At 67.6% G+C, this 55,150-nt stretch carries 55 protein-coding genes (2 of these 55 only partly in view); 32 read left to right on the top strand and 23 right to left on the bottom strand.

The annotated features are described in order from the left end of the window. A protein-coding gene (locus D2V04_RS08050; protein WP_119512874.1) for a hypothetical protein crosses the window boundary here: on the top strand, positions 1-134 show its 3' portion. 79 nt of this gene lie to the left of the window's left edge; only the last 134 of its 213 coding nucleotides appear in the window; its start codon lies beyond the left edge, outside the window; the stop codon is at positions 132-134. A 1-nt stretch (position 135) separates the two neighbouring features. Here the strand turns inward: D2V04_RS08050 and D2V04_RS08045 are convergent, their stop codons facing one another. From D2V04_RS08045 to D2V04_RS08035, 3 genes are all read right to left on the bottom strand, one after another. Next, on the bottom strand, positions 136-813 hold the full coding sequence (locus D2V04_RS08045) for a TonB family protein (protein ID WP_119512872.1): 678 nt from the start codon (positions 811-813) through the stop codon (positions 136-138). 149 nt (positions 814-962) lie between these two features. Then, complete coding sequence (locus tag D2V04_RS08040; RefSeq protein WP_119512870.1) at positions 963-1,433, bottom strand: GFA family protein; 471 nt, start codon at positions 1,431-1,433, stop codon at positions 963-965. 5 nt (positions 1,434-1,438) lie between these two features. Then, complete coding sequence (locus D2V04_RS08035) at positions 1,439-2,095, bottom strand: alpha/beta hydrolase (RefSeq protein ID WP_119512868.1); 657 nt, start codon at positions 2,093-2,095, stop codon at positions 1,439-1,441. A 177-nt stretch (positions 2,096-2,272) separates the two neighbouring features. On the opposite strand from D2V04_RS08035, the gene D2V04_RS08030 reads away from it, so the two are divergent. The 3 genes from D2V04_RS08030 to D2V04_RS08020 all read left to right on the top strand — a co-directional run bounded on the left by D2V04_RS08030 (position 2,273) and on the right by D2V04_RS08020 (position 4,740). Then, positions 2,273-3,259, top strand: coding sequence for a cysteine desulfurase family protein (locus tag D2V04_RS08030; protein ID WP_228766327.1), 987 nt, complete (start codon positions 2,273-2,275; stop codon positions 3,257-3,259). Positions 3,260-3,328: 69 nt separating this feature from the next. Then, positions 3,329-4,408: a cysteine desulfurase family protein gene (locus D2V04_RS08025; protein WP_119512983.1), complete on the top strand. Its 1,080-nt coding sequence runs from the start codon at positions 3,329-3,331 to the stop codon at positions 4,406-4,408. Between the two features lie 2 nt (positions 4,409-4,410). Then, complete coding sequence (locus D2V04_RS08020; protein ID WP_119512985.1) at positions 4,411-4,740, top strand: 2Fe-2S iron-sulfur cluster-binding protein; 330 nt, start codon at positions 4,411-4,413, stop codon at positions 4,738-4,740. On the opposite strand, the gene D2V04_RS08015 is transcribed toward D2V04_RS08020, so the two are convergent. From D2V04_RS08015 to D2V04_RS08000, 4 genes are all read right to left on the bottom strand, one after another. Further along, positions 4,737-5,513: a hydrolase 1, exosortase A system-associated gene (locus D2V04_RS08015; RefSeq protein ID WP_119512864.1), complete on the bottom strand. Its 777-nt coding sequence runs from the start codon at positions 5,511-5,513 to the stop codon at positions 4,737-4,739. The genes D2V04_RS08020 and D2V04_RS08015 overlap by 4 nt on opposite strands. Continuing rightward, positions 5,510-6,103 (bottom strand): alpha/beta hydrolase family protein, encoded by a 594-nt coding sequence (locus D2V04_RS08010; protein ID WP_228766322.1) that lies wholly within the window; start codon positions 6,101-6,103, stop codon positions 5,510-5,512. The genes D2V04_RS08015 and D2V04_RS08010 overlap by 4 nt, the downstream gene beginning before the upstream one ends. 95 nt (positions 6,104-6,198) lie before the next feature. Beyond that, complete coding sequence (locus tag D2V04_RS08005) at positions 6,199-6,480, bottom strand: phosphopantetheine-binding protein (RefSeq protein WP_119512860.1); 282 nt, start codon at positions 6,478-6,480, stop codon at positions 6,199-6,201. 62 nt (positions 6,481-6,542) lie between these two features. Continuing rightward, positions 6,543-7,529: a GNAT family N-acetyltransferase gene (locus D2V04_RS08000; RefSeq protein ID WP_119512858.1), complete on the bottom strand. Its 987-nt coding sequence runs from the start codon at positions 7,527-7,529 to the stop codon at positions 6,543-6,545. Positions 7,530-7,555: 26 nt separating this feature from the next. Here D2V04_RS08000 and D2V04_RS07995 point away from each other — a divergent pair, with 26 nt between their 5' ends. The 13 genes from D2V04_RS07995 to D2V04_RS07935 all read left to right on the top strand — a co-directional run bounded on the left by D2V04_RS07995 (position 7,556) and on the right by D2V04_RS07935 (position 24,253). After that, positions 7,556-9,082, top strand: coding sequence for an acyl-CoA ligase (AMP-forming), exosortase A system-associated (locus tag D2V04_RS07995; protein ID WP_119512981.1), 1,527 nt, complete (start codon positions 7,556-7,558; stop codon positions 9,080-9,082). Beyond that, entirely contained in the window at positions 9,079-10,305 is a 1,227-nt protein-coding gene (locus D2V04_RS07990) for a pyridoxal-dependent decarboxylase, exosortase A system-associated (RefSeq protein WP_119512856.1), read from the top strand. Before D2V04_RS07995 ends, D2V04_RS07990 begins: the two co-directional genes overlap by 4 nt. Before the next feature lie 172 nt (positions 10,306-10,477). After that, positions 10,478-11,122 carry an XrtA/PEP-CTERM system exopolysaccharide export protein gene (locus D2V04_RS07985; protein WP_119512854.1) on the top strand — a complete coding sequence of 215 codons (645 nt, stop codon included), beginning with the start codon at positions 10,478-10,480 and terminating at the stop codon, positions 11,120-11,122. A gap of 16 nt (positions 11,123-11,138) precedes the next feature. Further along, positions 11,139-12,659, top strand: a complete 1,521-nt coding sequence (locus tag D2V04_RS07980) for an XrtA system polysaccharide chain length determinant (protein WP_119512852.1) — start codon at positions 11,139-11,141, stop codon at positions 12,657-12,659. 10 nt (positions 12,660-12,669) lie between these two features. Then, positions 12,670-13,698, top strand: coding sequence for a capsular biosynthesis protein (locus tag D2V04_RS07975; RefSeq protein ID WP_119512850.1), 1,029 nt, complete (start codon positions 12,670-12,672; stop codon positions 13,696-13,698). Between the two features lie 4 nt (positions 13,699-13,702). Continuing rightward, on the top strand, positions 13,703-15,349 hold the full coding sequence (locus tag D2V04_RS07970; RefSeq protein WP_119512848.1) for a preprotein translocase subunit YajC: 1,647 nt from the start codon (positions 13,703-13,705) through the stop codon (positions 15,347-15,349). A 13-nt stretch (positions 15,350-15,362) separates the two neighbouring features. Then, positions 15,363-16,532, top strand: a complete 1,170-nt coding sequence (locus D2V04_RS07965) for an XrtA/PEP-CTERM system-associated ATPase (protein ID WP_119512846.1) — start codon at positions 15,363-15,365, stop codon at positions 16,530-16,532. A gap of 25 nt (positions 16,533-16,557) precedes the next feature. Beyond that, complete coding sequence (locus D2V04_RS07960) at positions 16,558-17,415, top strand: XrtA system polysaccharide deacetylase (protein WP_119512979.1); 858 nt, start codon at positions 16,558-16,560, stop codon at positions 17,413-17,415. Continuing rightward, positions 17,412-18,470 carry a FemAB family XrtA/PEP-CTERM system-associated protein gene (locus D2V04_RS07955; RefSeq protein ID WP_119512844.1) on the top strand — a complete coding sequence of 353 codons (1,059 nt, stop codon included), beginning with the start codon at positions 17,412-17,414 and terminating at the stop codon, positions 18,468-18,470. Before D2V04_RS07960 ends, D2V04_RS07955 begins: the two co-directional genes overlap by 4 nt. After that, entirely contained in the window at positions 18,470-19,702 is a 1,233-nt protein-coding gene (locus D2V04_RS07950; protein ID WP_119512842.1) for a TIGR03087 family PEP-CTERM/XrtA system glycosyltransferase, read from the top strand. The genes D2V04_RS07955 and D2V04_RS07950 overlap by 1 nt, the downstream gene beginning before the upstream one ends. Continuing rightward, on the top strand, positions 19,692-21,251 hold the full coding sequence (xrtA, locus tag D2V04_RS07945; RefSeq protein ID WP_119512977.1) for an exosortase A: 1,560 nt from the start codon (positions 19,692-19,694) through the stop codon (positions 21,249-21,251). The genes D2V04_RS07950 and xrtA overlap by 11 nt, the downstream gene beginning before the upstream one ends. Positions 21,252-21,260: 9 nt before the next feature. Then, positions 21,261-23,159: an XrtA/PEP-CTERM system amidotransferase gene (locus D2V04_RS07940; RefSeq protein ID WP_119512840.1), complete on the top strand. Its 1,899-nt coding sequence runs from the start codon at positions 21,261-21,263 to the stop codon at positions 23,157-23,159. A 146-nt stretch (positions 23,160-23,305) separates the two neighbouring features. Further along, positions 23,306-24,253 carry a crotonase/enoyl-CoA hydratase family protein gene (locus tag D2V04_RS07935; protein ID WP_228766321.1) on the top strand — a complete coding sequence of 316 codons (948 nt, stop codon included), beginning with the start codon at positions 23,306-23,308 and terminating at the stop codon, positions 24,251-24,253. Positions 24,254-24,257: 4 nt separating this feature from the next. On the opposite strand, the gene D2V04_RS07930 is transcribed toward D2V04_RS07935, so the two are convergent. The 4 genes from D2V04_RS07930 to D2V04_RS07915 all read right to left on the bottom strand — a co-directional run bounded on the left by D2V04_RS07930 (position 24,258) and on the right by D2V04_RS07915 (position 27,376). Then, positions 24,258-24,956 (bottom strand): pirin family protein, encoded by a 699-nt coding sequence (locus tag D2V04_RS07930; protein ID WP_119512838.1) that lies wholly within the window; start codon positions 24,954-24,956, stop codon positions 24,258-24,260. Between the two features lie 67 nt (positions 24,957-25,023). After that, a complete protein-coding gene (gene zapE, locus D2V04_RS07925) occupies positions 25,024-26,139 on the bottom strand; it encodes a cell division protein ZapE (protein ID WP_119512836.1) in 1,116 nt (371 codons plus the stop codon). Continuing rightward, positions 26,136-26,591, bottom strand: a complete 456-nt coding sequence (locus D2V04_RS07920) for a PaaI family thioesterase (protein WP_228766320.1) — start codon at positions 26,589-26,591, stop codon at positions 26,136-26,138. The genes zapE and D2V04_RS07920 overlap by 4 nt, the downstream gene beginning before the upstream one ends. Before the next feature lie 2 nt (positions 26,592-26,593). Then, positions 26,594-27,376, bottom strand: a complete 783-nt coding sequence (locus D2V04_RS07915) for a succinate dehydrogenase iron-sulfur subunit (RefSeq protein ID WP_119512834.1) — start codon at positions 27,374-27,376, stop codon at positions 26,594-26,596. Between the two features lie 159 nt (positions 27,377-27,535). On the opposite strand from D2V04_RS07915, the gene D2V04_RS07910 reads away from it, so the two are divergent. Next, positions 27,536-28,174 (top strand): HAD family hydrolase, encoded by a 639-nt coding sequence (locus tag D2V04_RS07910; RefSeq protein ID WP_147391798.1) that lies wholly within the window; start codon positions 27,536-27,538, stop codon positions 28,172-28,174. Here the strand turns inward: D2V04_RS07910 and D2V04_RS07905 are convergent. Together D2V04_RS07905 and D2V04_RS07900 are read right to left on the bottom strand one after the other, a co-directional pair. Next, entirely contained in the window at positions 28,073-29,260 is a 1,188-nt protein-coding gene (locus D2V04_RS07905; RefSeq protein WP_119512830.1) for a glycosyltransferase family 4 protein, read from the bottom strand. The two genes, D2V04_RS07910 and D2V04_RS07905, sit on opposite strands and share 102 nt — an antisense overlap. A gap of 35 nt (positions 29,261-29,295) precedes the next feature. Then, on the bottom strand, positions 29,296-30,477 hold the full coding sequence (locus D2V04_RS07900) for a hypothetical protein (protein ID WP_119512828.1): 1,182 nt from the start codon (positions 30,475-30,477) through the stop codon (positions 29,296-29,298). 97 nt (positions 30,478-30,574) lie between these two features. Here D2V04_RS07900 and D2V04_RS07895 point away from each other — a divergent pair, with 97 nt between their 5' ends. The 3 genes from D2V04_RS07895 (at position 30,575) to D2V04_RS07885 (ending at position 33,377) form a co-directional block, all read left to right on the top strand. Next, on the top strand, positions 30,575-31,888 hold the full coding sequence (locus tag D2V04_RS07895) for a lipopolysaccharide biosynthesis protein (RefSeq protein WP_119512826.1): 1,314 nt from the start codon (positions 30,575-30,577) through the stop codon (positions 31,886-31,888). A gap of 8 nt (positions 31,889-31,896) precedes the next feature. Further along, positions 31,897-32,655: a nucleotidyltransferase family protein gene (locus D2V04_RS07890; protein WP_119512972.1), complete on the top strand. Its 759-nt coding sequence runs from the start codon at positions 31,897-31,899 to the stop codon at positions 32,653-32,655. Positions 32,656-32,741: 86 nt separating this feature from the next. After that, positions 32,742-33,377, top strand: a complete 636-nt coding sequence (locus tag D2V04_RS07885; protein WP_119512824.1) for a class I SAM-dependent methyltransferase — start codon at positions 32,742-32,744, stop codon at positions 33,375-33,377. A gap of 66 nt (positions 33,378-33,443) precedes the next feature. On the opposite strand, the gene D2V04_RS07880 is transcribed toward D2V04_RS07885, so the two are convergent. Further along, entirely contained in the window at positions 33,444-36,173 is a 2,730-nt protein-coding gene (locus D2V04_RS07880; protein WP_119512822.1) for an Rne/Rng family ribonuclease, read from the bottom strand. A 439-nt stretch (positions 36,174-36,612) separates the two neighbouring features. Between D2V04_RS07880 and D2V04_RS07875 the strand changes: the two genes are divergently transcribed. Further along, complete coding sequence (locus tag D2V04_RS07875) at positions 36,613-37,482, top strand: N-acetylmuramoyl-L-alanine amidase family protein (RefSeq protein ID WP_119512820.1); 870 nt, start codon at positions 36,613-36,615, stop codon at positions 37,480-37,482. Between the two features lie 58 nt (positions 37,483-37,540). Beyond that, positions 37,541-38,443 (top strand): 4-hydroxybenzoate octaprenyltransferase, encoded by a 903-nt coding sequence (gene ubiA, locus D2V04_RS07870; RefSeq protein ID WP_119512818.1) that lies wholly within the window; start codon positions 37,541-37,543, stop codon positions 38,441-38,443. A 49-nt stretch (positions 38,444-38,492) separates the two neighbouring features. Here the strand turns inward: ubiA and D2V04_RS07865 are convergent, their stop codons facing one another. Further along, a complete protein-coding gene (locus D2V04_RS07865; protein ID WP_119512816.1) occupies positions 38,493-38,864 on the bottom strand; it encodes a VOC family protein in 372 nt (123 codons plus the stop codon). Between the two features lie 116 nt (positions 38,865-38,980). Between D2V04_RS07865 and soxR the strand changes: the two genes are divergently transcribed. Beyond that, positions 38,981-39,427, top strand: coding sequence for a redox-sensitive transcriptional activator SoxR (soxR, locus tag D2V04_RS07860; RefSeq protein ID WP_119512814.1), 447 nt, complete (start codon positions 38,981-38,983; stop codon positions 39,425-39,427). 1 nt (position 39,428) lies between these two features. Here soxR and D2V04_RS07855 read toward each other — a convergent pair whose 3' ends face one another. Then, on the bottom strand, positions 39,429-39,956 hold the full coding sequence (locus D2V04_RS07855) for a SixA phosphatase family protein (protein ID WP_119512812.1): 528 nt from the start codon (positions 39,954-39,956) through the stop codon (positions 39,429-39,431). Further along, positions 39,953-42,676: an ATP-dependent DNA helicase gene (locus tag D2V04_RS07850; RefSeq protein ID WP_119512970.1), complete on the bottom strand. Its 2,724-nt coding sequence runs from the start codon at positions 42,674-42,676 to the stop codon at positions 39,953-39,955. The genes D2V04_RS07855 and D2V04_RS07850 overlap by 4 nt, the downstream gene beginning before the upstream one ends. Positions 42,677-43,204: 528 nt before the next feature. On the opposite strand from D2V04_RS07850, the gene D2V04_RS07845 reads away from it, so the two are divergent. Further along, positions 43,205-43,942, top strand: coding sequence for a hypothetical protein (locus D2V04_RS07845; RefSeq protein ID WP_147391797.1), 738 nt, complete (start codon positions 43,205-43,207; stop codon positions 43,940-43,942). A 103-nt stretch (positions 43,943-44,045) separates the two neighbouring features. Beyond that, positions 44,046-45,677 (top strand): lysine--tRNA ligase, encoded by a 1,632-nt coding sequence (locus D2V04_RS07840; protein ID WP_119512809.1) that lies wholly within the window; start codon positions 44,046-44,048, stop codon positions 45,675-45,677. A 17-nt stretch (positions 45,678-45,694) separates the two neighbouring features. Here D2V04_RS07840 and D2V04_RS07835 read toward each other — a convergent pair whose 3' ends face one another. Further along, entirely contained in the window at positions 45,695-46,363 is a 669-nt protein-coding gene (locus D2V04_RS07835) for a prolyl hydroxylase family protein (protein ID WP_119512807.1), read from the bottom strand. An 86-nt stretch (positions 46,364-46,449) separates the two neighbouring features. Between D2V04_RS07835 and D2V04_RS07830 the strand changes: the two genes are divergently transcribed. Continuing rightward, the gene (locus tag D2V04_RS07830) at positions 46,450-47,007 is read left to right on the top strand and encodes a cytochrome b (protein WP_119512805.1); all 558 of its coding nucleotides are present in this window, start codon (positions 46,450-46,452) and stop codon (positions 47,005-47,007) included. Between the two features lie 89 nt (positions 47,008-47,096). Here D2V04_RS07830 and D2V04_RS07825 read toward each other — a convergent pair whose 3' ends face one another. The 4 genes from D2V04_RS07825 to D2V04_RS07810 form a co-directional block, all read right to left on the bottom strand. Continuing rightward, a complete protein-coding gene (locus tag D2V04_RS07825; protein WP_119512803.1) occupies positions 47,097-47,900 on the bottom strand; it encodes an RcnB family protein in 804 nt (267 codons plus the stop codon). 139 nt (positions 47,901-48,039) lie between these two features. Continuing rightward, on the bottom strand, positions 48,040-48,732 hold the full coding sequence (locus D2V04_RS07820) for a DUF2459 domain-containing protein (protein ID WP_228766319.1): 693 nt from the start codon (positions 48,730-48,732) through the stop codon (positions 48,040-48,042). A 47-nt stretch (positions 48,733-48,779) separates the two neighbouring features. Then, positions 48,780-49,691 (bottom strand): 50S ribosomal protein L11 methyltransferase, encoded by a 912-nt coding sequence (locus tag D2V04_RS07815; RefSeq protein ID WP_119512801.1) that lies wholly within the window; start codon positions 49,689-49,691, stop codon positions 48,780-48,782. Positions 49,692-49,746: 55 nt separating this feature from the next. Then, the gene (locus D2V04_RS07810; RefSeq protein WP_119512799.1) at positions 49,747-50,457 is read right to left on the bottom strand and encodes an SDR family NAD(P)-dependent oxidoreductase; all 711 of its coding nucleotides are present in this window, start codon (positions 50,455-50,457) and stop codon (positions 49,747-49,749) included. 197 nt (positions 50,458-50,654) lie between these two features. On the opposite strand from D2V04_RS07810, the gene sdhC reads away from it, so the two are divergent. The 5 genes from sdhC to D2V04_RS07785 are packed head-to-tail and all read left to right on the top strand — an operon-like array spanning position 50,655 to position 54,806. Then, complete coding sequence (gene sdhC / locus D2V04_RS07805; RefSeq protein ID WP_119512797.1) at positions 50,655-51,035, top strand: succinate dehydrogenase, cytochrome b556 subunit; 381 nt, start codon at positions 50,655-50,657, stop codon at positions 51,033-51,035. Between the two features lie 11 nt (positions 51,036-51,046). Continuing rightward, entirely contained in the window at positions 51,047-51,433 is a 387-nt protein-coding gene (gene sdhD / locus D2V04_RS07800) for a succinate dehydrogenase, hydrophobic membrane anchor protein (protein WP_119512795.1), read from the top strand. After that, a complete protein-coding gene (gene sdhA / locus D2V04_RS07795) occupies positions 51,433-53,295 on the top strand; it encodes a succinate dehydrogenase flavoprotein subunit (protein ID WP_182849705.1) in 1,863 nt (620 codons plus the stop codon). The genes sdhD and sdhA overlap by 1 nt, the downstream gene beginning before the upstream one ends. Positions 53,296-53,297: 2 nt before the next feature. After that, positions 53,298-53,912: a DJ-1/PfpI family protein gene (locus D2V04_RS07790; RefSeq protein WP_119512793.1), complete on the top strand. Its 615-nt coding sequence runs from the start codon at positions 53,298-53,300 to the stop codon at positions 53,910-53,912. A gap of 30 nt (positions 53,913-53,942) precedes the next feature. After that, positions 53,943-54,806: a glycoside hydrolase gene (locus D2V04_RS07785; RefSeq protein ID WP_228766318.1), complete on the top strand. Its 864-nt coding sequence runs from the start codon at positions 53,943-53,945 to the stop codon at positions 54,804-54,806. Positions 54,807-54,872: 66 nt separating this feature from the next. On the opposite strand, the gene D2V04_RS07780 is transcribed toward D2V04_RS07785, so the two are convergent. Beyond that, positions 54,873-55,150, bottom strand: the final stretch of a protein-coding gene (locus D2V04_RS07780) for a peptidylprolyl isomerase (protein ID WP_119512791.1). The gene runs 367 nt beyond the window's last position; only the last 278 of its 645 coding nucleotides appear in the window; the start codon falls outside the window, past its right edge — the gene reads right to left on this strand; its stop codon occupies positions 54,873-54,875.

The following is a 55,150-nucleotide window of genomic DNA, read 5'->3' as shown; positions in this document are numbered from 1 at the left end:
GCGGCTCGCGCAAGCAGGTGCTGCTGATGGTGCTGCTGGCGGTGATCTGCTTCGTCAACATCGCGATCTGGACGGTGCCCGACGCCGGGGGCGAGGCCCCGCTCGACCGGGTCGAGCAGGGCCAGGCCGGATAGGTCAGTCCGGCAACTGCCAGGACACCGCACTCGACCAGGTCGCCGCGGTTTTCGCGCCAGTGCCGTCCAGGCCTGCCTCGAACCGCGCGCGGCGGGTGACGAGATCGCAAGTGGCCCGGTCGAGCTCGGAATGTCCGCTAGAGCCGGTGATCGTGCAGCTCTTCACCCGCCCGTCGGTGCCGACCTCGACCCGGAAGCGGGCGACGCCGGTGAGTTCGCGGTTGATCCAGCTACTGCGGTAGTCCGCGGTGGTTACCCACTGCCCCGGATCGTTGCGCGGGCGGGGTGCGACCGGATCGAACGCCGGTGTCGCCTGCGCGGCTGGCGTGGTCTCTGGCTTGGGGAACAGGTTGGGGACCACCTCGGGGATCGGCGGCAGCGGAACGTCGCGCACCTCGATCGGCGGCATTTCGGCGGTCAGGTCGAGCGGCGTCTGCGGAGCGTGGACGGAGGTCGGCGGTGTCGGCGTGTTCTCCGGCGTGACTTCGGGTTTGGGCGGGGGCAGGGGCTCGATCGGCACTTCCACGACCGTTTCGCCGGTCAGCCTCGGCACATCCTCGATCACCCCGGTGACCTGCAGGCCGACCAGCAGGGCGTAGGCGACTGCGCCGTGAACCACGATCACCCCGGCGACGGACTTCGCCCGGTCCCGCGGCGTGCGCGAATCGATATAGGCCATGTCGTTCTCCTCTCCTCGACGCGCCTCCGAGGATCGGGGCACGCCCTCACTGAGAAGAATGATACAACATAACTAATGTTCCAGCCAAGCGCTTTCGCGTTGCGAGGCGCAACCGGACTTAGGATCGGCGGAAAGCCGCCGTGCGGCAGTCAGTCGTGGTCCGGGTGCTGCCGGCTCGTACGCCGTATTGCGGCGGCCCATTCGGCGTTGTCGCCCGCCTCGGTCTCACCGCCGTCCTGGAGCGAGGGGAGCGTATCGAACCACGGCATGCGGGCCTCGGTCCCTATCTGCGACTGCGGGGCGAAGGCCGCGGGATCGTCGAGCGAGCCGATCGTCAGGTTCGTGCGCCCGTTTGCATGTGCATGGTAGAACAGCGGCGTGCCGCACTGCGCGCAGAAACCGCGTTCGACCCCGGCGCTGCTCTCGAACGTCGCGGGCGTACCACGCGTCCATTCCAGGGCGTCGTCCGGAGCGGCGACGAGCGCGGCGAACAGATTGCCGGTCGCCTTCTGGCACATGCGGCAGTGGCACAAGTGCGCGTTGTCGAGCATGGCCGTGGCGCGGTAGCGCACCGCGCCGCACTGGCAGCCGCCCGTTGCCGTGACCAGGAGCCGCTGCATCCCGGTCACTTGATCGGGCAGGCCGGATCCAGCCGGAAGTCGAGGTAGTTGTCGACCGACCCCATCAGATCCTCGATCTCGTTCTCGAAGAAGTGATTGGCGCGCGGGATTTCCTCGTGGTGGATCGTGATGTGCTTCTGCGTGCGCAGCTTCTCGACCAGCTTGGTCACCGCGCCGGGCTGCACCACGGTGTCGGCGGCGCCCTGGATGAAGATGCCGCTCGCCGGGCAGGGGGCGAGGAAGCTGAAGTCGTACATGTTGGCCGGCGGCGCGATCGAGATGAAGCCACGGATCTCCGGTCTGCGCATGAGGAGCTGCATGCCGATCAGCGCGCCGAAGCTGACGCCAGCGACCCAGGTGGTCTGCGCCTCCTGATGGATCGACTGCACCCAGTCGAGCGCGGCGGCGGCGTCCGACAGTTCGCCCACGCCGTTGTCGAAGCTGCCCTGGCTTCGCCCGACTCCGCGGAAGTTGAAGCGCAGCACGGCGAAGCCGCGGTCCACGAAAGTCTTGTAGAGCCGCTGCGTGATGCGCTCGTTCATTGTGCCGCCGCCCTGGGGGTGCGGGTGGAGGATCATCGCGACCGGCGCGCGCGGACGCGGCGGAGGAGAGAAACGGCCTTCGAGACGGCCTTCGGGGCCGGGAAAGATCACTGAGGGCATTGGGGAATCCTGCCGGAGATGTGGGTTCCGCTGCAGACCGGGTGGCGTGCGCGAAGTCGGTGGCTATATAGTGCGGCGACCCGAAATCGCAATTCTTTCGAGCATCGCCCCATCCCGGACCGCATCTATCTCGATCATGCCGCCACCACACCGCTGCGCCCCGAAGCGCGCGCGGCGATGGAGGAGGGTTTCGGTCTGTGGGCCAATCCCTCCAGCCCGCATGCGGAAGGGCGCAAGGCCAAGGCCGCGCTGGAGGACGCCCGGGCACGGGTCAAGGCAGCGCTTGGTTGGCCGGGAGAGGTCATCTTCACCTCGGGTGCGAGCGAGGCGCTGGCCATCGCCCTGCAGCGGGCGAAGGCCGATCGCCGGATCGTCTCGGCGGTCGAGCACGACGCGGTGTTCCGGGCGGCACCCGATGCTGCGGTGCTGCCTGTCCTCGCGGGCGAAGTCGATCCCGCCGCGCTGGACGCCGCGCTGGCGCAGCCTGGCCGTGCGGTCGTAGCGGTTCAGCAGGTCAATCCGGAAACGGGAACGCTCGTCTGGCCCAGCGATGCCGGCACGCTTCGGAGCCGTGTCCACGCGGCGGGCGCACTGCTGCTTGCCGATTGCTCGCAGTCCGCAGGGAAGCTGCCGCTGCCGGATGCCGACATGGTGGTCGTCTCGGCGCACAAGCTCGGTGGGCCGGTCGGTGTGGGGGCGCTGCTCGTGCGTGACTTCGCCATGCTCGAACCGGTCGGCGGGCACGAGCGGGGCTATCGCGCCGGGACCGAGAACCTGCCCACAATCCTCGGCTTTGCCGCCGCGCTGGAGGCAGGCAGGCTGGGCGGCTGGACGACCAGCGAGGCGCAGCGACAGTCGTTCGCCGCTGCTCTGGCTGATCGGCGGGTCATGCCCGGCGCGGTGCAATGCGGGCATATCCTCGCTCTCACGCATCCCGCCCTCAGCGCGCAGGCGCTGCTGATCCGGCTCGATGCCATGGGTTTCGCGGTCTCGGCTGGAAGCGCCTGCTCGTCGGGCACCCTGAAGAAGAGCCGCGTGCTCGAGGCCTTCGGAGTGGACGACGAGACCGCCGCCCGCACGATCCGCGTCAGTCTCGGCTGGAGCACGACGGCGGAGGAACTCGACCGCTTTGCCGAGGCCTGGGCGGAGCTGTCGAACGCATAATCCCTCACGTTTCGTCATCCGGCGTTCGCTGGGATGACGGAGAGCGCAATTGATGCCAAAGGGCGCCGCATGATCTATCTCGACTACCAAGCTACCACCCCGCTCGCGCCCGAAGCACGCGAGGCGATGCTGCGCTGGCTCGATGGCCCCGACAGCACCGGCTTCGCCAACCCGCACAGCCCGCATCGCATGGGCAGGCAGGCGGCGGCGGCGGTCGAGGTGGCGCGCGAGCGAGTCGCGGCGCTGCTCCCGCCGGGCGGCCGGGTGATCTTCACCGGCAATGCTTGCGAGGCGGTCAATCTCGCGATGCGCGGTTCGGCAGGCCGCCGGAAGGCCGGGATTGCCTGCTCAGCGATCGAGCACGCCTCGGTGCGCGACACGGCCCGGGCGCTCGGCCGGGTGACGGAGATTCCGGTCGACCGAGAGGGGCTGACCGATCTCGCGACTGAGCTGCCGGAGGATATCGGGCTCGTTGCCGTCATGTCGGTCAACAACGAGATCGGCACCGTTCAGCCGGTCGCCGAGTGGCACCACCGCGCACAGGAAAAGGGTGCGCTGTTCCTGTGCGACGCAGTCCAGGCCTGCGGCAAGCGGGAGATCGCCGGCGCCGACATGATTGCGATCAGCGCGCACAAGATGCACGGGCCCAAGGGTATCGGCGCGCTGTGGGTGCGTGATGGGCTGGAGCTCGATCCGCAGGTCACCGGCGGGCTGCAGGAAGGCATCCGCTCGGGCACGCTGAGCCCTGCGCTCTGCGCAGCCTTCGGCGCGGCGGCCGAGCTTGCGAAGGCGCGGATGGCGGAGGACGCCGCGCATATCGAAACGCTCTGGCGCCGTGCGCGCGAGCTGTTCGCCGACTGGACGCTCAACGGCAGCGCGGAGGCGCGCTGGCATGGCAACCTGAACATCCGCAAGGACGGGCTCGACGTCGCGCGGCTGATGAGCGACTGCCGCGAGGTCATGTTTTCTGCCGGGTCCGCCTGTGCCAGCGGCTCGGGCGCGCCGAGCCACGTACTGCGCGCGATCGGCCTCACCGATGCGCAGGCGAAGAGTTCGATCCGGCTCGGGTTCGGCCGCTACACCACGCTCGCCGAGATCGAGGAGGCCGCCGGTCTCATCAATGCGGCGGCGGAGGCGCAGGGCGTGTGAGCGTGCGCGTGCGCTTCGTCACGCCGCGGGGCCGCGTGGTAGAGGCCGAGGGCGAGGCGGGCACCCCGCTGCTGGAGGTGGCGCAGGCGGCCGGAATGCCGCTGGAGGGAACCTGCGAAGGGCAGATGGCCTGCTCGACCTGTCATGTGATCGTTGCCGCCGAATGGTTCGCTCGCCTGCCCGACGCGAGTGAGGACGAGGAAGACATGCTCGACCTCGCCGCAGGGGTTCAGCGCACGAGCCGCCTCTCGTGTCAGATCGTGCTTTCGGACGAACTCGACGGCCTGGAAGTCCGCGTTCCGGCGGAGAGCCGGGACATGAGCGTGATCTAGGCGCGCAACGCCGCGAGCAATTGCTGATAGAGCCACTCGCGCGCCTCGGGCTCGACATAGGCATGCGTCGCGCCCTTGCAGTAGCTCACGCGCTCGTCGGCCGAGTCCCAGGCGGAGGCAAAGGCCTGCGCGGTCCGGTCCGCGTCGGCCAGCAGAATTCGAACCGGCCCGTCGAATGCCTCCAGCCCGGCCTTCATCTCCTGCGCCAGTGAGCTGGGCGCCGACTTCGGCAACGCCGCCTTGGCGATCCCGCGCGCGAGCTTGCCGAGATCGACCTTGCCGGTGACGAGCCGCGCCAGCTCCTTCGGATTCTTCAGCTTCTCGGCATAGCGAGCCCGCACCGCCTCGGGCGGGGGGATGGCGTCGTCGTCGCCCTCGACCGTCCACGGATTGGAAAGCACCAGCGCGTCGAAACCTGCGCCCCTCGCGAGCATCAGCGCGCTGGCGGCGTCGCAATTGCCGAAGCCGATCACCCGGTTCATCTGCGGTGCAATGGCCCGGAAGGCGTCGAGCGCGGCGACGATGTCCTTGCGGCTCTTGCGAAAGCCGCGGTTCTCGCCCTCGCTGTCGCCGACGCCGCGGCGGTCGAAGCGGAACACTGGGAAGCCCGCCTTCTGGATGCGTGCGGCGAGCTGCGCCTGGCCGGAGAATGCACCCGAGCGGATCTCGTTGCCGCCGCTGACCATCAGCAGGCCGATCGAGGCGGGCGCCGTGTCCAGCGTCCCGGCCAGTATCGAGTCCTCGCACGCGAAAGTGAGCGGTAGGCGCTTCATACCGTGCTGATGCCCATCGCGACGGCTGCCGCCAGCGTATCGGCCTGCTCCGGCGCTTCGTCGGGCTCAGCGCGCAGCCACAGGCCGCCTCCGCCGATTGTTCCCTGATCGATCTCGACCTGAGCCGAGTCAGGCTGCGGCGCGGCGTCCTCGAGCTGCGCGAACAGCTTGGCGCCGAGCGGCCAGCCGGCCAGCTCCACACCTTCGCGTCGGCCGAGTTGCTGAAGCGCCTCGATCGTCTCCTCGCGGCCGGCCTCGCGCGCAGCGATCGTGCGGGCGCGCAGCATCGAGCGCAGCACCTGCCGGCCAGCGACAGGGGCGTAATTCCAGCCCGGCATTTCGGGCGGAGCGGCCAGCACCCCGCCGCGCAGGGTCAAGACATGGGTGGCGGAGAAATGCGCCGCGGCAGCCATTGCGCACGCGCGCCAGTGGTCGAGCGACTGCGCGTCCAGTGGCTGGCGGCTCTCGTTGCAGCCGGGGAGGTCGGGCAGCGCCGAGTCGATCCCTGCCGCATCGAGGCGCTGCATGACCTCCACGGTCAGCCGCCGCAGCTTGTTCGCCTCGTCGAACAGGGCGGGCAGCACGAGCACGCGCGCGGCGCGCTTGCCGCCGAAGGTGAGCGCGATTTCCTCGTGCGTGCCGCCCCCGATGCTCGGGCAGGGCCAGGTCGTGAAAGCACGTCCCGTCAGTTTTCGACGACTTTCGCCTCGGCAAAGGCGAGCAGCCCGCCGTAGGTCTCCAGCATTTCGCCATCGACGTCGTCATCCTCGATGATGATGTCGAGGCGGTCTTCCATCTCGGTCAGTAGGCCGGCGACGGCCATCGAATCGAGCTCGGGCAGATGGCCGAACAGGCCGGTGCCGCCATCGAAGCGCTCGACCCGTTCCGCATCGAGCCCGAGCACGTCGCGCAGAATCGCGCGCAACTTTGTGTCGATATCGCTGCGGCTTGGCGCAAGTTCGGTCATATTCGGGCTCGTCCCCTGAAATTTGGCCCTGAAATTTGGCTCTGCAATTCGGCGCGCCGCCCTTAGCCTCGCCCGGAAGCGGGTGCAAGGCGGCGAACGAAGCGCTTGGCCAGCGCGGGCCAGGCGCGCGGCTGCCGGGGATCGAGGCAGTCGAGCCGGAAGCGCGGGCGGACGATCTCCATCCAGTCCGCCTTGTAGCCGTCGTTACCGGTCCCGAAATCGACCAGCGCGACACGGTCGCGGTCGATCACGTGTTCGAACAGCGCAGCGGTCAGCGTGGTGCCGGCCGAGAGTTCCTTGCGGCTTTCGAGGTGAGCGAGCTTGTGGATGTAGGCGGTGCCGTTCTCGACCGTCCAGAACTGCGCAGCCACCGGTTCGCCCTCATGCCGTGCGACCGCAAGGCGGATACGGCCCGCTTCTCCCTCAGCCTCGGCAAAGCGGCGAAGCAGGTCGGGCGTGCCTTCCTCGGGCTTCCAGCTTTCGGCGTAGATTGCCTCGTAAGCCGCCCAGTCGGCCGCGTCGAAGTGTTCGCGTATGGTGACTTCGACCTTCTTCGCCTTGCGCTTGAGTGTCGTCCGCATCCGGCCCGGCCGCGACGCCCAGTATTCGGCGAAGCTGCGCCCGTTCACCTCGAGCACGTGATTGTGATCGCATTGCTCCCGCGCGACCAGCCAGCCCGCCTTGCGGAATGCCCGCTCGAGCCGGGTGGCGGAGCCGTCCTCGTCCGGCACCGGCCATAGCGTGACGCGGTGTGCCTGCCGCTTGAGATCGCGGGCAAGGCCTGCAAGCAGCTGCTCCGCCTGCGGCCCGTCCGGCGTAAGCTGACGCCAGGTGAAGCTGTACCAGTTGCGCAGCGGTTCCAGCCGGCCGTTGGCGCGGGTGAGCGCAAGCGCGGCGGTCCTCTCCTCGTCCCGCGCCAGCGCGATGAAGGGGCTGATCCCGCTCTCGGCCAGCAACGCGAACCACTCGGGCCGCTCGAAGGGCGAGGACGCCTGTTGGATCGTCCCTTGCAAGACGTTAACCTCATCGTGATAGCTGGCGGCGATCACTTCCTATGCGTTCCTCGAAAGCTCAGATGTCCCTCGCACCAGACCCAGTCCCCCGGCCGCTCGACCATCTCGCCGAACGTGGTGAGCCGGATGCACCCGCGCTGGTGCTGCGCGAGGGCACGCTTACCCACAAGGACTTAAGAACCCGTGTCGCTCGCATGGCGGCATGGTTGCAGAGCCAGGTACCCGGGCGCGGGGAGCGGGTGGCGAGCTGGGCGGCCAAGGGCGAACTGACCTGTCTGCTGCCGCTCGCCTGCGCACGCGCCGGGCTCGTCCATGTCCCGATCAACCCGCTGCTCAAGCACGCGCAAGTCGCGCATATCCTCGCCGACAGCGGCGCGCGCCTGCTGCTCGCGACCGAGGCACGGTTGAAGACGCTGGAGCAGGGCGATCTGCCCGGGCATTGTCGCGCTTTGGCGGAAGACGGCGCCCTCGCGGCAATCGGGGCGTTCGAGGGTTCGCTGGGACCCTCCGAGGCCGATCCGGACGAGCTTGCCGCCATCCTCTACACCAGCGGTTCTACCGGACGCCCCAAGGGGGTGATGCTGAGCCACGCGAACATGTGGCTTGGGGCGGTCAGTGTGTCGCACTATCTCGGGATCGCGAGCGACGACGTGACGCTCGCGGTCCTGCCACTGTCGTTCGACTACGGGCAGAACCAGCTCCTCAACAGTTGGTACGCGGGCGCCTGCGTGGTGCCGCTCGACTATCTCTTTCCGCGCGACGTTGCGAAGGCCTGCGCGCGCCATGGCGTCACGACGCTGGCTGCAGTGCCGCCGCTGTGGGTGCAACTGACCGATCTCGACTGGCCGGCAGATGCGGTGGCGCCTCTGCGACGCCTGACCAACACGGGCGGTGCGCTGACCGTCGATCTCGTGCGAGATTTGCGCGATATCTTCCCGCAGGCACGACTTTTTCCCATGTATGGCCTGACTGAAGCCTTCCGTTCCACCTACCTCGATCCGGCGCTGGTCGATACGCATCCAACCTCGATGGGTAAGGCGATCCCCTTTGCCGAAATCCTCGTGATCGGCGACGATGGCAAGGTTACTCCAGCTGGCGAGGAGGGCGAGCTGGTGCATTGCGGCCCGCTCGTCGCGCAAGGTTACTGGCAGGATGCCGAGCGGACGGCGGAGCGGTTCAAGCCCGCTCCGGCGGAATCCGAATATGGCGGCACGGCCGTGTGGTCGGGCGACCGCGTCCGACGCGATGCGGACGGGTTCCTCTATTTCGTCGGCCGGCGAGACGCGATGATCAAGAGCGCGGGCAACCGGATCAGCCCGCAGGAAATCGAGGACGCGGCGATCGCAACCGGGCTGGTGGCCGAAGCGGTCGCGCTCGGCGTGCCCGATGAACGGCTGGGCCACGCCGTGCACCTTGTCGTACGCGCCGCTGCCGGGGCGGACGATGCCGAGGAGCGGCTGCCCAAGGCGCTGGCGAAGGACCTGCCCAACTTCATGCAGCCCAAGGTCATCCACTGGCGCGAGGCGCTGCCGACCAATCCGAACGGCAAGCTCGACCGAACTGCCATTGCACGGGGGATCGTAGGATGAAGCCTCTTGGTCCCATTCCGGACGGTTTTGTGGCAGTCGACGGCGAACTCGCCATCGGTGGGCGCAAGGCAAGCGATCTGGTCGCGGAGGCAGGGGCGACGCCCCTGTTCGTCTATTCGCGCGACATGCTGCGCGGCCGGGCGGCGGCCCTGCGGGACACCATGCCCGAGCGGCTGGGGATCAACTACGCGATCAAGGCCAATCCTCACGCGCCCGTGCTGGAATTCATGGCCGGACTGGTCGACGGTTTCGATGTCGCGTCGGCGGGCGAACTCGCGAGGCTTGGCGAGGCGGGCATCGATCCCGCATGGGTGAGCTTTGCCGGTCCGGGAAAACGCGACGAGGAACTTGAGTTCGCGATATCAGCCAGTTGCACGATCAACCTCGAATCTGAGGGAGAAGCACGACGCGCGCTGGCAATCGCCGAAAGGCGCGGAGTTCGGCCTCGCCTGGCGATCCGCGTGAACCCCTCATTCGAGCTGCGCGGATCGGGTATGAAGATGGGCGGCGGCGCCAAGCAGTTCGGGATCGACGAGGAGCGAGTGCCCGCTCTCGCGCGCAAGATCATTGCAGCGGGCGCGGAATGGCGCGGGCTGCACATTTTCACCGGCAGCCAGGCGCTCGACGCCGAGGCGATCATCGAGACCCAGGCCAACGTGCTTGCACTGGCCGACCGGCTCGCGGGCGAGATCGGCGCGGCCTTGCCCAAGCTCAACATGGGCGGCGGCTTCGGCATCCCCTACTTCAATGGCGACACGCCGCTCGACATCCAGGCAGTCGGCGCGGCGCTCTCCGATCGCTTCGCGGAACTGCCGGACAACCTCGCGGCAACCGAGCTTTGCATCGAACTCGGTCGCTATCTCGTGGGCGAGGCGGGGGTCTATCTGACCCGCATAATCGACCGGAAGATCAGCCACGGCCAGACCTTCCTCATCACCGACGGCGGCCTGCACCACCAGCTCGCCGCCTCGGGCAACTTCGGCACCGTCGTCCGCCGGAACTATCCGCTGGCGATCGCAACGCACTTCGACGCCGTGCCCGAGGAAGAGGCCAACGTCGTCGGATGCCTGTGCACGCCCCTCGACCGGCTGGCCGACCAGGCCCACCTGCCGCGCGCCGAGGTTGGCGATCTCGTCGCCGTGTTCTGCGCCGGAGCCTACGGTGCGACGGCATCGCCGGCGGACTTCCTCGGCCACGGTCCCGCGCGGCAGATGCTCGTTTAACCTTTTCGCCCTGGCTGTCCCGTATCGGGACCGTCCGTCAGAAGGCGAAGAAGGCTAATAGTATTTTCACCCTTTTTGGCGAGGAAGCGTCCCTTGAACCGCGGGTGCGGAAAGGGAGGTCGCTCCTCCGCTCCGCATGTCGTGCCCGCAAGACAGGCAAGGACGTGCATCGATGCCCATCGCCCGACTTTCCAAAGCGCTCGCCGGCACCGCGCTGGCAGCTTTCTCGCTCGCAGGCTGCGCCGGCGGTGGCGGCGCGCAGCTGCCCCCCGCTTCGTTCGTCGCGATGCAGGAAGGGCCGGGCGAGGAATATGTCATCGGGCCGCTCGATGAGTTGACGATCCACGTCTGGCGTAATCCCGAACTGGGCGCGGAGAAGATCCAGGTCCGCCCCGACGGGCGCATCACCACACCGCTCGTCGCGGACATGCCGGCGGTCGGCAAGACGCCGGCGATGCTGGCCGAAGATATCCGCCTGCAGCTCTCGCAGTATATCGAGGAGCCGCTGGTCTCGGTGATCGTGACGCAGTTCGCCGGCACGTTCAGCCAGCAGATCCGCATCGTCGGCGCGACGGAACAGCCCGCCTCCATCCCTTACCGTGCGAACATGACGGTGCTCGACGCGATGATCGCGGTCGGCGGCCTGAGCGAGTTCGCCGCCGGCAATCGTGCCAAACTGATCCGCTTCGACAAGCAGGCCGGGCGCCAGCGCGAATTTGCGCTGCGGCTCGGTGACCTGCTCAAGGACGGCGACAGCCGCGCCAACGTCATGCTCCAGCCGGGCGACGTGATCATCATCCCCGAAAGCATGTTCTGAGAAAGGCGCCGGGCGGATGAACGAGGTCTTCGAGGAACTGCAGGCGGCGCTCTATTCGGCGTGGCACCGGCGCTGGCTGGTGCTCGCGATCGCCTGGGGCGTGTGCATCCTGGGATGGTTCGCCGTCGCGATGATCCCCAACACCTATGAATCGAAGGCGCGGGTCTTCGTCCAGCTTGACGACGTACTCGCGCAGCAGATCGGCGTCGCCAGTGCCGGCAAGGACGAGATCGAGCGCGTGCGCAAGACGCTCCTCAGTTCGGTCAATCTCGAGAAGGTCGTGCGTTCGACCAAGCTGGGCGAGGGTGTGACCACGCCGTCGCAGATGGAGCGCGCGGTCGGCAGTCTGGCCGAGAAGATCAAGGTGGTGAGCACCGAGGGCAATCTGTTCGAGATCACCGCACAGATCGGCAAGTCCAGCCTTTCCGATGCGGAGAACGCCGCTCTGGCGCAGGATGTCGTGCAGAAAATGATCGATATCTTCCGCGAGGAAAACATCGCCGGGAGCCGCGGTGAGCTGGCCGAGACGCTGATCTTCATCGAACAGCAGCTCGAAGACCGCAAGCGCGAGCTCGAGGCGGCCGAACAACGGCGCCTCGCGTTCGAGGCCCAGCATCCCGACCTGGTCGGTGGCACGACCTCGCTCTCGACCAAGGTCCAGACGCTTCGCGCGGAAATGCGCGGCGTCGATGCAGACCTCGCCGCGGCGCAGAGCGCGCTGGCCGCGATCCAGGGGCAGATCGCCGGCACGCCGCGCACGCTGGTGACGGCGGGTGAGGCCGGCGGCGCGCGCGGCGCGCTGATGCAGGCCCGCTCGCAGCTCGCAGGGCTCCAGGCGCGCGGCCTGACCGACAACCATCCCGACGTCGCCGCGCTCAAGCGGCAGATCGAGTTGCTCGAACGGCAGGCGGCACGCGAAGGACCGAATGCTTCGGGTACCGCAAACCCCGCCTACAGCTCGCTGGTCGCGATCCGCGCCGAGCGTGAGGCCAATGTCCAGGCGCTGATGGCGCGCAAGGCGGCGCTGCAGGCCGATCTCACCGGTATGATGGCGATTCAGGCCGACGAGCCCGCGGTCGCCGCCGAAGCCAACCGGATCAGCCGCGACTACGAAGTGCTCAAGCAGAAGTACGACGAGCTGCTGCAGAACCGGGAAGAGATGCGGCTGCGCAGCCAGGTGGAGAGCGAGCGTAGCTCGTTCCGCTTCGAAGTGGTCGATCCGCCTTCGACGCCGCGCGCACCCGCTGCGCCCAATCGCCCGATCCTGCTGATCGGGGTGCTGATCCTGGGGGCCGGTGCCGGCGTTGGCGTTGCCTTCGCGCTCAGCCAGGTACGCTCGACTTTCGCCACCGGCGCCAAGCTCGAACGGTCGCTCGGCCTGCCGGTGATCGGAACCATTTCGCACACCTTCACCGACGCGACGCGGGCGATCGCACGCAAGCGGATGAAGATGTTCGTCGCCGGCTGCGCCTCGCTGGGCGGGCTCTGCGTGCTGCTGCTGGCGGTCGAGTTCGTCCAGGTCGGCATGGTCGGGTGAGGAGGGGGACATGACCGAACACAAGAAGATTCCCGTCCCGCCCGAGGGGCCCAAGGAAAGCTCGTTGCTGGAGCGTGCGAGCGGCGCGTTCGGCTTCGACCCGTTCAAGGCCGCGCCGGTGCCGCATCGGCTGCCTGATGCCCCGCTGAAGCACGCGAAGGTGCGTCGGACGGAAGAGGCCGCCGCTCCGAGCGGCCCCACGCCCGAGCCCGCTGCCGAGCCACAAGCGGAGAAGCCTGCGCCCGAAACCCTTCCCACACCTGTTGCACCGTCGCAGGTGGTGGTCGAGCGGCAGGTCGGCGCGGTCGCCCTTCAGGGAAAGCGCTTCCCGGTCGACCGGGAACTGCTGCGCGAACAGGGCCTGATCGTCCCCGACGGCGCGGTGAACGCGCTGATGGAGGAGTTCCGCATCGTGAAGCGCCGCGTGCTCGAAAGCGCGCATGCGGCGGGCACCGCGCGCTCGCGCCGGATCCTCGTCTGCTCGCCGCATCCGGGGGAAGGCAAGACCTTCTGCGCCAGCAATCTCGCGATCGCGCTCGCGGCCGAACGCGACAGCGAGGTCCTGCTGATCGACGCCGATTTCGCCAAGCCTTCGATCCTCTCGACGTTCGGCCTGCCCAAGGGCCCGGGCTTCATGGATTGCCTGGCGAACGACAACGTCCCGCCCGAAGACCTCGTGATCGGCACCGACATCCCGGGCCTGTGGGTGCTCCCCGCTGGCAACCAGACCAATGCCGACAGCGAATACCTCGCCAGCCGCCGCACCGCTGAGGTGCTCGACCGGCTGAGCATGGGCGCGCCCAACCGCATCCTGATCTTCGATTCGCCGCCCGCGCTTGCGGCCTCCCCGGCGGCCGAGCTCGCCAAGCACGTCGGCCAGGCGATCCTGGTGGCCCGTGCGGATTCGACGGCACAGAGCGCGCTCGAGGACGCCGCCGAGCTCCTGTCCGGCTGTCCCGACGTCAAGCTCGTGCTCAACGCCGCACACTTCAGCCCCAGCGGCCGCAAGTTCGGCACCTACTATGGCTACGGGGAGTAAGGCGATGACCCGCACTTTCCTCGCCCCGGCCTGCGCGATTGCCGCACTCGCTCTGGCGGCGCCGGTCTGCGCGCAGCAGACGGCGACCGAGGAAGCGAGCGAAGGGCGCGGCGACCGGCGTGTCAGCGTCGAGCCCTATATCGAGGCCTCGCAGGTCCTCGTCGCGGAGCTTTCGCCGGGCGACGATACGGTGACTTACACCCAGGTTGCCGCGGGCGTGGACGCCAGCGTGACGGGCCGCAACAACGGTGGCTCGGTCTCGCTGCGCTACGAACGCAACATCGGTTACGGCGATGATGCACTCGATTCCGATACGCTGAGCGGCATCGCGCGCGGCTATGCGACGATCGTGCCCCGCGCGCTGACCGTCGAAGGCGGGGCGCTCGCCGCGCGCACGCGGGTCGACGGCAATGGCGGCGCGACGCTCAACCCGCTGGTCGGCGACGACAGCGAGAGCCGCGTCTACTCCGCTTATGCCGGACCCAACCTCCACACGAGCGCGGGCGATGTCGAGATCAACGCCAACTACCGCATCGGCTACACCCGCGTCGAAGCGCCGGACGCGGTGGTCGTCACGCCCGGCGCCGCGCCGGTCGACGTGTTCGACGAGAGCGTGGTCCACGCCGCGGGCTTCCACGTCGGAACGCGCCCGGGCGAGCCGCTTCCGGTCGGCCTGGGCGTCGGTGGCGGCTGGGTGCAGGAAGACGTCTCCAACCTCGACCAGCGCGTGCAGGACCGCTTCGTGCGCGCCGACGTGCAGGTGCCGGTGTCACGCGACCTCGCGCTCGTCGGCGGCGTCGGGTACGAAGATGTCGAGGTATCGAGCCGCGACGCGGTGCGCGATGCCGACGGCGTTCCCGTGGTCGGCAGCGACGGTCGCTTCGTCACCGACGACAGCGTGCCCCGCCGCATCGCCTACGAAGCGAACGGCCTGATCTGGGACGTCGGCGTCATGTGGCGCCCGAGCACGCGCACCGCGCTCGAGGCGCATGTCGGCCGGCGTTACGATTCCACCACCTACTACGGCACGTTCGCCTGGGCGCCGAACTCGCGCAGCAGCGTCAACGTCGCGGTTTACGACACGATCTCCGGCTTCGGCGGGCTGCTCAACACCGCGCTTGCCAACCTGCCGATCCAGTTCACCGCCGCGCGTAACGCGCTCAGCGGAGACTTCACCGGCTGCGTCGGGGGCGAGGAGGGCGCGAGCTGTCTCGCCGGCGTGCTCGGCTCGGTGCGCTCGGCCGTGTTCCGCTCGCGCGGCATCGCGGCGAGCTACGGCGTGCAGCTCGGCCGGATCAACACCGGCGTCGGCGCAGGCTATCAGCGGCGCAAGTTCATCGCCGCACCGGGCACCGTGCTCGCCTCGGCCAATGGTGTGGTCGATGAAGCCTACTGGGTCAGCTACTACCTGTCCGCGCAGCTCGGCCGTAACGCGGGCTTCGACGCCAACGCCTATGCGAGCCGGATCGACAGCGGCTTTGTCGATAGCGGCGAGGTCCTCGCACTCGGCGCATCGGCTGCCTACCGCCGCGCGATCACCGACAGCCTGTCGGCCCGCGCCGCCGTGGCGATCGACCACCTGGATAGCGACGCGGCGATCGAGAACTACACCTCGGCCTCCGCACTGCTCGGCCTGCGATACGATTTCTGAGGGGTTTGAAGCGATGTTCGACGACTTTTACGGGCTAACGGGTCGCCCCTTCCAACTGACCCCCGACCCCAATTTCTATTTCGAGAGCACGACGCACCGTAAGGCGCTGTCGTACCTCGGCTACGGCATGGCGCAGGGCGAGGGCTTCATCGTCATCACCGGCGAGGTCGGCGCGGGCAAGTCCACGCTCGTCGCGCATCTGATGCAGAAGATCGATCGCAACCACATGACGGTCGGCCAGGTGGTCACCAGCAACCTCGACGGCGAGGAACTGGTCCACGTCGTCGCGCAGAGCTTTGGCCTCGATGTCCAGGGGCACGACAAGGCCAGCGCGCTCGGCGCGATCGAGAGCTTCCTGCATGAAGAGGCGCGCGCGGGCCGGCGCTGCATGCTGGTGGTCGACGAATCGCAGAACCTCAGCGTCGAGGCGCTGGAAGAGCTGCGGATGCTGTCGAACTTCCAACTCGGCGCGCACCCGCTGCTGCAGACGCTGCTGCTCGGCCAGCCCGAGTTTCGTCAGGTGCTCGCCGAGCATCAGGATCTCGAACAGCTCCGCCAGCGCGTGATCGCCGCCCATCACCTCGAGCCGATGGAGCCGGGGGAGATCGAGCCCTACATCAAGCACCGCCTCGAATGCGTCGGGTGGCAGGGCAATCCCGAGTTCGACCAGCGTGTCTTCGCCGAACTGCACCAGGCGGCCGGCGGCATTCCGCGCAAGGTCAACCAGGTAGCCACGCGGCTGCTGCTGCTTGGTGCGGTCGAGCAGCGCACGCGGATCGACAGCGCCATGCTCAGCGCCGTGCTCAAGGAAATGCAGAGTGACAACGCCTTTCCCGAGGCGGCACCGAGCCCGCTGCCGAAGCTTGCCCCCGCGCCCGGGCCGGGCCCGGTCAAGCACGCCGTCTATCCCGAGGCCGCGCAAGCAGCGCCGGGGCAGGCGCCTGCGGTGGATTTCGAGGCCATGCTGGCCGAACGCGACGCGCAGATCGCGGAACTGCAGCAGGCGGTGATCGAACTGTCGCAGGCGGCGGAGCAGGACGACGGCGCACAAAGCGAGGAACTCGTGGCCCGCATCGACGCCTTCGGGCGGCGGCTGGACGAGCAGGAGCGCTCGGTGCGCGAGGTTCTTACCATGCTGATCGAGTGGGTCGAAACCGGGCAGCTCCCGCGCGCCGCGGCCTGAGGAGGCGCGTGTGGAGGGGCATCGCATCGTCAACGGCCTGTCCGTCGACGTCGAGGACTGGTTCCAGGTCGGCGCGTTCGAGAAAGTGATCGCACGCGGCGACTGGGACGATCTCGCGCTGCGCGTCGAGGACAACGTGCTGCGCATCCTCGATCTCTTTGCCGAGGCGGAGGTCAAGGCGACCTTCTTCACCCTGGGCTGGGTGGCCGAGCGCAACGGCGCCTTGATGCGGCGGATCGTCGACGCGGGGCACGAGCTTGCGAGCCACGGCTACGACCATGCGCGGGTGTTCACTTTCGACCGCAAGCAGTTCGCCGACGATATCCGGTGCGCCCGCGAGACGCTCGAGGACGCGGGCGGCGTGGCGGTGACCGGCTACCGCGCGCCGAGCTTCTCGATCGACCAGCGCACCCCCTGGGCCTACCTGGAACTTGCCGAGCAAGGCTACGCCTACTCTTCCAGCGTCGCACCGATCGTGCACGATCACTATGGCTGGCGTGAGGCGCCGCGCTTCGCGTTCCATCCGCTCGCAGGGGCCGATCTCGTCGAGATCCCGGTGACCACCGCGACATTCGCCGGCAAGCGTTTGGCTGCAGGGGGCGGCGGGTTCTTCCGCGTGCTGCCGTACGCCTTCTCGCGCTGGGCGATCCGGCAGGTGAACCGCCGCGACGGTCGCCCGGCCGTATTCTACTTCCACCCGTGGGAGATCGATCCCGATCAGCCGCGGGTGCCCGGCGCACCGCTCAAGTCGCGCCTGCGGCACTACACCAATCTCGAGCGCATGGCGCCCAAGCTGCGGGACCTAGTGCGTGAGTTCGCCTGGGGGCGCATGGACGAGATCGCGCAGCGCGAAGCCGCGCGCGTGGTGCCGCTGGCGGCATGAACGCGCCGTTCGCTCCGGCTGCCACCACTGTCTCGCTCGCGGACTTGCGCGATGCGGGCGAGGTCGCGCGGATCGAGCGCTTCGTCGCGGAGTGGGGCGAGGCACTGTTCCATCGCCCCGCGTGGCTTCGCGTGGTGGAGCGCGGCACGGGCCAGCATGCGCTGGGCCTCGTGGGGGAGCGGCACGGCACTCTCGTCGGCTGGCTGCCGCTGAGCGAGATCCATTCCCCGATCTTCGGCCGTGCGCTGGTGTCGAGCGGCTTCGCGGTCGGCGGCGGCATTCTGGCCGAGGACGAGCGCGCCGCGACCATGCTCGTCCGCGCGGCCGAGGAACTGGCGCAGCGGCGCAGTTGCGCGACGGTGGAACTCCGGGGCGGGGCACTCCCGCCGGACTGGGACCTGCGCGACGACGCGCACCTCGGGTTCGTCGCCGATCTCGCGGCGGACGACGAGGCGCAGCTCCTTGCCGTTCCGCGCAAGCAGCGCGCGGAAGTGCGCAAGAGCCTGCAAGGCGATCTCGAGGTCCGTATCGGACGCGGCGAGGCGGACCGGGCGGCCCACTACGCGGTCTATGCCGAAAGCGTCCGCAACCTCGGCACGCCGGTGTTCCCGCGGGCGCTGTTCGACGCGGCGCTGGACGAGCTCGACGGTGACGTCCTCACCGTCCTCCATGAAGGGCAGGCGGTTGCGAGCGTGTTGTCGTTCTATCATTCCGGCACCGTGCTCCCATACTGGGGCGGCGGCACGTTCGCGGCGCGTGCGCTGCGGGCGAACGAGCGGATGTACTTCGAGCTCATGCTGCATGCCCGCCGGCGCGGATGCCTGCGGTTCGACTTCGGCCGTTCGAAGACGGGCAGCGGCCCGGCGGCCTACAAGAAGAACTGGGGCTTCGAGCCGCAGCCGCTCGCCTATGCGAGCTGGACCGCGCCGGGCACCGCCAGGCGCAACATCGATCCCAACAGTGACGCCTACTCGGCCAAGATCGCACTGTGGAAGCGCCTGCCGCTCGGCATCGCCAACCGTATCGGTCCGTCGATCGCGCGGGGGCTGGGCTAATGCCGGGCGAAATCCTCTTCCTCGCGCACCGCGTGCCGTTTCCGCCCGACCGCGGCGACAAGATCCGCTCGCATCATCTGCTGAAGCGGTTGGCCGAGATTGCGCCGGTCCACGTCGGCTGTCTTGCCGAGACCGACGGCGACATGGCGCAAGAGAGCGAACTGGCCGGGATCGCCGCGAGCCATTTCCTCGCGCGCCGGGCGAAGCCGCTGCCGCTCGCTGGCTTCGAGGCGCTGGCGAAAGGCCTGCCGGTCAGCCTCTCGGCCTTCGACCACGCCGGCCTCCGCCGCTGGATTGCGGGCACGCTCGCCGAGCGGCCTATCGGCACCGTCTTCGTGTTCTCCGGACAGATGGGGCAGTACGTTCCGGCTGACTTCGGCGGCGGCGTGATGATCGACCTGTGCGACGTCGATTCCGCCAAGTTCGAGGCCTACGGCAAGCAGGGCGGCCTGCGCGCCTGGATCGACCGGCGCGAGGCGCGCCTGCTTGCGCGCGAGGAAGAGGGGCTGGCGCACCGCGCCCATTGCACACTGTTCGTCAGCGAAGCCGAGGCGGCGCTGTTCCGCTCGCGGCTGCGCGATCCGGCGGGCGTGCGTATCGAAGCGCTGCGCAACGGGATCGATACCGCGGCCTTCGATCCGCTGGCGGTCGCCCCGCATCCGGAGCTTGCCGCGCAGGCTGGGCCGCACCTCGTGTTCACCGGGCAGATGGACTATGCGCCCAACGTCGCCGCGGCGCTGCGGACGGCGGAGCGGCTGCTCCCGGCGGTCCGAAAGGTGCATCCCGACGCGACGTTTCATGTCGTCGGCCGCGCGCCTGTGCCGCAACTGCGGCGGCTCGATGGGCAGGGTGGGTTACGCGTCTGGGGCGAAGTACCCGACGTGCGGCCTTTCCTCGCCGCCGCCGATGCCGTGCTCGCCCCGCTGGAGATCGCGCGCGGCATTCAGAACAAGGTGCTGGAGGCCATGGCCATGGCGCGGCCCGTCGTACTTTCGCCCGAGGCCGCGACCGGAATCGACGCGCGTGACGGGGAGCACTTCGCCGTCGGGCCCGACGACGGGGCGTTGATCGACCGCACGCTCGCGCTGCTCGATAACCGAACCGCCGCCGAGGCAATGGGCGCCGCCGCGCGCCGCTACGTTGTCGATCATCAGGGCTGGGCCGCCATGCTCGCCCCGCTGGACGGGATTGTCGGTGCGCGCCGCGCGGAGGCGCACCGCGATGCCGCCTGAGGTCAGCCTCCCGTCTGGGGGGGAGGGGCTACTCGCTCGCGTTCCCGCCGTATGGCGCGGTCCGCTGGTCCGTCTTGCCGCCGCCTGGCTCGCGCTCGGGCTCCTCACGAGCCGCGACTGGCTGGCGATGGTCGACAAGTGGTGGAACGTCTCGACTTACAACCACGTGCTGTTCGTGCCCCCGATCGTCGGATGGCTGGTGTGGAACCGCCGCCGCGAACTGGCGGAGCTGACGCCCCGTGCCTGGTGGCCCGGGCTTGTGCTGGTCGCGGGATCACTGTTCCTCTGGCTGCTCGGCACGCTTGCCGGGCTCAACAGCGCGAGCCAGCTCGGCGCGGTCCTTGCGCTTCCTTCGGCGGTGATCGCGCTGCTCGGCCCGCGGGTCGCGGCGGGGCTGGTGTTCCCGCTCGTCTACATGCTGTTCCTCGTGCCGTTCGGCGACGAGCTCGTGCCGACCCTGCAGATGGTGACCGCTGACATCGTCATCTGGCTCACCCATGCCAGCGGCATTCCCGCGGTCATCGAGGGCGTCTTCATCGACACCCCCGTCGGCCTGTTCGAAGTGGCCGAGGCCTGCTCGGGGGTGCAGTTCCTCGTCGCCATGCTCGCGCTCGGTGTGCTGATCGCGCAGACCTGCTTCCGAAGCTGGACCCGCCGCGCGGCGTTCCTCGCCTTCGCGCTGGCGCTACCGATCCTCGCCAACGGCGTGCGCGCCTGGGGGACGATCTATATCGCACAGTCGCGGGGAATCGCCTTCGCCGAGGGGTTCGACCACATCGTCTACGGGTGGGTATTCTTTGCTTTCGTCGTCGCAGTGCTGCTTGCCGTTTCCTGGCGATGGTTCGACTGGGAACCGGATGAGCCCGCGATCGATCCCGAGGCGCTCCGCCGCTCGCCGTTCCTCGGCGGGCTTGAACGTGCCTCGTTCGGCGCCAGCACGGCGCTTGGCGCGATCGTCGCGATGGCGCTCGGCTTTGCCCTCTGGGCCACCCTGGCCTCGCGAGTGGAGGCGCAAGTGCCGCCGATGATCGCCTTGCCCGACGTCGCGGGTTGGCAGCAGGTCGCTTATGCCCCCGAAGTCGCGTGGCAACCCCGTGCAAGCGGCGCGGCGCATCGACTGATCGGCCGCTACCGCGACGCCGCCGGGGAAGAGATCGACGTGTTCTACGCGCTCTACCCGGCGCAGGACGACCGGCGCGACGCTTCGGCCTATGGGGAAGGCGCGCTCGTGCCCGACACGCCGTGGCGCTGGCTGGAACCGGGGCGGGCGTCGCCGGAGGCGGCAGGTGAGGTCCTTCTCGCCCACGGACGGCTCGTCCGGGTTGCCGAGACGAGTTACCGCAAGGGAGATCTTACAACCGGTAGCGCGGCGCGACTCAAGCTCGCCACCATGCGCGACCGGCTGCTGCTGCGCCGGCACCCGACCGCGACGCTGATCCTCTCGGTCGAGGGCCGCCCGGCAGCCGAGGGCGCGCAGGTCATCGACCGGTTCACCGCCGCCATCGGCGAGCGCGGCGCGTGGATGGACCGCGTCGCCGGCCTGCGATAGAGGCCGCGCATGTGCGGCATCGCCGGGATCTTTCATTGCGGCATTCCCAAGCCGGTCGATCCCGAGCGGGTCGGCCGCATGTCCGACGCGCTCGCGCATCGCGGCCCTGACGGTTCGGGAGTCTGGACCGGACCGGGCGTCGGCCTCGGCCATCGCCGCCTCTCGATCATCGACGTCGCGGGATCGCCACAGCCGATGCATTCGGCGGACGGGCGCGCGATGATCGTCTTCAACGGCGAGATCTACAACTACCGCGAGCTGCGGCGTGAGCTTGCGAGCGAAGGCGCGCAGTTCCGCACCGACGGCGACACCGAGGTGATCCTCGCCGCCTGGGCCCGCTGGGGCGTCGAGTGCCTGCCGCGCCTCCACGGCATGTTCGCCTTCGCGCTCTACGACGCGCACCGCCGCGAACTGCTCCTCGCGCGCGACCGGCTGGGGGTGAAGCCGCTGTTCATGGCGCACCTGAGCGACGGAAGCCTCGCCTTCGCCTCGGAACTCAAGGGCCTCCTCGCGCACCCCCTGCTGCGGCGGGAGGCCGATCCTCTGGCGATTGAGGACTATCTCGCCTGGGGCTACGTACCCGACCACCGCTCGATCCTGAGAGGCGTCGAGAAATTGCCCGCCGGCCACTATCGTGTGCTCCGGCACGAGGCCGCGCCGCCGCCGCCGGTGCAGTGGTGGGACGTCGATTTCACTCGCCGCCGCTCGGGCGCGACAGCGGATCTTTCCGCCGAACTCCTGCACCACATGCGCGGGGCGGTGACCTCGCGCATGGTCGCCGATGTGCCGCTCGGCGCCTTTCTGTCGGGCGGTGTCGATTCCTCCTCGGTCGTTGCCCTGATGGCGGAATCGAGCCGCGATCCGGTGAAGACCTGCTCGATCGGCTTCGACGTCGCGGCGCTCGACGAGACGGCCTACGCCGAACAAGTCGCGCTGCGTTTCGGCACCGATCACAGCAGCCGCACGGTCGATCCCGACGACTTCTCCGCCGTGGACCGGCTCGCGACCATGTTCGACGAGCCCTTCGCCGACGCCTCCGCGCTGCCCACCTGGCGGGTGTGCCAACTTGCACGCGAGAAGGTGACAGTGGCGCTTTCGGGTGACGGGGCGGACGAAGCCTTCGCCGGTTATCGCCGCCAGATTTTCCATGCCCGCGAAGAGCAGGCGCGCGCTGTGTTACCCGCCGCACTGCGGCGGCCGGTGTTTGGCGGCCTCGGCGCGATCTGGCCCAAGGCCGACTGGGCGCCGCGCCCCCTGCGCGCCAAGACCACCTTCCAGTCGCTCGCCGATGACGGCGCGGCGGGATACGCGCGCGCGCTCGGCGTTGTCCCACCGGAGCTCCGCGGGGCGCTCTACACGGACCGCTTCGCGCGCGAGATCGGCGGCTACCGCGCCGAAGATCCGCTGATGGAGATGATGCGCGCTGCGCCCGCCCGGAGCGGGCTCGACCGCGCGCAATATGCCGATCTCAAGTTCTGGCTGCCCGGTGACATCCTGACCAAGGTCGACCGCACGAGCATGGACGTGAGTCTCGAGGCGCGCGAGCCGCTGCTCGACCACCGGCTGATCGAGTTCGCGGCGCAGTTGCCGCAGCGCGAGCGGATCAGGGGGGGACAGGGCAAGTGGCTGCTCAAGCACACGATGCGCCGCTACCTGCCCGACGACGTGCTATTCCGTCCGAAACAGGGCTTCGTCACACCCATCGCGCAGTGGCTGCGCGGGCCGCTGGCCGGTGAGGCGCGGGCGATCGCGACCGGCGCGCGATTGGCCCGCACCGGCTGGTTCGACGAGATCCGGCTCGGCACGATCGCCGAGGCGCATATCGCCGGACGGTCGGACCATTCGCGGCTACTGTGGCAGCTCCTGATGCTCGACCGCTCGCTCGATCGCCTGGGCATATCGGGCTAGCGGACACGCGATTTTGGGGTATGCCCCGGATCGGGACCGGCCGTCAGCAAAGTTAATTAATCGTTTGCCAATTGACTCGCGTGTCGATTACGCTTCCCGAAAATCGGGGGGTGCCGCAGAAAAGCGGGGGGATCCTTATGGATCATGTGAGTTCCGGAATCGAGAATGTCGAACCTGAAACGGGTTCGGACCAGCCAGCTATTCCGCTTGGTGCAGGCGACGAGATGCTGGTCGCGGAAAGCGCGCGACACGCGGCAATTCCCGAAGGTCTGTTCCAGCTTCACGAGCTCGACGTCTTCTACGAGGACGCGACGCAGACGCTCTGGACCTACATGAACCCGGAGGGACGGCCGAGCTTCACGCCCACGATGCTCGGCGATTTTGAGAATTGGCAGGTCTATATCGAGCAGGGGTTCGGGCCGGAGAAAGTGCCGCTGCGCTTCCTCGTGCTTGGCAGCCGGGCGCCGGGCGTGTTCTGCTTCGGCGGCGATCTCGACCTCTTCCAGCGCCTGATCCGCGAGCACAATCGCGACGGATTGGTGCGCTACGGCCATCGCTGCTGCAAGATCCTCCACCGCAACATCGCCTCGCTCGACCTGCCGATGCTGACCGTCGGGCTGGTCGAGGGCGCGGCGCTGGGCGGCGGGTTCGAGGCGCTGCTGTCGTTCGACTACATCGTGGCCGAACGGGGTGCGACGTTCGGTTTGCCGGAGATCATGTTCGGCCTGTTCCCCGGGATGGGGGCGCACGCCCTGCTGAGCCGCAAGGTCGGCAGCGCTATGGCCGACCGACTGATCGTGTCGAACGAGACCTATAGTGCGGAGCAGATGTACGAGATCGGCCTCGTGCATCACCTCGCCGAGAATGGACAGGGCCTCGCCGCCTGCCGCGAATTCATCAAGAAGTCCGACCGCCGCCACGCCGGGCTGGTCAATTCGCGGCGCGCGATGAAGGTTTCCTGGAACCTCGAACTGGCGGAACTGAACCGTATCACCGAGCTATGGGCCGATTCCGCGCTCCAGTTGCGCGAGCAGGACCTGAAAGTCATGGGCCGCCTCGTGGCCGCGCAAGCACGGCTCGCCAAGGCGGCCTGAGCTTCTAGCGGGCGTCGACCAGCACGACCTGCGCGTCGTCGATCGCTTCGACGACGATCTCCCGTTCGCCTGTGACGGCCACACCGTCGCGTGGATCTGCCTCGAGGCCGTTCACGCGAATGCGGCCGTTCGGGGCGACGAGGTACTGGTGTCGCTCTCCGGAGGTGCGCCATGTCGCCGACTGGCCTGCCGCGAGGGTTGCTGCGGCAACTTTGGCGTCGGTGCGGATTGATAGGGCGTCGTCCGCATCGGGCGTACCGCTGGCGACGATCTCGAACCCGCCCTCGCGCGCGGCCTTGGGGAACTCGCGCTGATCCCACGATGGCTGCTCACCGCGCCGGTCCGGGATGATCCAAATCTGGAACAGCGTTGTGGCCTCATCCTCGAGGTTGTACTCGGCATGGGTGATGCCGGTCCCGGCGCTCATCACCTGAACGTCGCCCGCTGCGGTGCGGCCTTCGTTACCGAGGCTGTCCTTGTGGGTGATCGCACCGGTGCGCACGAACGTCACGATCTCCATGTCGTTGTGCGGGTGCGGCGGAAAGCCGCTCTTCGCCGCAATGGTGTCGTCGTTCCACACCCGGATCGCGCCCCAGCCCATGCGATCGGGATCGTGGTAGCTGGCGAAACTGAAATGATGGCGCGCGTCGAGCCAGCCGTGATCGGCTGCGCCCAGCGTGGCGAACGGTCTCACGTCGATCATCGATTTTCTCACCTCGGCGGGATGTTATCGCCGGAATAGTCGATAAGTGGGGCTCCGCGGCCCCCTTTCAACCCTCGCTGCCGTGGCCCCGTGCCATGTAGTCGGCGCTCTGCATTTCCTCGAGCCGGCTGACCGTGCGGGCGAACTCGAAACTGCCGTCCCCTGCGGGATAGAGCCCCTCCGGCTCCGCGTCGGCGGTGGCGAAGAGCTTGACCCTGAATTCGTAGAGCGCGTCGACGAGCTTGGTGAAGCGGATCGCCTCGTTGCGGCGGTCCGGGCCCATGACCGGGATGCCGACCACGATCACTGTGTGATAGGCGCGCGCGATCGCGAGATAGTCGGCCGCACCCCGGTTTTCGCCGCACAGTCGCTTGAAGCTGAATACGGCGACGCCCTTGAGGCTCTTGGGCACATGCAGCGTGCGCCCGCCGCCTAGTTCGAGCTCGGCGCTTGGCACATGCGCCGCATCTTCGGGCTTGTAGTCGGTCAGGCGGAAGAAGGCCTCGCGCACTTGCGCGGTCGCCTCGGCCCCGAGAGGTGTGTGCCAGTTGTCGATCCCGCCGAGCCGGTCGAGCCGGTAGTCGACCGGGCCGTTGAGCGGGATCACATCCAGCTCGGCCTCGACCAGATCGATGAACGGCAGGAACAGCGAGCGGTTGAGCCCATCCTTGTAGAGATCGCGCGGGGGGCGGTTGCTGGTGGTGACGACGGTGACGCCCTCGTCGCGGATCAGCGCGGTGAACAGGCGGCTCATGATCGCGGCGTCGGCAGTGTTGTTGACCACCATCTCGTCGAACGCGAGGCAGCGCACCTCGCGCGCGATGCGGACGGCCGCAGGGCCTACCGGGTCGCCGCTTTCCTTCGCCCGTTCCTCGCGGATCAGCTTGTCGACTTCGAGCATGAAGGCGTGGAAGTGGACCCGGCGCTTTTCCGCGATTCCCAGCGTCTCGACGAACAGGTCCATCAGCATCGACTTGCCGCGCCCGACGCCGCCCCACATGTAAATGCCGCGCGGAGGCGAGGGCTTGCGACCGAGGAGACGACCGACGAAGCCGACGTTCTGTTCGGTTTCGAGGGCGCCCTGCAGCCTGTCCAGCGCCTCTGCGGCAGCGCGCTGCTCGGCATCGGGGCGCAGTTCTCCCGCGGCGACCAGCGCTTCGTAGCGCGCGAGCATGCCACTCACTTGCGGCTGGCCTTGCGCACCAGCGCGGTGAAGCCCGCCACCAAATGGTCGTCCTGAACGACCTCGCCGCGCAGGAACAGCAGCCGTCCCGTCTCACGCAGAACATCGACCACCGCGTCGAGCGGCTGGTCGGGCTTGCCGGCGCCGATGAACTGGGTCGAAAGTTCGAGCGTCACCGCCGGGCCGGCATCGCCGCCGGTCAGCGTCCGCATCGCGGCGAAAAGCGAGATGTCGATCAGCGACAGCGTGACCGCGCCGTGGATCATCTCCTGCAAGTTGGTGTGCTTGCGCTCGGGAAACATGCGCAGGCGGCACTTCTCGCCCTCGGTGCGCACGAGCATGTCGCCCATGACCACCGGGTTGAAGCGTGTCGGGTCCCGCAGATTCCAGGTGTGCCAGCCGGGATGGTCGGGATGCTCCCGGTAGTCGAAGACCGGCTCTTGCGTGTCCACGCTCAGATCTGGCGCTCGGCCAGCATCTTCTTGGTCTCGGCGATCGCCTTGGCCGGGTTGAGGCCCTTGGGGCACACGTTCGCGCAGTTCATGATCGTGTGACAGCGATAGAGCCGGAACGGATCCTCAAGCTGGTCGAGCCGCTCGCCGGTCATCTCGTCGCGGCTGTCGGCCAGCCAGCGATAGGCCTGGAGCAGGATCGCGGGGCCGAGGAACTTGTCCGAATTCCACCAGTAGCTCGGACACGCGGTCGAGCAGCAGGCGCACAGGATGCACTCGTAGAGGCCGTCGAGCTTCTCGCGTTGCTCGGGGCTCTGCAGGCGTTCCTTGCCGCTGGGCGTGGTCGAGACGGTCTGCAGCCAGGGGCGGATCGAGGCGTACTGCGCGTAGAAGTGGGTGAAGTCGGGGACGAGATCCTTGACCACGTCCATGTGCGGCAGCGGCGTGATGCGGATCTCGCCCTTCAGATCCTCGATCGCGGTGGTGCAGGCGAGGCCGTTCTTGCCGTTGAGGTTCATCGAGCAGGAGCCGCAGATCCCCTCGCGGCACGAGCGGCGGAAGGTCAGCGTCGGATCGATCTCGTTCTTGATCTTGATCAGCGCGTCGAGGACCATCGGGCCGCAATCGTCGAGGTCGATCTCGAACGTGTCGTAGCGCGGGTTCTCGCCGCTGTCGGGATCGTAGCGGTAGATCTTGAACTTCTGGACCCGGCCAGCGCCTTCGGCGCGGTGGGCGCGGCCCTTGCCGCTGATCTTCGAGTTCTTCGGAAGGGTGAAGGTCGCCATTGCGTCCGTTGTCCTGCTGCGTTTCGCGGCCTATCTAACCGGTTCGGCGACAAGAGCAAGGTGAAGCGGAGCGCAGGGCAAAGTTGAAAGGGCGCGATCTTCGGTGAAGATTGCGCTAGTGGGCCCGCGAACGTGGCAAAGCGGGAGCGCAAGTTGCGCATGACGATCTACGACCTGGACGGCACGCTGCTGTCCGGTTCGACTTTCACGCCTTTCCTGATCTTCGGTGCACGGCGGCTCGCTCCGTGGCGGCTCCTGCTGCTGCCGGTCTGGGTGGCACTGATGATTGGGCACAAGCTCGGGCTGATCGGCCGCACGGCGCTCAAGCACCGCGGAATGCGGCTGATGCTGGGGCGTCCGCAACCCGAACGGCTCGCCGAAGTAGCGCGGGCCTTTGCCGAAGCGCGCGTCGCGCGGCTGCATCCGGGTGCCCGACGGGCGATGGAGGAGGACGTGCGCGAAGGGCGCCGCGTCCTGATCGCGACCGCCGCCTATCTGCTCTATGCCGAACACATCGCCCGGCTGCTCGACGTGGAAGAGATCATCGCCAGTCACTGGGCGCTTGAAGGCGAGCTGCAGCCCAACTGCTACGGGCCGGAGAAGCTGGCGCGCGTGCGGGCGTGGCTGGCGGAACGCGGCATAGCGCGCGAGGATTTGCACCTGCGGTTCGTCAGCGACAGCTTCGCCGACGCGCCGCTACTCGACTGGGCGGACGAGGGCTGGTTCGTGACCGCGCGCGCCGGGACCGCCAGGCGTGCCGGACAGAGGGGCTGGCGCCCGGTCGACTTCACTCGCTGAGCTTTCCGCTGCCACATCGCGCAAGACCAGCGCGATATGGCGGTCCCAGCGAAACGTGCATTCGGCGTGGAGGCGCGCGGCGCTGGCCATAGTGCGGCGTTCCTCCGGGTTCGAGAGCAGACGGTGAAGGGCGCCGCGCAACTCGCCGTGATCGGTGCCGTCCACCGCGATTCCGTTGACATCGTTTTCGATCAGCTCGATCGCGCCGCCGGCCTTGCCAAGGACCACGGCGGTTTCCGCAACCATGGCATCGGCGATGGCGATGCCGAATCCCTCGAAATCGCGTCCATCGTCGATCTCGATCTGCGGATGGAGGAAGATGTCGGCCTGGCCGTAGAGCGCGGCGACTCGCTCGGCCGGCATGAAGCCCGCCACCTCCACCATGTCTCCGAGAGCAAAGTCCTCGACGAGCTGCTGCACTTCGGCCAGGGCCGGGCCGCGTCCGCCGATGATGTAGCGGAACGGCAGCCCTTGATCGCGGATCTCAGCCAGGGCCCGAACGCATGCGGAGATGTTCTTGCGCGGCTCCAGGCGGCACAGCGAGAAGATGAGCGGCGGATCGTTCTTGGCAGACGATCCCTGCGCGGCACAATCGACCGGGCTGTCGCCGAGCCCGTTCCAGGCGACGATCGGCTCCGGCAGGTCCTCGCCCAGTCGTGCGCGGAGCTTGGCCGCGCTGTAGCCGCTGACGGTCACGATCGCGCGGGCGCGGCGCGCGACCATCCGCATGAGCTGCTTGGTGCGCGTACCGCCGTACATGAACTCGCGGCCGTGAAAGGTCGTGACGTAGGGCAGGCCGGCCAGCATCGGCAGGATCGACGTCCGCCAGGTGGTGCCGTGGACCAGGAAGGGCGCGCCGTTCCGGGCCTTCTCGCGCCGCATGGCCGTGCGCAGGCGCAGCGGCATCAGCGGCGATTTGGGCCGGCCCACGTCGACCAGCACGACCGGCCCGACGCGCATACGCCGCGGACCGAGCGCCGTCTGCGTGAACACGGTCACCTCGGCGCCGGCTTCGGCATAGGCTTCGGCCACGCCTTCGGCGTAAGTCTGCATGCCGCCTTCTTCGGCAGCATAGCCCTTCGCCATGACCCAGATGCGGCGGCCGTCGAGCCGAGCCGGTTTCAGGCTGGTTTCGTGCGGGATGACGGCTTCTCTTCCATGAACGAGGTGACGGCGGCGGCCGCCCTTATCGCGGCCGACTGCGCGCCTGTCGAGAAGGTATCGGCGAAAAGCTCCTGCTGCCGCGCCGCGTATTGCGGGTGCGTGGCGACGGCCCGGTCGAGCGCCTCGACGATATTCGCCTCCGGTCCGACCACCGGCCCCGTCTGCCAGTGTGCGTAGTCGGGGTTGCCCTGCCATTCTACGCCGTGGGCGTTCAAATGCAGGCAAGGGCGGGGGCGCAGCAGGAACTCGTAGATCTGGCTGCTCACATCGCCGCAGTAGATGTCAGCGAGGTTGGTGTAGCTCATGTCGGTCGCGGCCGGGCTGCCGCGGTCGACCACGATATGCGGACACGCCTCAACCGCCGGATCGATCGGCGGCACCCGTTCGATCGCGGGCGGGGCGATGGTGACCGTGTACCGCCGCTGGAACAGCATGACGTGCGGCGCAAAGATCACGTTGTAACGCTCGCTCGCTGCCAGCTCCGCCAGCACTCGCGGCCCCATGCGGTAATAGCTGGACAGGCGGGGCGAGGGATGCGGCGTATAGAGGACGATCGGCCGCGAGGGATCGGGAAACGGATTCGGGATGCGGTGCTCTGCGAAGAGGTCGAACTTCGGATAGCCGACGATACGGATGCGCGCCGGGTCCACGCCTGCCTCCGCCTCCAGCCGCCGCGCGATCTTGGGGCCGGATACCAGCACCAGGTCGAAGCGGGCGCTTTCCTTGCCGAAGCCGATCGCGCGGTCTCCGGCGCCGTGCCGGGTATGGATGATCTTCAGCCCATCGAGGCCGTAGCGCGTCTTGAGCAGGAGCGAAGTCTTCTCCGACACCACCAGCGCGTCGAACCCGCGGAAAAAATCGAGATTGTCGCGGTAGAGCAGGATCTTGCGTGCAGGCACAATCCGTTCGAGCGCGCCAGCCGCCAACCGCGACAGCCCGCTACGCAAGTCGAGCCGCACCAGACCCATCCGTTCGAGCGCCGGACCGGCAAGTTCGCGCAGCCGCTGCTCAAGCCCCTCGCTGCCGGTCGCCAGCACGACCTCGTGCTGCCCGCTCGCCGCCAGCTCCAGCGCAATCGGCAGGCTGTGTGCGAGCTGGTGGAGCTGATCGTGATTGAAGAGGAAGCAGATGCGCGCCATCCGGCGTGCCGCTAGCGTAAAGTCCGCCGTGGCGCCATGCCGATGTCACCCCGCCTGGGGCATTGACCCTCCCAGCAAGCTCGTCCAGAGCGCGGCCATGCCGTCGCGCGCTCCCACTTCACGCACGGGCCTGTCGACCATCCTGGGCAACCTGGCGTGGCTCTTGGGGGGTAAGGGCTTCGGTGCCGTGTGCAGCATCATCTATCTTGCCGTGCTATCGCGCTCGCTCGGGATCAAGGATTTCGGCCACTTTTCGCTGATTTTCGGCACCGGCCAGGCGCTCGTCGCAGTTGCCGGATTCCAGACATGGCAGACCATGGTGCGCTTCGGCGCACAGGCGGTGCACGAGCAGAACTGGCAGCGCTTCGGACGCCTCGCGTGGTTCTGCGGCGCGATCGACGCGGGCGGGGCGCTGCTGGGCAGCCTCGTCGCCTATGTCATCTACTTCGGTTTCGCGCAGTTGCTCGAACTGAACGAGCGCTACGTGACAATGGCATTCGCTTTCAACTGCGCGCTCCTGTGGGCGCGGGTCACGACGCCGATCGGCATCGTTCGCGTGCTCGGCCGATTCGACATCGCCACCTATGTCGAAGCGATCGTCCCGACCGGACGCCTGCTGGCGGCTTTCGCAATCATGTTCGTCGGGGCGAACGTGGGCCGCTTTCTGGCCGCCTGGGCGGCGATAGAACTGATCTCTGCTGCCGCCTACTGGATTGCCGCCTGGCGGCTCGCGCCCCAAGCGATGCGCAAGGAGCATTTTGGTACGTTCGGACAGACCCTGCGCGAGAATCCGGGGGTGGGCCGCTTCTTCGGCATCACTTACGTCAGCTCGACGCTCGATGCGCTCTACAAGCAAGGGCCGCTGCTGGCGGTCGGCTATTTCCTCGGCACAAGCGCGGCGGGCGTCTATCGCCTCGCAGACCAGCTCGCGCAGGGCTTCGGCAAGCTGTCGCAGCTCCTGAGCCGCGCGATCTATCCGGAATTCGCCCACGCCCGCGTGGCGACCGACATCGGCGGGTTCAGCCGCCTGGTCAGGCAAGTGACGGTGATCGCCGGCATTGGCGGCGTGATCGTGACGCTGGCCGCACTCGCGTTCGGCGAGGACTTGTTGGCGTTGATAGGCGGCGAAGGCTTCGCGCGTGGCGGCGTGGTGCTGATACCGCTGGCGATCGGTGCGGCGTTCGACCTCGCCAGCGCATCGTATGAGCCCGTTCTCCATTCCACCGGCCACCCGTCGTATCCGCTGATCGCGCGGAGTCTTGCGGCGGTGGTGCTGATCGCCAGCATCGTCGCATTTGCCGGGTTCGGCCCGGTGGGTATCGGCTGGGCAGTCGCACTCGGCATGGCGTGCAGCTATCTCGCGATGAGCGTCGCGGTGTTTGTTGTGCTCAGGCGGGACCGGGCTGCGTGACGGCGGCGGTGAACGCGCTGGTTTTGGCCGGCTCCCGGCCGGGTGGCGACCCGCTCGCTCTCGAAGCCGGCGTGACGCACAAGGCTCTGATCGAGATAGGAGGCCGACCGCTCCTCACCCGCGTCGTCGGAGCGCTGCGTGACGCCGGATGCACGCGGGTCTTCGTCTGCTGCGAAGCGGGTCCGGTGGAGGATCTTGCGCGGGACCTGGGTGCGGACATCGTTCCGCCGGCTGCGGGGCCGAGCGGAAGCGTGCTGCGTGCGCTCGAGACTTGCGGCACACCGCTCCTCGTCACCACCGCCGATCATGCCTTGCTGCGCCCCGAATGGGTCTCCGGGCTGGTTGAGGGGGCGCCGGCTGACTGCGACCTCGCGGTGATGATGGCGGAACGCGCCCGGATCGAGGCGGCGATGCCAGGCAGTCGGCGGACTTATCTGCGCTTCGCGGACGGGCACTGGTCCGGCTGCAACCTGTTCCTCCTGCGGACTTCAGCGGCGCGGGCCGCCGTGGAGGAATGGACGCGGGTCGAGGCCGATCGCAAACGGCCATGGAAGATCGTCGCGCGGCTCGGGCTCGGATTACTAGTGTCCTATGGGCTGGGTCGGCTGACGCTCGCCAGAGGGTTGGCGCGGCTGGGCGAGGGCATCGGTGTGCGCGCCGCTCTCGTCCCTGCGAGCGACGGGCTTGCCGCAGTGGATGTCGATACGGCGCAGGATCTGGAAGATGTACGCCTGCTGGTCGGGGATGGCGCACGGCAGGTTCGCTAGCGCCCGTCGTATGCGGCCCGGAAGGGCCCTTCCATGGCAATTCGGTCCGGAACTCGTATGCTGCGACGCGTCGGGAGGGGAATTCCATGGGCGTCCGCGATTTCTGGGAGAGACACGGCGCTCCGCGACTGATCAAGTTCGCGTGCGGAGCGAAGCCGGTCAGAGAGTTGCGCGAGAAGGTCGTCCCGCTGGCACGCGGCGAAGTGTTCGAACTCGGCTGTGGGGGCGGGATCAACCAGCAACTCTACGATCGAGCTGCGATCACGCGCTACGCGGGGATCGATCCGGGCGACAAGCTGCTCGACTATGCACGCGCGGAAGCCGCGCGGAAGGGCTGGCTAGCCGACATTCGCCGGGGCGTGGGAGAAGCGATCCCCTTTCCGGACGACAGCTTCGATACGGCGGTGTGCACCTTCACGATGTGCTCGGTAGTCGACCAAACGCAAGTTCTGCGGGAGATGCGCCGTATCCTGAGGCCGGGCGGGCGGCTGCTGTTCCTCGAGCACGGTCGCGCGCCAGAGCCCAAGGTCGCGCGGTGGCAGGACCGGATCGAGCCCTGGTGGAAGCCGGTTATGGGCGGCTGTCATCTGACTCGCCCGATCACATCGGCGGTCGCTGCGGGCGGCTTCGCCGTCGAGCCGCTGGGCGAGCGCTATCTGCCGGGAATGCCGCGCCCCCTCGCATGGATGGAATGGGGCGTGGGCAGGAAGGCTGGATTGTAGAAATCGGTAGCAAGCAGCATGTCATGGCGAGGGGCCCAAGAGCCGCCTCGCCATGACTTGCGGGTGTTACTCGCCGAAAGTGCGCTGCCACCAACCGCGCCGCTGAGGCGCTCCGGTTGCCGCGTCGCCGGCGTCGTTCGCGGGCGCCGGTTCGGCGGCTTCTGCCGGAGCAGACTCCTCGGCGGGAACGGTATCCTCGGCCGGTGCGGCATCCTGGACCGCCGGCTCTTCCTTCTTCTTGCGCCGCGTACGCTTGGGCTTCTCGACCGGAGGCTCCGCTTCCACTGCCGGTTCGGGCGTGGTGGCCGCGGCCTCTTCGACCGGAGCTTCCTCTGCCTTCTTGCGGCGGGTGCGCCTCTTCGGCTTCGGTGCTTCCTCTGCCTCCGCTGCAGGCTCGGCCGCAGGGACTGCCTCAGCCGCCGGGGTCTCGGCGACTTCGGCGGCAGGTTCTTCGACCTTCTTGCGGCGGGTGCGCCTCTTGGGCTTGGGTGCTTCTTCGGCAACCGCTTCGGCCGTCTCCGGTGAATCTTCGGGGCCGGCGACTACAGCCATGTCGTCGACGACCTGCTCCGACAGATCCTCCAGCGGCTTCGCCTCGCCGACGGTATCGTCACCGGCTTCGCTATCCTTGCCGCGCCGACGACGACCGCCGCGGCGACGGCGCTTCTTGGGTTTTCCGTCCTCGTCGTCGCCATCGCGATCGTCGCGGGCAGAGATTTCCTCACGACGCTCGCCGTCCTCCGACGCTTCGTCGCTACCGTCGCCATTGCCGTGGTCGTCGCCCCGGTTCTTGTTGCGGCCGCGGCCGCCCCGGCGGCGGCGCTTGCGCTTCCGGGACGCGTCGCCGTCGTCCTCGTCGCGGGCGTCGTATCCTTCTTCGTCACCCTCGGTGTCGGCTTCGACGTCATCCTCGTCGTCGTCCACGATCGGCTCGAACTTCGGCGCCTGCGTGGGGCGGGGACCGGAGCTGGAGACGCTCATCTTCGCGCCTTCTTCCTCGCCTTCCGGAACGACCTCGACGTTGACGCTGTAGCGCTGCTCGATCTCGACGAGATCGTCGCGCTTGGCGTTGAGCAGGTAGATCGCCGCTTCGGTGCTCGCAGCGAGCCGGATCACCGTGCCCTTGCCCTTGGCCGCTTCGTCCTCGATCAGGCGCAGCGCCGAGAGGCCTGCGCTCGATGCGGTGCGGACGAGACCGGTGCCGTCGCAGTGCGGGCATTCGCGGGTCGTGGCTTCGAGCACGCCGGTGCGCAGCCGCTGGCGGCTCATCTCCATCAGGCCGAAGCCCGAGATGCGGCCGACCTGGATGCGGGCGCGGTCGTTCTTCAGCGCGTCCTTCATCGCGCGCTCGACCTTACGGATGTTGGAGCTGTACTCCATGTCGATGAAGTCGATCACGACCAGCCCGGCCATGTCGCGCAGGCGGAGCTGGCGGGCGATTTCCTTCGCCGCCTCGAGGTTGGTCGCAAGTGCGGTCTGCTCGATCCCGTGTTCCTTGGTCGAACGCCCGGAGTTGATGTCGATCGAAACCAGGGCCTCGGTCGGGTTGATGACCAGATAGCCGCCCGATTTGAGCTGCACCACCGGGTCGTACATCGCGCGAAGCTGGTCTTCCGCACCGTAGCGCTGGAACAACGGCACCGGATCGGAATAGGCCTTCACCCGCCGGGCGTGGCTGGGCATCAGCAGCTTCATGAACTCCTTGGCCGAGCGGTAACCCGCTTCGCCCTCGACCACGACTTCCTCGATCTCGCGGTTGTAGATGTCGCGGATCGCACGCTTGATCAGGTCGCTGTCGGAGTGGATCAGGGTGGGCGCGCTGGAGGAAAGCGTCTTCTCGCGGATCTCGTCCCACAGACGGGCGAGATAGTCGAAGTCGCGCTTGATCTCGGTCTTGGTGCGCTGGAGGCCCGCGGTGCGGACGATCAGGCCCATCGACTTCGGCAGGCTCAGATCGCCGACGATCTGCTTCAGCCGCTTGCGGTCGCTGGCGCTCGAGATCTTGCGCGAGATGCCGCCACCGTGGCTGCTGTTCGGCATCAGCACGGTGTAGCGCCCGGCGAGGCTGAGATACGTCGTCAGCGCCGCGCCTTTGTTGCCGCGCTCTTCCTTGACGACCTGGACCAGCAGCACCTGGCGGCGCTGGATGACGTCCTGGATCTTGTAGCGGCGGCGCAGTGCCTGCCGCCGGGCGCGAACCTCGTCGACTTCCTTCGTGCGGGCGCGGCCCTTGCCCTGACGGCGTGCGCGACCGCGGCGGCCGCGGCGGGAATCACCGGCCTCGTCGCCGTTCTCGTCGTCGCCGTCATCGTCATTGTCGTCGTTCTCGACCCGGCCTTCCTCGATCGTGGAGACCTTGGCCTTTTCGGACGTGTCGATTTCCTCGACACCGTCCTCGGCGAATTCCTCGACCAGCGATTCGCCGGTCTCGTCGTCGGCGTCGTACTCGTCGCCGGGTATCTCGCCGCGATCTTCCTCTTCGGAGCGCAGGCGTGCCTCTTCTTCGGCCGCTTCTGCCTCTTCGGCGAGGAGTTGCTCGCGATCCTCCTTGGGGATCTGGTAGTAGTCCGGATGGATTTCGCCGAAAGCGAGGAACCCGTGGCGGTTGCCGCCGAAATCGACGAAAGCCGCTTGAAGGCTCGGTTCTACCCTGGTGACTTTGGCGAGGTAGATATTGCCCTTGATCTGTTTGTGTTCGGCAGATTCGAAATCAAATTCTTCGATCCGGTTGCCCTTGAGCACCGCCACCCGCGTTTCTTCCGGGTGGCGCGCATCGATAAGCATGCGCGTTGCCATTCAGTATTCTCCGTGCGCGTGCCCTTAGGCCTAAGCCTGTCGGGAGAACGCGCGCATATGTGTGGAAACCGCCGATCGAATTGCGATGGGCGGCATTGTCGGACCGGTCGCTCTGGATCGTCCAGAGGCGCCGGAATGATGTGTCTGCGGACATGCGAATGCGCTTGTTCTGCGCCGCCTGGTCCGCCCATGCCGCGACGCATGCCGGCGGCAGCGTCGTCAGGGGCGGGGTGGGGCTTCTCATGTCTTGCATCAACCTGTTGCGTAAAGCTCGGGAAGGGACTTCCGAGCTTGCCGATCGTTCCCCGGCCGGCCCGCACGAAAGTGTGAAAGGCGGGCTTAGATGGACCGGATATCGGCCTGCCAGCGCTAGCACTGCCGGTCTGGTTCGGCAACCATGTTGCGCTCTGTGCCCGCAACACCGTAACAACGCTGCGCAATGTCCATGCGGCTTCAGATCTGGCTGATTTTCCTCGCGCCGCTGGCATTGCTGGCCGCGCTCTATGCGCTCGGTCTCACGATTCCCGTGCCCCATCTTGGACGAGACTACGTTGTCCGTCTGCTCCTTCCCGAGGCTGGCGCGCCCCTCGACCTGCCGACAATTCACGGCCCGCCCGACCGGTCGCGGCCGCTGGTCGTGATCGATCCCGGCCACGGCGGAAAGGATCCGGGGGCGAGCGTCGAAGGATACCGCGAGAAGGATATCGCGCTCGGCCTCGCACTGGCACTGCGCGACCGGCTCGTGCGGGATGGCGGCATCCGCGTGGCGCTGACGCGCGAGGACGACAGTTTTCTCGTGCTCGGCGAACGGCCGGAAATCGCGCGCCGGATGAATGCCGATCTGTTTCTCTCGATTCACGCCGATTCCGCTGCGAAGGCCAGCGAGGCGAGCGGTGCGAGCATCTACACGCTCTCCGCGCAGGCATCGAGCGAAGCGGCCGCGCGGTTCGCGGAGCGCGAGAACAATGCCGACCGTCTCAACGGCGTGCGCATCGAAGGGCAGAGCGAACAGGTGAGCGAAATCCTGATCGAGCTGTCGCAACGCCGCGTGCAGGAGGAGTCGGCCGAGTTCACGAGCTTGATCCTGCGCGAAGGAGAGGGGACGCTGGTATTTCATCCCCGGCCCCGCCGCTCCGCCGCGCTCGCCGTGCTGCGCGCACCGGATGTGCCTGCGGTGCTTTACGAATCCGGCTTCATCACCAATCCCGCAGATGCCGAGCGTCTCGCTACGCTCGAAGGGCAGGAGAACTTCGCCGAAGTGATGGCGCGCGCGATCCGCATCTACTTTGCACGGCAAACCGGGCCGTAGCTGTGCGGCTGCGCATCGATGGATGACGCGCGCCCTCGGCGGCGGTAGGGCGAATGCGATGACCGAGCAGATCGTACCCGACAGCGAACATCGCGGGATCGTCGCGCGCCTGCCGCAGGTGCCGCGCGATCTTGCGCAGCTCGCCCGCTTCGACCGGCCGATCGGCTGGTGGCTGCTGCTCTGGCCTTGCGTTTACGGCCTCTGGCTTGCTGGCGCGGGCTGGCAGTGGGAACTGCTTTTGTGGTTTTTCATCGGCAGCGTGGCGATGCGAGGGGCGGGGTGCGTCTACAACGACATCGTCGATGCCGAGCTCGATCGGCAGGTGGCGCGAACGGCAGTGCGACCGGTGGCGAGCGGACGCGTTTCGAAGAAGCTCGCCTGGGCCTGGCTCCTCGCGCTGTGCCTCGTCGGGCTCGTCGTGCTGCTGCAACTGCGGTGGCAAGCGCAGCTCGTCGCGCTGGCGAGCCTCGCGCTGGTGGCCGCCTATCCCTTTATGAAGCGGATCACCTGGTGGCCGCAGGCGTGGCTCGGGCTGGTATTCAGTTGGGGGGCGCCCGTCGCATGGATCGCGCTGCGTTCCGATAACTGGGAGGTGCTTGCGACGCTCTACGCAGGGTGCGTGCTGTGGGTAATCGGCTACGACACGGTCTATGCCTTGCAGGACCGGGAGGACGACGCACTCGTCGGCATTCGTTCCTCTGCGCTGCGGTTGGGGCGGCGCGTGAAGCCGGGGGTGGCGCTGTTCTACGGCGGCGCGGTGGCGCTCTGGGCGCTCGCGTTCTGGTTTCTGCGCGAGGACTGGCTGGCGCTGCTGGCATTGGCCCCGGCGGCGATTCATCTGGGGTGGCAGGTCATGACGCTCGATCCGGCCGATCCGGCAAATCCGCTCGAGCGGTTCCGTGCCAATCGGTGGACGGGGGCGCTGGTGGCGGCGGCCTGCCTCGTCGTCGGCAACGCCTGATCGCCCCTCCCGTTCTGCGCTCCGCAAAAAACGAGAGGGGCGGGACGGTTTAGAGGTAGCTGACCACTTCGAACTCGATTCGGTCCCAGTCGAAGAAGTAGAACCGGCGGCCGGGGGCGTAATCTGCATGGGCGAAAGGTTCCAGGCCCGCTTCGATGACGATCTTCTCCGCGGCATCCAGATCGTCGACTAGCAGGCCGACATGGTTGAGCGGCACGCCCTTGTCATAGCCGCCGGTGGCGTCCGGATTGGTGTAGAGCGCGAGGTAAGTCATCTCGTTGCCGACATGGATCGTCTCGCCGCCATTCATGGCCGGGCCGTGCCAGCGCTCGTGCCAGCCGCACAACTTTTCGAACAGTTCGGCGCTGCGCTGCGGGTCGGTGACGGTAAGATTGGCGTGTTCGAGTTGGCCCTTGGGCATATTGGCACTCCTTGTTGCTACGCCGACGCATCGTGCGTCGGCGAATCGGGTGCCCGCATTCATGCAACTTCAACCTGACTTGAGGTCAAGTATCTTTGTCGGTTAAAGGAGCGCATATGAAAGCAAGCGACCTTCTGCCGATCGGCATGCTCGCCCGCCGCACGGGTCTCTCGACCTCGGCGATCCGTTTTTACGAGGACAAGGGCCTGCTGAGAGCCCACCGCACCGGCGGCAACCAGCGGCGATTCCTCCGCTCGGATATCCGCCGCCTCAGTTTCATCCTGATCGCGCAGAAGCTCGGGCTGACGCTGGAGGAGATCGCGGAACATCTCGAGCGCTTGCCGGAAGGGCGCACGCCAACGAGTTTCGACTGGTGGAAGATCAGCGAGGCGATCCGCGACCGCCTGGATCGCCGCATTGCGCAGCTCGAGGCGATGCGCGACAACCTTGACGGCTGCATCGGCTGCGGATGCCTCAGCCTCAAGCATTGCAAGCTCTACAATCCGGACGACAAGGCAGGTGAGCAAGGGCCAGGGCCGCGCGTCCTGCGCGAGATGGCTTAGCTTACTCTTCCGGCCCCAGCCTCGGGTCGAGGTCGCGCGGGCGCTTGAAGTGAACCAGCCGCCCGCAGCCGGGCGCCAGATCTGCCCAGTCATCGATGTCGAGTTCGAACGCAGCGAACGTCGCGGTCGGGTATTTGGTCGCCGCTTCGTCGAACATCCCGTTCTCGGCCGATGGGGGCACGAGTGCGAAGAGCACTTCCTGCAGGCCGGGATTGTGTCCGGCGACGAGCACGGCGTCCGCACTCCCCGCATTCTCGCGTACAACGTCCAGGATCGTTTCGGCGCTGGCGAGGTAAAGACGCTCGTCCCACCGCGGTTCTGCATCGGGCAAGGCGGCGGTGAGCGTCTGGCGCACGCGTTCGGCAGGACTGGCAAACAGCAGGTCCCACGTGACGCCATGTTCGACGATGTGCCGGCCGATCAGGCGTGCACCCTTGCGTCCGCGCGCGTTGAGGCCGCGATCGAAGTCGCGCTTGCCCACGTCGTCCCAATCGGACTTCGCGTGGCGCAGCAATCCCAATCTCTTCACGACGGCTGGCGGTCCTTCGATTCCCGTGCGGCTTCGGCCCCTGAAACACCTGCGGCCACGCGTTGTAAAGCTTCGGCCAGCGTCAGCCTGATGACAGGCGTGCCGGTGGGGAAGGCGCTGAGGAGCCTGCTGGGGAAGGCGGAGGAGAGCACGACGAAATGGCCCGCGTCGTCCTTCGAGCGGATCAACCGCCCGAACGCCTGTGCCAGCCGCGCCCGGATGATGCGGTCGTCATAGGTGCTGCCGCCGTTGGCTGCGCGGCGCGCGCGGTGGAGAATATCGGGCCGGGGCCATGGCACCTGCTCCATGACGACGCAGCGCAGCGAGTGGCCGGGCACGTCCACCCCGTCGCGCAGCGCGTCGGTACCGAGCAGGCTCGCCGCGGGATCGTCGCGGAAGATGTCAACCAGCGTGCCGGTATCGATTGGATCGACGTGCTGCGCATAGAGCGGGAGGCCTGCGCGTGCGAGACGGTCGGCGATCCGCCCATGGACCGCGCGCAGGCGCCGCACTGCGGTAAACAGGCCGAGCACACCGCCGTTCGCAGCCTCGATCAGGCGTGCATAGGCGCCGGCGAGCGCCGGCAGGTCACCGCGCTTTATGTCGGTGACGATCAGCACTTCCGCGCGGGTGGCATAGTCGAAGGGGCTCTCCGCGTGCGCGAGCATGGGCTCGATCTCGATGTGCGGCGCACCCGAGCGAGCGATCGCGTTCTGCCAGTCGTCGCCGTCGCGCAGCGTCGCGCTGGTGAGCATGACCCCGTGCGCCGGCTCCAGCACGACGCGCGCGAAAGGCTTCATCGGATCGAGCCAGCGACGATGGATGCCGACGTCGAACTCGCGCGCCTCGCTGCGATCGACCGCCAGCCAGTCGACGAACTCCGGGTCCGCCGGGCCGCCAAGCCGGTCGAGCAGCGCTTCCCACGCCTGCAGCAGGTCGACCCTCCAGGCGAGCGAATGGCGGGCCCCCTCGATCCGGGCACGGCCCTGGCCATCAAGCCAGTCCGGGGCGTCCTCGACGACAGCTTCGAGCCGCACGCCCAGCTTGACCAGCGGACGGCGGATAGCGGCGAGGGCGTCGCGCGCCGTCTGCGCCTGTTCGACGAGGCTACCGGGCAGGCCTGCTGCTTCGGTCTCGATGCCGTACCCGGCTTCCTGCCCGCCGCTCTCGTCGCGTGCGTAAGTGCATGCCCGCACCGCCGCGAGGAGCGCTTCGAGCGGGCCGTACGGCTCACCGTCGTTGAGGCGCTGAAGCCATCCGTCGGACGGTAGCGCCTGCGCTGCTTCGAGCGCAGCCTCGATCGCCTCACCGCCGGCCTCGTCGTAGCTCGCGACGTCGGCAAGGCGGGCTGCAAGGCCCCTGCGTCGCCCGCGATTCTTGCGTTCCGGCCCGACGATCCAGCGGCGGAGCTCGATCGCTTCCTGACCCGTCAGTGCGGCGGCGAACGTGCTGTCGGCGGCGTCGAAGACGTGGTGGCCCTCATCGAAGACGATCCGCGTCGGCCGCTGTGCATGATCCCGCCCGCGCGCGGCGTTGATCATCACTAGCGCGTGGTTGGCGATGACGAGGTCGGCCTGCGCCGAGGCGCGCGCGGCGCGTTCGATGAAGCATTTGCGGTAGTGCGGGCACCCGGCATAGACGCATTCGCCGCGCTGGTCGGTCAGCGCCGCGATCCCGCGCTTGCGGAACAGCGTGCCGAGCCAGCCCGGCAGGTCGCCGCCGATCATGTCGCCGTCGCGGCTGTAGGCGGCCCAGCGCGCGACCAGATGGGCGAGGATCGCAGCACGTCCGCCGAAACCGCCCTGCAGCGCGTCCTCCAGATTGAGCAGACACAAATAGTTCTCGCGTCCCTTGCGCACCACGACCGGCTGGGTGCCGTCGGCCCGCCGTTCGGGCCAGGCGCGGCGGCTTTCTCCGCGGAGCTGGCGCTGGAGGTTCTTGGTGTAGGTCGAGACCCAGACCGTGCCCCGTGCGGCCGAGGCCCAGAGCGAGGCCGGGGCGAGATAGCCGAGGGTCTTGCCGATGCCGGTGCCCGCCTGCGCCAGCAGCAGGTGCGGCGCGGCGCGCTTCGCCCGCGGCGCGAATACTTTGCCGACCTCGCGCGCGTAGAGGCGCTGCCCTTCGCGGCGCTCCGATCCGGCGCCGGTGAGGTGCGCGAGTTGCGCCTCGATCTCCGGTTCCTCGATCAGCACCTGCCCGGGCGGTGAGCGATCGGGGGCTTCCTCCCACTCCGGCAGGCGCGAGAACAGCCACTTCTCAGCCCGCTCCGGCCGCACGACGTGCGGCGCCAGCACCTGCGCCCAAGGCCAGCGCAGCCGCACGAGCGACTGGAGCGCGGACCACGCGCCCTCGCGCTCCGCCCAATCCGGGCTGCCGCAAGTCTCGAGCAGCGCACCCGCCGCCTGCTGAAGCAGCGCGGGCACTGCATCGTCGTTTGCCGGCTCCTCCAGCCCGAGGGCGTGGGCGAGTCCCTTGGGGGTCGGCACGCAGAAGCGGGCGGGGTAGATGAAAGCGAATAGCTCCAGCAGATCGAGCCCCGAGAGGTCGGGATAGCCAAGCCGGGTAGCCACCAGCGGCGCGTTGAGCAGCAGCACCGGCGTATCCGCCGCGGCCATGATCGCCTCGCCCTTCGAGCATCCACGCGTGTCTCCGTTGGCGTCTCGCAGCCAAGTTCCGGCATGGCTGGCATGGAGGGCGGGGAGAGGCACCGGCTCGGGCATCGGTGGACGATGCTCGACCGAGAACGGAAAGTAAACATGGGCGACGAATTCGCAAAACAAGGGCAACGCCCGAACGCACGGAGGCCGCGTCCCGTCGCGAAATCAAGTTGCTAAATGCCGCGAAATCAACGGCTCTCGCCTCTCTGAACGGCAGATAAACAGGAACATGGCAGAAATGTGCCGCGTTTTTGAGAGACTATGCCCAAAACCAGACACCACCTCCGCAGCGCCCCCATCGTGATCGCAGCGATGCTCGCGCTAGGCAGCACTTCGGCTTTTGCACAGACGGCGCCGGCTTCTCCGACGCCGACCACCCCGTCTGAGCCGATCATCCTCCAGCTCCCAGTCTCCCCGGCACCAACAACGAGTCCGCCCGCCACTGCCGCCCCGGACGCGACTGTATCCACGCCTCCGGCAACGCAGCCGCCAAGCATCGTGCTAGATATACCGCCAGCGCCCTCGGCCACCGCTGGCGAGACCGCTCCCGAAGCGGCGGCCGCTGCGTCGCCCGCTGAGACGGCCGCACCGGTGGCCGATCGCGAACCGGTTTCGGAACGCAGCGCGCCCGCCGCGGCCCCGAAGGCTGCCCGTGATGCGGCACCGGTCGCGGTGCCGGACTCGGCAGCGGAGGCTTCTGAAACCTCCGCTGCCGATGCCTCGCTTCCGGTCGAAGCGGCGGCTGCATCGGTGCCGACGGCGGCCAGCGCTCCCGACGGCGCGGTGGCCGAGCCGTTGCCCGATACGGATCCGGACTGGATCGCCCTGATCGCCCTGGCGCTCGTCGGCCTCATTCCGCTTGCCTTGGCATTCATGGCCTTCGCCTGGTTCCGGCGTCGATCGCGCCGGGCGGGCGAAGTCGAGATGGCTGTGGCGGAACGCGAGGCCGAACCGGTGGCAATGGAGCCGGTGGAGAACAAACCGGCCCCGATCGTCGAACTCGCTGCGGTCCGCGAGCCCGAGCTGGCTCGCGACGTCCACAATCCACTCGATGACTATCGCGGCCAGCCCGCCGACGGTGCGGCTGTCGCCCTGCCGGCGGAGCTTCCGGAAACCTTCGAGGAGCGTGACGCGCTGCTCAAGCGGATGATCGCGGCGAAGCCCGACCGGGCCAACCCGTTCCGTTCGACGAAGGCGCGAGCCCGGCGTGCGCGGCTGATCCTCCAGTCGCTTGGCCGCAAGTTCGAGAACGGCCGTCCGCGGATCGACCTGAGCGAGTACACCGCGAACTGGCCGACCTTGGCGCGGCGCCCCGTGCGCTACGCCTGACCCGCGAGGGTCGCAGGGAAGGGGCGCTCCGGCGAGGGGCGTCCCTTTTCTCGTGCGTGCCTTCGCACTTGCAACATCGGCCGCCTTGCGCGAGAGGCGGGCAATGACCGAGCAGACCCTGATCGAAGCCGCCCGCGTGTCCAAGGCCTGGCCATTCCAGGAGGCGCAGCGGTTGCTCAAGCGCTATCCCGACGGCAAGCCCGGCGGCGCTCCGGTCCTGTTCGAGACCGGTTATGGCCCCTCGGGTCTGCCGCACATCGGCACCTTCCAGGAAGTCCTGCGCACAACCCTCGTGCGCCGCGCTTACGAGGCGCTGATCGGCGCCAAGCCGGAAGACGGCAAGACGCGCCTTGTCGCCTTTTCCGACGACATGGACGGCTTGCGCAAAGTGCCCGACAACGTGCCGAACCGTGAGATGCTTGCCGAGCACCTCGGAAAGCCGCTGACGCGCATTCCCGATCCGTTCAACGCCGGGTTCGACAGCTTCGCGCACCACAACAACGCCAAGCTGCGCGAATTCCTCGACCGCTTCGGTTTCGAATACGAGTTCATGTCATCGAGCGAGCACTACAACTTGGGCGGATTCGACGATGCTTTGCGGCAGGTGCTGCGAAACAATCAGGCGATCCTCGACATCATGCTGCCCACGCTCCGCGAGGAGCGGCGGCGGACATACTCGCCCGTGCTGCCGATCAGCCCCACTACCGGTGTCGTGCTGCAGGTACCTGTCGAAGTGGTCGACGCGGAGGCAGGCATCGTTCGCTTTACAGACGAAGATGGCACGGTCGTCGAACAGTCGGCGCTAGGCGGTATGGCCAAGCTGCAGTGGAAGGTCGACTGGGCGATGCGCTGGTATGCGCTCGGCGTCGATTACGAGATGTGCGGCAAGGACCTGACCGATAGCGTCACCCAGTCGGGCAAGATCGTCCAGGTGCTCGGCGGCCGCAAGCCGGAAGGGCTGATCTACGAGCTGTTCCTCGACGCCAACGGCGAGAAGATCTCGAAGTCGAAGGGCAATGGCCTGACGATCGAGGAATGGCTGACTTACGGCAGCGAGGAGAGCCTCGGCTTCTACATCTTCCCCAATCCGAAGAGCGCCAAGCAACTCCACGTCGGCGTAATCCCGCGCGCGGTAGACGATTACTGGCAGTTCCGCGCACGCCTGCCGGAGCAGGAGCTCGACAAGCAGCTCGGCAACCCGGCGTGGCACCTGCTCCGCGCGAATGGCGGGTTCGACAACGCCGAGGCCCCCGGAGCGGGCGACACCCTGCCGGTGACCTACGGGCTGCTGCTCAATCTGGTCGGCGTGCTCGGCGCGGGCGCGACGCGCGAGCAGGTCTGGTCGTACCTCGGCAACTACATCGCCGATCCCGATCCGGCGAAGCATCCCGAGCTCGACGTGCTGGTTGGCACTGCGCTCGCCTACAACCGCGATTTTGTCGCACCGACGCTGGAGCGCCGCGCGCCGACCGCGAACGAGGCCGCAGCGCTGCGTCGGCTCGACGAGACGCTAGCTGATGCCGCATCCGATACCCAGGCCGAGGACCTGCAGACAATCGTCTACGAGATCGGCAAGGACGAGCAGTTCGGTTTCGAATCGCTGCGCGACTGGTTCAAGGCGCTCTACGAGACGCTTCTCGGATCGAGCCAGGGGCCGCGCATGGGCAGCTTCATCGCGCTCTACGGCATCGAGAACAGCCGCCGACTGATTGCCGAGGCCCTCGCGCGCGATTGAGGCGTTGGCCTACCCGCTCACCCCCACTTGCGGGTGCGATACCACTTGGTGATGACGTATTTCACGCCGCTCTCCACAGGGGTGCCGGCGTGCATGGTGTCCTCGTTCGGCGTGCCGTCGGGCAGGGCGTTGTTCCACGTCAGCAGCACGCCCGGCTTGGGCGGGATCTTGATCCCGACTTCGGTGAAATGCGTGTCGCCACCCGTCTCGACTGCGTTGAGGAAGATCATCGCCGTCCAGCTCCGCTGGCCGCCACGCTTGCGCTCCATCTTCCAGTAGTCTTCGGTGGTGTAGAACCAGTCGTTGTGCGGCTTGAACTCCTGACCGGGCATATAGCGCTGGCCCTGGATCGCCTCGCCCGTCTCCGGCTTCATGCCGAGCAAATCGTCGATGCGCCGCGAGATGCCGGCCACGAACGGATCGCGGGGGTCGAGATTTCCCGAATATGAGGTGCGGAATCCGGTCGAGTAGTCGGTGTCGTAGAGCGTGCTCGGTTGCGCCACGGCGTCGATCATCAGGATCAGCCGCTGGCATTCGGCAGGACTCAGGAACTCGCCGATGGCGAAAATCTCCGCCTTGTCGGTCGGAACCTTGTAAGCTTGGGGATCGGCCTCGAGCCGCTTGCGGACCGAGGCGCCGACGCGCTTGAGCGCGTCCTTGTCGGGGATAGTCGCGGTCTTCGTCATATCGCGCTTCCCTACCAGCGCTCCGGTATGCTTCAAGAGGTCTGGAGGCCGATGGGCAGCTCCATCGGACCAGAGGGAGATGGATCATGAACGAAGCTTCGGGACATCGTTATCCAGGTGTGGCCATGCTGTTGCACTGGCTGCTGGCCATCGGCGTATTTGCGCAGTGGCGCATCGCGATCTCGGCGGAGAACGCCCCCACCGACGAAGCAGGCAGCGAAATCATGGCCAATCACTTCTCGCTCGGTGTGGTCCTGCTGTTGCTTGCCCTGGCGCGCCTCCTATGGCGCTTTATTCAGCCGAATCCGCCGCTCGCAGCGCATCTCTCGACCTGGGAGCGCTGGTTGGCGAAGATCACGCACACGCTGTTCTATGTTCTCCTGATCGTCATGCCGCTGGCCGGCTGGCTCGCCATGTCGAAATACGGAAGCGGGGTGGACGTGTTCGGCATTTTCACGCTGCCCGCCATGCCGGTGGAAAGCGATCCTGAAGGCGCGCGCGAGATATTCCACATTCATGCGGCGGCGGGGATCACGCTGCTGGTGATCACGGCGATCCATATCCTCGGCACGCTCAAGCACACGCTGGTCGATCGGGACGGTAACTTGTTCCGCATGCTGCCGTTCGGAACGCCCAAGGCCTGACGGCACATGCAAGAACCCCCGCCGGTTCGCACCGGCGGGGGCTTGCAAGGGGCTGCCGGGCTGAGAGACCCCGGCAGCGGGGGAGGCGCTTACCAGAAGAAGTCGTAGATCACGTCGACCACTTCGCCGGAATAGGTGTTCACCAGCAGCACGTCGTCGTAGTAGCGGACCCAGCGATAGGGGCCGTATGCCGGCGGCAGGCGATACTGCCACGGATCGTTGATCCAGTAGCGGTTGCTGTAGAACAGGTTACCCAGCCGGAACCCGATATTCACCCGATTGTAGCGGTAGTTGCGATAGGGCGAGTAGTAGCGGCCGATGCGGTAGACGTGCCGGTTCGACGCGCGATAGCGATGCCAGTCGTAGCGACTGTTGTCGCGCCAGCGGCGGTTCCACGCGCGATGGTCGCGCCGATCGCGCCTGTCGTCCCAGCGGTCGCGGCGGTTGTCGCGGCGATCTTCCCAGCGGTCCCGGCGGTTGTCGCGCCGGTCGTCCCAACGATCCCGCCGGTCGTCGCGGCGATCCCGCCAGTTCTCACGGCGATCGCGGTTACGATCGCGCCGGTTCTCACGGCGGTCCTGGTTCCGCTCGCGCCAATGTTCACGGCGGTCCTGATTGCGGTCGCGCCGATCCGCGCGACGCTCCTGCCGTTGCTCCCGCCGGTCCTCGCGGCGCTCGCTGCGGGCGCCGCTCTGCCGCACGGCGCGGCGCATGGCATCCCAGCGAATCCGCTCGTTCCCCTGTCGAGCATTGCCGCGGCGGTCGTCGCGATCACGAGAGCGTTGCTGCGTTTCGGCAGAGGCGGCGAAGGCTTCGGTGGGCAAAGCGGTCAGCGCCATTGCGCCGGCCACGGCCGCCATCGCGCTTCCCTTCAGAAATTGTCCAAGTGTCATCGTGGGTCTCCGTTCGTCGAGAACACCGCGCCCACCGCCTGCGGCTCCTCTGATAAGATGGGGCCCTTTTAGGATGGACCGAATGACCGGGAACTGAACCGGCGTGTAGGGCTGCCGTTCAGGTTCATCGCGGTTTCGCTTAACGAGAAAATCGACGGTCCGTTCGCGGAACCCACTTCATCACACCGCCTGCGAACGGAGTCCACCATCCCGTCCTGACCCCGGCGCCCGCCAGCGTATCGCTGGTCCACTGGTTGCAGGTGTTGCCGAGGTGATAGGTGCCCGGTGCATCGTAGAATACGTCCCAGTCCTCGTAACCGCCATGCACGGTGCGGCGGTCGGGCGGGACGACCTGCGTCTCGATAATGCGGACAAGGCGAGCGTATTCCGCGGGGCGGAGGCGCAAGACCCGCGCCGTGTCGCTGGAAGCCGGACGAACATAGTGCGCAACGTGGAGCAGGCCGTCCCCGCCCGTTGCTGCGTTGATCGCCGTCGGCAGCGAAAGGTCGGCCCAGGTGGGTGTATTGAGGAAGACCTCGCGCTCCCCCCAACTGACCGAGACGTGCGTATAGGGCCGATCCGGTGCCGGCAGGTCCGCTGCCGGGAAGTCCGCGCGCCAATCCTTCTGCGAATTGACCAGCGGCATCACGATCGCGGTGTGGACGCCGTTGGTTTCGATCATGATCTCGACGCCGCGCTCCGGCTCCGTCCAGTCTCCGTTGCGCGGGATCGAAGAGCCGATCCAGGCAAACGCCATGAACAAGCCGATGACGAGCGCGAGCAAGGCGAGGACCTTTCCCGTGATGCGCCAGGCCCTCTTGTTCGCCAGCAAACTGCCGCGGAGCCCTGCCGCTCGAAGCGGCGAGGGGGGCGGGGAGGTCACCGTGCAGCCCGCCGCCGCAGCCAGAGGATCGACCAGTCGCCGTTCTTCACGCGCGATGCCAAACGGAATCCTTCCCGGCGATACGCTTGCCGTACCCGCGGCTCCTGCGTTCGGAGCAGTCCGGCGAGGAGCAGATTCCCGCCCGGCGTCACGGCGCCTGCGAAATCGGGCGCGAGTTCCACCAGTGGCCCTGCGAGAATGTTGGCGATCAGCAGGTCGTAGGGTGTGCGGGCCCGGAGCAGGGGATGGTGCATGCCGTCGGCGACGACCATCGTCAGTTTACCCGGACCGCCCCCGATTGAGAAGCCGTTCGCGGCGGCGTTGTCCTCGACCACGCCCAGGCAAGCCGGATCGATGTCGCTCGTGGTCGCTAGCGCGCGCGGCCAGAGCGTGAGCGCGGCGAAGGCCAGCAGGCCGGTGCCGGTTCCGATGTCGGCGAGGTTGCGTGGGATGACGCCGCTGCGCTTCATCGTGTCGAGCATGGCGAGGCACCCCGCTGTGGTCGCATGCTGCCCGGTGCCGAACGCCTGACTGGCGGGAATCGAGAGGTTCACCACGCCCGGCGTGTCGCTCGGTGCGTGCTCTGGCGTGTGGACGAAGAATCGGCCTGCGCGGATCGGCTCGAGGCCCAACTGGCTCTCGGTCACCCAGTCCGTCGGCGGCAGCTTCTCCGCAAGCAGCTCCGGCCCAGCATCGGGGAACAGCGCGGACACCATGGCTCGATCGGCTCGGGTCGGTTTGCGCGGGAAGTACGCGTCGAGCCGCCAGTCCAGCGGCTTGTCTTCCGCCACCTCGCAGCCGGTGAGAACGACCTCATCGTCCCACTCCATCGCGTCCTCCTGCGCGACGAGAGCGGCCTGAACCGCCGACTTGTCGGCGAATGCGGTGAGTTTCCAGCTATTGGGCATGAGGCTCACTAGCCCTATCGCTCGCGCGGCGGAAGCGGGTGGTGCGTGATTGCGACTACCGGACGTAGCTTGCCCCGTTTGCGTCCACCGTCGCGCCGGTCATGCTGGCGGGGGCGTCGAGCGCGCAGAAGACGGCGATGGCGGCGATTTCCTTCGGCTCGGCGACGCGGCCCAGCGGGATGTCGGCGAGGAGGCCAGCGCCACCGCGACTGGCGAGGTAGTCGCCCGCCATGGCCGTGTCCGTGAAACCCGGCGTGATCGCGAAGCTCAGGATGCCGTCTTTCGCGTAGGCTCGCGCGATCGTCTTGTGCATGGCCAGCATGCCGCCCTTGGCGGCGGCGTAGTGCCAGTGGGCGGGCGAGTCGCCCCGGTGTCCGGCGCGGCTCGCCACATGGACGATACGGCCCGGCACGCCGCGCTCGAGCCAGTGCCGCACGGCAAAGCGCGAAAGCTGCGCTGCGGAGGTAAGGTTGATCCGCAGAGTATCTTCCCACGCGTCGAGCCATTCGATGTCGGATCGGTCGATCGGATTCGCCTGGAACAGCCCGGCGTTGTTGATCAGGACATCGATCTCGCCATCGGCGCGGTCCAGTGCCTCTTCCCACAGCATGTGCGGGGCCGCCGGTTCGGCAAGATCGGCGCCGATGGTCTGTGCATCGTGTGGTGCACTGGCGTGGCCGATCACGCGCGCCTGGCGCGTTTCGAGCTGTGTGCGGATCGCGGCGCCTATACCGCGGCTGGAGCCGGTGAGCAGGATCGTTGGCATGCCCGGCGCTTATCGCACCGTCACCCGTCCGTCATCCCTGTGCGGTCGATGATCCTAGATTGTCGTGCAGGAACTGCGCCGGCCTGTGGGGGGACAACGGGGAGAACGATTATCGCTGGCAAGCCCCACGCGCCTTGTCTCGCCAGTCGATTGCGCTAAGGGGAAGGCGCAATTTCAAGGGTAACCGGACGATCGCCATGGCCGAAAGACCACTCTCGCCGCATCTCAGCATCTGGAAATGGGGGCCGCACATGCTGGTCTCGATCCTGCACCGTGTCACCGGCGACGGAATGGCGATCGTGGGGCTGGGCGTGCTGCTGTGGTGGCTCGGCTCGCTGGCGAGCGGGCCCGAGGCCTACGCGACCTTCACCGGCATCGCGACCGCCTGGTACGGCTATGTCGTCCTGGTCGGGCTTTCGTGGGCCTTCTTCAATCACATGACCTCGGGCCTGCGCCACTTCGTGCTCGACATCGGGGCGGGGTACGAACTCGACACGAACAAGGCCTGGTCTGTCGCTTGCCCGATCATCGGCATTGCCCTGACCGCGGCGTTCTGGGCCGCTCTGCTGCTTCTCTGAGGATTTGAACGATGGGTAACGGAACCTCGATCGGCCGCGTGCGCGGGCTGGGCTCGGCGCATGAGGGCGTGCATCACTGGCTGCTTCAGCGCTTTACCGCGATCGGCAACCTCATTCTCGTGCTGTGGTTGGTCGGCTCGATCCTGCTGCTGCCCGATCTCTCCTACGCCACTGTCACAGGCTATCTCTCGCATCCGCTCGCAGCGACGGCGATGGCGCTGCTGATCGTCAGCCCGTTCTGGCATGCGCGCCTGGGCCTGCAGGTGATGATTGAGGACTACGTCCACACGCCCGGCAACAAGTTCGCGGCGATCGCGCTGCTCAATGTCGCGACCGTTGGCGGCGCGGCCTTCGGCCTGTTCTGCGTCGCCCGCATCGTATTCGGAGGAGCCGCCTGATGGCCAACCCGGCACCCAAGACCGCCACCAACAACCAGGCAAGCCAGAAGGCCGGCCAGCAGCCCGCCTATCCGATCGTCGACCATACCTATGACGTGGTCGTGGTCGGGGCCGGCGGCTCGGGCCTGCGCGCGACGATGGGCGCGGCCGAGAGCGGTCTGAAGACCGCTTGCATCACCAAGGTGTTCCCGACCCGCTCGCACACCGTCGCGGCGCAGGGCGGCATCGCCGCCAGCCTCGGCAACAACACGCCCGACCACTGGTCGTGGCACATGTACGACACCGTCAAGGGCTCCGACTGGCTCGGCGACCAGGATGCGATCGAATACATGGTGCGCGAGGCGCCGCAGGCCGTCTACGAGCTCGAGCACGCCGGTGTGCCGTTCAGCCGCAACGACAACGGCACGATCTATCAGCGTCCGTTCGGTGGCCACATGCAGAACATGGGCGAAGGCCCCCCCGTGCAGCGCACCTGCGCCGCGGCGGACCGCACGGGCCACGCGATGCTCCACGCGCTCTACCAGCAGAGCCTGAAATACGACGCCGACTTCTTCATCGAGTATTTCGCGCTCGACCTCATCATGGAGAACGGTGCGTGCCGCGGCGTCATGGCCATGTGCCTCGACGACGGGACGATCCACCGCTTCCGCGCCAAGGCGGTGGTGCTCGCCACCGGCGGCTACGGCCGCTGCTACTACACCGCGACGAGCGCCCACACCTGCACCGGCGACGGCGGCGGCATGGTCCTGCGCGCGGGCCTGCCGCTCCAGGACATGGAATTCGTGCAGTTCCACCCGACCGGCATCTACGGTGCGGGCGTGCTCATCACCGAGGGCGCGCGCGGCGAGGGCGGATACCTGACCAACAGCGAGGGTGAGCGCTTCATGGAGCGTTATGCCCCAAGCGCGAAGGACCTTGCGAGCCGCGATGTCGTCAGCCGCTCGATGGCGCTCGAAATGCGCGAGGGGCGCGGCGTCGGGCCGGAGAAAGATCACATCTACCTCCACCTCGATCATATCGATCCCAAGGTGCTCGCCGAGCGCCTGCCGGGCATTACCGAGAGCGGCAAGATATTCGCCGGCGTCGACCTGACGCGCCAGCCGCTCCCGGTCACGCCTACCGTCCACTACAACATGGGCGGCATCCCCTGTAACTATCACGGCGAGGTCGTGACGATCGGTCCGGACGGTGATCCCGAAACGGTCGTGCCCGGCCTGTTCGCGGTGGGCGAGGCGGCCTGTGTCTCGGTCCACGGGGCGAACCGCCTCGGCTCGAACTCGCTGATCGATCTCGTGGTGTTCGGCCGTGCGACCGGCCATCGCCTCAAGGAAATCATCAAGCCGGGCACCAGCCACGACGAGCTCCCGCAGGACAGCGCCGATCTCGCGCTGACCCGTCTGGACCATTTCCGCAATGCCAGCGGCGGTTCGCCGACGGCGGCCGTTCGCGCGGAAATGCAGAAGGACATGCAGAAGCATGCGGCCGTGTTCCGTGACAGCAAACTGCTCTCCGAAGGCGTCGAACTGCTCAAGCAGGCGAACAAGCGGATGGAGGACATTCATGTTTCCGACCGCTCGCTGATCTGGAACAGCGACCTGATCGAGACGCTCGAACTCGACAACCTGATGGCACAGGCGAACGTCACCATCGCCTCGGCCGAGAACCGCAAGGAAAGCCGCGGCGCGCACGCGCATGAAGACTTCCCCGAGCGGGACGACGCCAACTGGATGAAGCACACCGTCGCGTGGTTCGAAGGGTGGGGCGGAAACGGCGGCGCGGTGAAGATCGATTACCGCCCGGTTCACGAGTACACGCTCACCGACGATATCGAGTACATCAAGCCGAAGAAGCGGGTGTACTAGCCATGCAGATCGCAGTCCTGACGTTCGACGGGTACAATGAACTCGACTCGTTCGTCGCGGCAGCGATCCTCAATCGCATGCATGGAGCGGGGTGGAAGGCGCACATAGCGTCCCCCACGCCGCTTGTGACATCGATGAACGGTGTGACCGTCGAACGACAGAAACCGCTCGAATTCGCGCGCGAGGCGGATGCGGTGATCATCGGCAGCGGCATCCGCACCCGCGAGATCGCGGCCGATCCCGCCCTGCTGGCGCGGATCGAGCTCGATCCGGAGCGGCAACTTATCGGCGCGCAATGCTCGGGCACCCTGCTTCTGGCGGAACTTGGGCTGATCGGGGACTTGCCGGCCTGTACCGACCTTACCACCAAGCCGTGGGTGATCGAGGCAGGTGTGAACGTGATCGACGCCCCGTTCGTGGCACACGGCAACGTCGCGACGGCCGGCGGCTGCCTCGCTTCGCAATACCTCGCCGCCTGGGTCATCGCGCGCCTCGCCGGAGAGCGCGAAGCCGAAGACGCGCTGCACTACGTCGCGCCGGTCGGCGAGAAGGATGTCCATGTCGATCGCGCCATGGCCGCGGTGCGACCCTTTCTCGGTGCGGCGGTCACAGTCTAAGGGAAGACAGGCGATCCAGTCCGACGTTCGATGAGAGTCATTCTCCTGCTTCCTCTGACGGTGCTTCTGGCCGGCGCCTGCGCGGCGCTGCCGCCACCGCCCGAGAACCTCGAGCTCGATCCCTTCTATACGAAATATGTCGAGGCCGAGGGCATTCCCATCGTCGGCTCTCCGCGCGTCGCCGACGAGGCGCTGGTTAGCGCCCGTTCGATCGTCGAGGGCATGCTGGCGCACCGTCCCGATCTCGCTGCGGTGCTCGCGCGCAAGGGCTATCGCGTCGCGATCCTCGCGGATGAGGAGGCGATCACCGATCTGCCGGAAAACGCGCACTGGACCAAGCCTGCGCACGACGATCCACGACTGACCCGCTGCGAGCGCAAGCACTATGACGTGCGGATCGGAAGCCTGACCGACCGCGAGTACTGGAACGCCCGCGCCCGAGGCATCGGCGGCGTCCACACGGTTGCGGCGGAGGAGGACGTGCTCGGCAAGCGCACGAGCCGCTATTACGGCGAGACGATCCTCGTCCACGAGTTTGCGCATAACGTCCTCGACGCGATCCGTGTGGCCGATCCGCAGCTCTACGCCGAGGTGGAAGCTGCTTATGCCGAGGCGCTCGAGGAAGGTCTCTGGCGCGACGAATACGCCAGCACGACAGTGCAGGAGTACTGGGCGGAAGGGACGCAGTTCTGGTTCAACTCGAACCGCCTGGCGGTCTTCGACGGCCGGCAGATCCTGAATCACTCGGATCTGGAGACATACGACCCGCGCCTCGCAGCAGCGCTGCGCACGGCCTACGGCGACCGCCATCGCCTCGCCGCCGATCCATTCCACCGCCACCCTGCTCGTGTGCCGCCGGGGCCGATTCCACAGAATACGGCCGAGGTGTGCTGACTAGCTGCGCCTGATACGCAAACCCGGCGAGGAGCTCATACCACCGCTCCGCACGGCGAAATCGAGCTATTTGGCCTCGACGCGGCGCGCCTCGATAATCTTCACGGGCTCCGCAAGCATCTGGCCCTTCATCCAGCCTTCGCCCTTGTCCGGATCGGTCGGCGCGGCGTGGATCGCGCGGACGACGTCCATTCCTTCGACGACATGGCCGAAGGCGGCATAGCCGGCGCGCAGCTCCGGGTCGTCGGACGCGGGGTCCGCATCCATCCCCGGTTGCTCCTGCAGCAGGATCGAGAAGTCGCCAGTGGCCGTGCCCGGCGCGTTGCGTGCCATCGAGAGTGCGC

The organism is Pelagerythrobacter aerophilus, assembly GCF_003581645.1.
GTDB lineage: Bacteria > Pseudomonadota > Alphaproteobacteria > Sphingomonadales > Sphingomonadaceae > Pelagerythrobacter > Pelagerythrobacter aerophilus.
The sequence above is the reverse complement of the archived record's forward strand: the minus strand, read 5'-3'. Positions and strand labels throughout refer to the sequence as shown.

Coding starts and splice junctions, on each gene's coding strand:
- D2V04_RS08045 (WP_119512872.1), bottom strand. CDS start 813: ATGGCCTATATCGATTCGCGCACGCCGCGGGACCGGGCGAAGTCCGTC.
- D2V04_RS08040 (WP_119512870.1), bottom strand. CDS start 1,433: ATGCAGCGGCTCCTGGTCACGGCAACGGGCGGCTGCCAGTGCGGCGCG.
- D2V04_RS08035 (WP_119512868.1), bottom strand. CDS start 2,095: ATGCCCTCAGTGATCTTTCCCGGCCCCGAAGGCCGTCTCGAAGGCCGT.
- D2V04_RS08030 (WP_228766327.1), top strand. CDS start 2,273: ATGGAGGAGGGTTTCGGTCTGTGGGCCAATCCCTCCAGCCCGCATGCG.
- D2V04_RS08025 (WP_119512983.1), top strand. CDS start 3,329: ATGATCTATCTCGACTACCAAGCTACCACCCCGCTCGCGCCCGAAGCA.
- D2V04_RS08015 (WP_119512864.1), bottom strand. CDS start 5,513: ATGAAGCGCCTACCGCTCACTTTCGCGTGCGAGGACTCGATACTGGCC.
- D2V04_RS08005 (WP_119512860.1), bottom strand. CDS start 6,480: ATGACCGAACTTGCGCCAAGCCGCAGCGATATCGACACAAAGTTGCGC.
- D2V04_RS07995 (WP_119512981.1), top strand. CDS start 7,556: ATGTCCCTCGCACCAGACCCAGTCCCCCGGCCGCTCGACCATCTCGCC.
- D2V04_RS07990 (WP_119512856.1), top strand. CDS start 9,079: ATGAAGCCTCTTGGTCCCATTCCGGACGGTTTTGTGGCAGTCGACGGC.
- D2V04_RS07985 (WP_119512854.1), top strand. CDS start 10,478: ATGCCCATCGCCCGACTTTCCAAAGCGCTCGCCGGCACCGCGCTGGCA.
- D2V04_RS07980 (WP_119512852.1), top strand. CDS start 11,139: ATGAACGAGGTCTTCGAGGAACTGCAGGCGGCGCTCTATTCGGCGTGG.
- D2V04_RS07975 (WP_119512850.1), top strand. CDS start 12,670: ATGACCGAACACAAGAAGATTCCCGTCCCGCCCGAGGGGCCCAAGGAA.
- D2V04_RS07970 (WP_119512848.1), top strand. CDS start 13,703: ATGACCCGCACTTTCCTCGCCCCGGCCTGCGCGATTGCCGCACTCGCT.
- D2V04_RS07965 (WP_119512846.1), top strand. CDS start 15,363: ATGTTCGACGACTTTTACGGGCTAACGGGTCGCCCCTTCCAACTGACC.
- D2V04_RS07955 (WP_119512844.1), top strand. CDS start 17,412: ATGAACGCGCCGTTCGCTCCGGCTGCCACCACTGTCTCGCTCGCGGAC.
- D2V04_RS07950 (WP_119512842.1), top strand. CDS start 18,470: ATGCCGGGCGAAATCCTCTTCCTCGCGCACCGCGTGCCGTTTCCGCCC.
- xrtA (WP_119512977.1), top strand. CDS start 19,692: ATGCCGCCTGAGGTCAGCCTCCCGTCTGGGGGGGAGGGGCTACTCGCT.
- D2V04_RS07940 (WP_119512840.1), top strand. CDS start 21,261: ATGTGCGGCATCGCCGGGATCTTTCATTGCGGCATTCCCAAGCCGGTC.
- D2V04_RS07930 (WP_119512838.1), bottom strand. CDS start 24,956: ATGATCGACGTGAGACCGTTCGCCACGCTGGGCGCAGCCGATCACGGC.
- D2V04_RS07915 (WP_119512834.1), bottom strand. CDS start 27,376: ATGGCGACCTTCACCCTTCCGAAGAACTCGAAGATCAGCGGCAAGGGC.
- D2V04_RS07910 (WP_147391798.1), top strand. CDS start 27,536: ATGACGATCTACGACCTGGACGGCACGCTGCTGTCCGGTTCGACTTTC.
- D2V04_RS07905 (WP_119512830.1), bottom strand. CDS start 29,260: ATGGCGAAGGGCTATGCTGCCGAAGAAGGCGGCATGCAGACTTACGCC.
- D2V04_RS07900 (WP_119512828.1), bottom strand. CDS start 30,477: ATGGCGCGCATCTGCTTCCTCTTCAATCACGATCAGCTCCACCAGCTC.
- D2V04_RS07895 (WP_119512826.1), top strand. CDS start 30,575: ATGCCGTCGCGCGCTCCCACTTCACGCACGGGCCTGTCGACCATCCTG.
- D2V04_RS07885 (WP_119512824.1), top strand. CDS start 32,742: ATGGGCGTCCGCGATTTCTGGGAGAGACACGGCGCTCCGCGACTGATC.
- D2V04_RS07880 (WP_119512822.1), bottom strand. CDS start 36,173: ATGGCAACGCGCATGCTTATCGATGCGCGCCACCCGGAAGAAACGCGG.
- D2V04_RS07875 (WP_119512820.1), top strand. CDS start 36,613: ATGTCCATGCGGCTTCAGATCTGGCTGATTTTCCTCGCGCCGCTGGCA.
- ubiA (WP_119512818.1), top strand. CDS start 37,541: ATGACCGAGCAGATCGTACCCGACAGCGAACATCGCGGGATCGTCGCG.
- D2V04_RS07865 (WP_119512816.1), bottom strand. CDS start 38,864: ATGCCCAAGGGCCAACTCGAACACGCCAATCTTACCGTCACCGACCCG.
- soxR (WP_119512814.1), top strand. CDS start 38,981: ATGAAAGCAAGCGACCTTCTGCCGATCGGCATGCTCGCCCGCCGCACG.
- D2V04_RS07850 (WP_119512970.1), bottom strand. CDS start 42,676: ATGCCCGAGCCGGTGCCTCTCCCCGCCCTCCATGCCAGCCATGCCGGA.
- D2V04_RS07840 (WP_119512809.1), top strand. CDS start 44,046: ATGACCGAGCAGACCCTGATCGAAGCCGCCCGCGTGTCCAAGGCCTGG.
- D2V04_RS07835 (WP_119512807.1), bottom strand. CDS start 46,363: ATGACGAAGACCGCGACTATCCCCGACAAGGACGCGCTCAAGCGCGTC.
- D2V04_RS07830 (WP_119512805.1), top strand. CDS start 46,450: ATGAACGAAGCTTCGGGACATCGTTATCCAGGTGTGGCCATGCTGTTG.
- D2V04_RS07825 (WP_119512803.1), bottom strand. CDS start 47,900: ATGACACTTGGACAATTTCTGAAGGGAAGCGCGATGGCGGCCGTGGCC.
- D2V04_RS07815 (WP_119512801.1), bottom strand. CDS start 49,691: ATGCCCAATAGCTGGAAACTCACCGCATTCGCCGACAAGTCGGCGGTT.
- D2V04_RS07810 (WP_119512799.1), bottom strand. CDS start 50,457: ATGCCAACGATCCTGCTCACCGGCTCCAGCCGCGGTATAGGCGCCGCG.
- sdhC (WP_119512797.1), top strand. CDS start 50,655: ATGGCCGAAAGACCACTCTCGCCGCATCTCAGCATCTGGAAATGGGGG.
- sdhD (WP_119512795.1), top strand. CDS start 51,047: ATGGGTAACGGAACCTCGATCGGCCGCGTGCGCGGGCTGGGCTCGGCG.
- sdhA (WP_182849705.1), top strand. CDS start 51,433: ATGGCCAACCCGGCACCCAAGACCGCCACCAACAACCAGGCAAGCCAG.
- D2V04_RS07790 (WP_119512793.1), top strand. CDS start 53,298: ATGCAGATCGCAGTCCTGACGTTCGACGGGTACAATGAACTCGACTCG.
- D2V04_RS07785 (WP_228766318.1), top strand. CDS start 53,943: ATGAGAGTCATTCTCCTGCTTCCTCTGACGGTGCTTCTGGCCGGCGCC.